The sequence below is a fragment of the Klebsiella indica genome (assembly GCF_005860775.1).
Classification (GTDB): Bacteria; Pseudomonadota; Gammaproteobacteria; order Enterobacterales; family Enterobacteriaceae; genus Klebsiella; species Klebsiella indica.
Genome location: NZ_VCHQ01000005.1, coordinates 229971 through 287507, shown reverse-complemented (window position 1 = coordinate 287507; position 57537 = coordinate 229971). Strand labels below are relative to the sequence as shown.

At 54.2% G+C, this 57537-nt stretch carries 52 protein-coding genes (2 of these 52 running past the window's edge); 20 read left to right on the top strand and 32 right to left on the bottom strand.

The features are described 5' to 3' along the window. Positions 1 to 151, bottom strand: partial view of a YicC/YloC family endoribonuclease gene (locus tag FE839_RS04740; RefSeq protein WP_138359640.1) — the 5' portion only. 713 nt of this gene lie to the left of the window's left edge; the window shows 151 of its 864 coding nt (coding positions 1-151); it begins with the start codon at positions 149 to 151; the stop codon falls past the left edge of the window. A 123-nt stretch (positions 152 to 274) separates the two neighbouring features. Here FE839_RS04740 and rph point away from each other — a divergent pair, with 123 nt between their 5' ends. Continuing rightward, positions 275 to 991, top strand: coding sequence for a ribonuclease PH (rph, locus tag FE839_RS04735; RefSeq protein ID WP_138359638.1), 717 nt, complete (start codon positions 275 to 277; stop codon positions 989 to 991). Positions 992 to 1055: 64 nt separating this feature from the next. Further along, positions 1056 to 1697 (top strand): orotate phosphoribosyltransferase, encoded by a 642-nt coding sequence (gene pyrE / locus FE839_RS04730; protein WP_138359636.1) that lies wholly within the window; start codon positions 1056 to 1058, stop codon positions 1695 to 1697. 288 nt (positions 1698 to 1985) lie between these two features. On the opposite strand, the gene slmA is transcribed toward pyrE, so the two are convergent. From slmA to coaBC, 3 genes are all read right to left on the bottom strand, one after another. Beyond that, positions 1986 to 2582: a nucleoid occlusion factor SlmA gene (gene slmA / locus FE839_RS04725; protein ID WP_138359634.1), complete on the bottom strand. Its 597-nt coding sequence runs from the start codon at positions 2580 to 2582 to the stop codon at positions 1986 to 1988. Positions 2583 to 2758: 176 nt separating this feature from the next. Then, positions 2759 to 3217 carry a dUTP diphosphatase gene (gene dut, locus FE839_RS04720; protein WP_171034815.1) on the bottom strand — a complete coding sequence of 153 codons (459 nt, stop codon included), beginning with the start codon at positions 3215 to 3217 and terminating at the stop codon, positions 2759 to 2761. Next, a complete protein-coding gene (gene coaBC, locus FE839_RS04715; RefSeq protein WP_138359696.1) occupies positions 3195 to 4406 on the bottom strand; it encodes a bifunctional phosphopantothenoylcysteine decarboxylase/phosphopantothenate--cysteine ligase CoaBC in 1212 nt (403 codons plus the stop codon). Before coaBC ends, dut begins: the two co-directional genes overlap by 23 nt. Before the next feature lie 175 nt (positions 4407 to 4581). Between coaBC and radC the strand changes: the two genes are divergently transcribed. The 4 genes from radC to mutM all read left to right on the top strand — a co-directional run bounded on the left by radC (position 4582) and on the right by mutM (position 6917). Then, complete coding sequence (gene radC / locus FE839_RS04710) at positions 4582 to 5247, top strand: RadC family protein (RefSeq protein ID WP_138359632.1); 666 nt, start codon at positions 4582 to 4584, stop codon at positions 5245 to 5247. Between the two features lie 216 nt (positions 5248 to 5463). Then, entirely contained in the window at positions 5464 to 5700 is a 237-nt protein-coding gene (rpmB, locus tag FE839_RS04705; RefSeq protein WP_002436699.1) for a 50S ribosomal protein L28, read from the top strand. A gap of 20 nt (positions 5701 to 5720) precedes the next feature. Beyond that, positions 5721 to 5888: a 50S ribosomal protein L33 gene (gene rpmG / locus FE839_RS04700; RefSeq protein WP_002436700.1), complete on the top strand. Its 168-nt coding sequence runs from the start codon at positions 5721 to 5723 to the stop codon at positions 5886 to 5888. 219 nt (positions 5889 to 6107) lie between these two features. After that, positions 6108 to 6917, top strand: a complete 810-nt coding sequence (gene mutM / locus FE839_RS04695) for a bifunctional DNA-formamidopyrimidine glycosylase/DNA-(apurinic or apyrimidinic site) lyase (protein ID WP_138359630.1) — start codon at positions 6108 to 6110, stop codon at positions 6915 to 6917. A 28-nt stretch (positions 6918 to 6945) separates the two neighbouring features. Here the strand turns inward: mutM and trmL are convergent, their stop codons facing one another. The 5 genes from trmL to FE839_RS04670 form a co-directional block, all read right to left on the bottom strand. Next, on the bottom strand, positions 6946 to 7419 hold the full coding sequence (gene trmL, locus FE839_RS04690) for a tRNA (uridine(34)/cytosine(34)/5-carboxymethylaminomethyluridine(34)-2'-O)-methyltransferase TrmL (protein WP_138359628.1): 474 nt from the start codon (positions 7417 to 7419) through the stop codon (positions 6946 to 6948). 303 nt (positions 7420 to 7722) lie between these two features. Continuing rightward, complete coding sequence (gene lldD, locus FE839_RS04685; protein ID WP_138359692.1) at positions 7723 to 8907, bottom strand: FMN-dependent L-lactate dehydrogenase LldD; 1185 nt, start codon at positions 8905 to 8907, stop codon at positions 7723 to 7725. Beyond that, positions 8907 to 9680 carry a transcriptional regulator LldR gene (gene lldR / locus FE839_RS04680; RefSeq protein WP_138359626.1) on the bottom strand — a complete coding sequence of 258 codons (774 nt, stop codon included), beginning with the start codon at positions 9678 to 9680 and terminating at the stop codon, positions 8907 to 8909. Before lldR ends, lldD begins: the two co-directional genes overlap by 1 nt. Next, positions 9677 to 11332 carry an L-lactate permease gene (lldP, locus tag FE839_RS04675; protein ID WP_138359624.1) on the bottom strand — a complete coding sequence of 552 codons (1656 nt, stop codon included), beginning with the start codon at positions 11330 to 11332 and terminating at the stop codon, positions 9677 to 9679. The genes lldR and lldP overlap by 4 nt, the downstream gene beginning before the upstream one ends. Positions 11333 to 11752: 420 nt before the next feature. Further along, positions 11753 to 12115 (bottom strand): YibL family ribosome-associated protein, encoded by a 363-nt coding sequence (locus FE839_RS04670; protein WP_138359622.1) that lies wholly within the window; start codon positions 12113 to 12115, stop codon positions 11753 to 11755. Positions 12116 to 12316: 201 nt separating this feature from the next. Here FE839_RS04670 and FE839_RS04665 point away from each other — a divergent pair, with 201 nt between their 5' ends. Next, positions 12317 to 12541, top strand: coding sequence for a hypothetical protein (locus FE839_RS04665; RefSeq protein ID WP_138359620.1), 225 nt, complete (start codon positions 12317 to 12319; stop codon positions 12539 to 12541). Here the strand turns inward: FE839_RS04665 and mtlR are convergent. The 3 genes from mtlR to FE839_RS04650 form a co-directional block, all read right to left on the bottom strand. Continuing rightward, a complete protein-coding gene (gene mtlR / locus FE839_RS04660; protein WP_138359618.1) occupies positions 12530 to 13129 on the bottom strand; it encodes a mannitol operon repressor MtlR in 600 nt (199 codons plus the stop codon). The two genes, FE839_RS04665 and mtlR, sit on opposite strands and share 12 nt — an antisense overlap. Next, entirely contained in the window at positions 13126 to 14274 is a 1149-nt protein-coding gene (gene mtlD / locus FE839_RS04655; protein ID WP_138359616.1) for a mannitol-1-phosphate 5-dehydrogenase, read from the bottom strand. The genes mtlR and mtlD overlap by 4 nt, the downstream gene beginning before the upstream one ends. 132 nt (positions 14275 to 14406) lie before the next feature. Next, positions 14407 to 16317, bottom strand: coding sequence for a PTS mannitol transporter subunit IICBA (locus FE839_RS04650; RefSeq protein ID WP_138359614.1), 1911 nt, complete (start codon positions 16315 to 16317; stop codon positions 14407 to 14409). A gap of 527 nt (positions 16318 to 16844) precedes the next feature. Here FE839_RS04650 and FE839_RS04645 point away from each other — a divergent pair. From FE839_RS04645 to aldB, 4 genes are all read left to right on the top strand, one after another. Continuing rightward, positions 16845 to 17453, top strand: coding sequence for a glutathione S-transferase (locus FE839_RS04645; RefSeq protein ID WP_138359612.1), 609 nt, complete (start codon positions 16845 to 16847; stop codon positions 17451 to 17453). Between the two features lie 93 nt (positions 17454 to 17546). Then, positions 17547 to 18935, top strand: a complete 1389-nt coding sequence (gene selA / locus FE839_RS04640; RefSeq protein ID WP_138359610.1) for an L-seryl-tRNA(Sec) selenium transferase — start codon at positions 17547 to 17549, stop codon at positions 18933 to 18935. Further along, positions 18932 to 20791 carry a selenocysteine-specific translation elongation factor gene (gene selB / locus FE839_RS04635; protein WP_138359608.1) on the top strand — a complete coding sequence of 620 codons (1860 nt, stop codon included), beginning with the start codon at positions 18932 to 18934 and terminating at the stop codon, positions 20789 to 20791. The genes selA and selB overlap by 4 nt, the downstream gene beginning before the upstream one ends. A gap of 697 nt (positions 20792 to 21488) precedes the next feature. Beyond that, complete coding sequence (gene aldB / locus FE839_RS04625) at positions 21489 to 23027, top strand: aldehyde dehydrogenase AldB (protein WP_138359604.1); 1539 nt, start codon at positions 21489 to 21491, stop codon at positions 23025 to 23027. Positions 23028 to 23204: 177 nt separating this feature from the next. On the opposite strand, the gene FE839_RS04620 is transcribed toward aldB, so the two are convergent. Beyond that, on the bottom strand, positions 23205 to 25160 hold the full coding sequence (locus FE839_RS04620) for a glycoside hydrolase family 127 protein (RefSeq protein ID WP_138359602.1): 1956 nt from the start codon (positions 25158 to 25160) through the stop codon (positions 23205 to 23207). A 10-nt stretch (positions 25161 to 25170) separates the two neighbouring features. Continuing rightward, positions 25171 to 26571, bottom strand: coding sequence for an MFS transporter (locus tag FE839_RS04615; RefSeq protein WP_138359600.1), 1401 nt, complete (start codon positions 26569 to 26571; stop codon positions 25171 to 25173). A 253-nt stretch (positions 26572 to 26824) separates the two neighbouring features. Here FE839_RS04615 and FE839_RS04610 point away from each other — a divergent pair, with 253 nt between their 5' ends. After that, a complete protein-coding gene (locus tag FE839_RS04610) occupies positions 26825 to 27640 on the top strand; it encodes a helix-turn-helix domain-containing protein (RefSeq protein WP_138359598.1) in 816 nt (271 codons plus the stop codon). A 142-nt stretch (positions 27641 to 27782) separates the two neighbouring features. Here FE839_RS04610 and araD read toward each other — a convergent pair whose 3' ends face one another. From araD to yiaK, 8 genes are all read right to left on the bottom strand, one after another. Then, on the bottom strand, positions 27783 to 28481 hold the full coding sequence (araD, locus tag FE839_RS04605) for an L-ribulose-5-phosphate 4-epimerase (RefSeq protein ID WP_138359596.1): 699 nt from the start codon (positions 28479 to 28481) through the stop codon (positions 27783 to 27785). After that, positions 28475 to 29335: an L-ribulose-5-phosphate 3-epimerase gene (locus tag FE839_RS04600; protein WP_138359594.1), complete on the bottom strand. Its 861-nt coding sequence runs from the start codon at positions 29333 to 29335 to the stop codon at positions 28475 to 28477. Before FE839_RS04600 ends, araD begins: the two co-directional genes overlap by 7 nt. Beyond that, a complete protein-coding gene (ulaD, locus tag FE839_RS04595) occupies positions 29328 to 29990 on the bottom strand; it encodes a 3-keto-L-gulonate-6-phosphate decarboxylase UlaD (RefSeq protein ID WP_138359592.1) in 663 nt (220 codons plus the stop codon). Before ulaD ends, FE839_RS04600 begins: the two co-directional genes overlap by 8 nt. After that, entirely contained in the window at positions 29987 to 31492 is a 1506-nt protein-coding gene (locus FE839_RS04590; RefSeq protein ID WP_138359590.1) for an FGGY-family carbohydrate kinase, read from the bottom strand. Before FE839_RS04590 ends, ulaD begins: the two co-directional genes overlap by 4 nt. Positions 31493 to 31582: 90 nt before the next feature. After that, entirely contained in the window at positions 31583 to 32902 is a 1320-nt protein-coding gene (locus tag FE839_RS04585; protein WP_138359588.1) for an MFS transporter, read from the bottom strand. Positions 32903 to 33007: 105 nt separating this feature from the next. Further along, a complete protein-coding gene (locus FE839_RS04580; RefSeq protein WP_138359586.1) occupies positions 33008 to 33937 on the bottom strand; it encodes a DUF4862 family protein in 930 nt (309 codons plus the stop codon). A 22-nt stretch (positions 33938 to 33959) separates the two neighbouring features. After that, complete coding sequence (locus FE839_RS04575) at positions 33960 to 34424, bottom strand: YhcH/YjgK/YiaL family protein (protein WP_138359584.1); 465 nt, start codon at positions 34422 to 34424, stop codon at positions 33960 to 33962. Positions 34425 to 34435: 11 nt separating this feature from the next. Next, positions 34436 to 35434, bottom strand: a complete 999-nt coding sequence (gene yiaK, locus FE839_RS04570; protein WP_071259234.1) for a 3-dehydro-L-gulonate 2-dehydrogenase — start codon at positions 35432 to 35434, stop codon at positions 34436 to 34438. Between the two features lie 218 nt (positions 35435 to 35652). On the opposite strand from yiaK, the gene yiaJ reads away from it, so the two are divergent. Both yiaJ and FE839_RS04560 read left to right on the top strand, forming a co-directional pair. Beyond that, positions 35653 to 36471: an IclR family transcriptional regulator YiaJ gene (gene yiaJ / locus FE839_RS04565; protein WP_138359582.1), complete on the top strand. Its 819-nt coding sequence runs from the start codon at positions 35653 to 35655 to the stop codon at positions 36469 to 36471. A gap of 117 nt (positions 36472 to 36588) precedes the next feature. After that, positions 36589 to 37077: a 4Fe-4S binding protein gene (locus FE839_RS04560; RefSeq protein WP_138359580.1), complete on the top strand. Its 489-nt coding sequence runs from the start codon at positions 36589 to 36591 to the stop codon at positions 37075 to 37077. 83 nt (positions 37078 to 37160) lie between these two features. Here the strand turns inward: FE839_RS04560 and avtA are convergent, their stop codons facing one another. Both avtA and FE839_RS04550 read right to left on the bottom strand, forming a co-directional pair. Continuing rightward, positions 37161 to 38417 carry a valine--pyruvate transaminase gene (gene avtA / locus FE839_RS04555; protein WP_138359578.1) on the bottom strand — a complete coding sequence of 419 codons (1257 nt, stop codon included), beginning with the start codon at positions 38415 to 38417 and terminating at the stop codon, positions 37161 to 37163. A 172-nt stretch (positions 38418 to 38589) separates the two neighbouring features. Next, on the bottom strand, positions 38590 to 40620 hold the full coding sequence (locus tag FE839_RS04550) for an alpha-amylase (RefSeq protein ID WP_138359576.1): 2031 nt from the start codon (positions 40618 to 40620) through the stop codon (positions 38590 to 38592). A gap of 314 nt (positions 40621 to 40934) precedes the next feature. Here FE839_RS04550 and FE839_RS04545 point away from each other — a divergent pair, with 314 nt between their 5' ends. Further along, entirely contained in the window at positions 40935 to 41762 is an 828-nt protein-coding gene (locus FE839_RS04545; protein ID WP_138359574.1) for a protein bax, read from the top strand. Between the two features lie 55 nt (positions 41763 to 41817). On the opposite strand, the gene xylR is transcribed toward FE839_RS04545, so the two are convergent. The 4 genes from xylR to xylF form a co-directional block, all read right to left on the bottom strand. After that, positions 41818 to 42996 (bottom strand): D-xylose utilization transcriptional activator XylR, encoded by a 1179-nt coding sequence (xylR, locus tag FE839_RS04540; protein ID WP_138359572.1) that lies wholly within the window; start codon positions 42994 to 42996, stop codon positions 41818 to 41820. Positions 42997 to 43179: 183 nt separating this feature from the next. Then, positions 43180 to 44361 (bottom strand): xylose ABC transporter permease XylH, encoded by a 1182-nt coding sequence (gene xylH, locus FE839_RS04535; RefSeq protein ID WP_138359570.1) that lies wholly within the window; start codon positions 44359 to 44361, stop codon positions 43180 to 43182. After that, on the bottom strand, positions 44339 to 45880 hold the full coding sequence (locus FE839_RS04530) for a xylose ABC transporter ATP-binding protein (RefSeq protein ID WP_138359568.1): 1542 nt from the start codon (positions 45878 to 45880) through the stop codon (positions 44339 to 44341). The genes xylH and FE839_RS04530 overlap by 23 nt, the downstream gene beginning before the upstream one ends. A gap of 64 nt (positions 45881 to 45944) precedes the next feature. Then, entirely contained in the window at positions 45945 to 46937 is a 993-nt protein-coding gene (xylF, locus tag FE839_RS04525) for a D-xylose ABC transporter substrate-binding protein (protein ID WP_138359566.1), read from the bottom strand. 380 nt (positions 46938 to 47317) lie between these two features. Between xylF and xylA the strand changes: the two genes are divergently transcribed. Together xylA and xylB are read left to right on the top strand one after the other, a co-directional pair. Beyond that, positions 47318 to 48640 (top strand): xylose isomerase, encoded by a 1323-nt coding sequence (xylA, locus tag FE839_RS04520; RefSeq protein ID WP_138359564.1) that lies wholly within the window; start codon positions 47318 to 47320, stop codon positions 48638 to 48640. Between the two features lie 76 nt (positions 48641 to 48716). Continuing rightward, complete coding sequence (gene xylB, locus FE839_RS04515) at positions 48717 to 50171, top strand: xylulokinase (RefSeq protein ID WP_138359562.1); 1455 nt, start codon at positions 48717 to 48719, stop codon at positions 50169 to 50171. 15 nt (positions 50172 to 50186) lie between these two features. Here the strand turns inward: xylB and FE839_RS04510 are convergent, their stop codons facing one another. After that, the gene (locus tag FE839_RS04510; RefSeq protein ID WP_138359560.1) at positions 50187 to 51182 is read right to left on the bottom strand and encodes an acyltransferase; all 996 of its coding nucleotides are present in this window, start codon (positions 51180 to 51182) and stop codon (positions 50187 to 50189) included. Positions 51183 to 51362: 180 nt separating this feature from the next. Between FE839_RS04510 and FE839_RS04505 the strand changes: the two genes are divergently transcribed. The 3 genes from FE839_RS04505 (at position 51363) to glyS (ending at position 54786) form a co-directional block, all read left to right on the top strand. Then, positions 51363 to 51668 (top strand): YsaB family lipoprotein, encoded by a 306-nt coding sequence (locus FE839_RS04505; protein WP_138359558.1) that lies wholly within the window; start codon positions 51363 to 51365, stop codon positions 51666 to 51668. A gap of 127 nt (positions 51669 to 51795) precedes the next feature. Further along, positions 51796 to 52707, top strand: coding sequence for a glycine--tRNA ligase subunit alpha (gene glyQ, locus FE839_RS04500; protein ID WP_001168551.1), 912 nt, complete (start codon positions 51796 to 51798; stop codon positions 52705 to 52707). A gap of 9 nt (positions 52708 to 52716) precedes the next feature. Beyond that, complete coding sequence (glyS, locus tag FE839_RS04495; protein ID WP_138359556.1) at positions 52717 to 54786, top strand: glycine--tRNA ligase subunit beta; 2070 nt, start codon at positions 52717 to 52719, stop codon at positions 54784 to 54786. A 311-nt stretch (positions 54787 to 55097) separates the two neighbouring features. Here glyS and cspE read toward each other — a convergent pair whose 3' ends face one another. The 3 genes from cspE to FE839_RS04480 form a co-directional block, all read right to left on the bottom strand. Then, positions 55098 to 55310 carry a transcription antiterminator/RNA stability regulator CspE gene (gene cspE, locus FE839_RS04490; RefSeq protein ID WP_000014594.1) on the bottom strand — a complete coding sequence of 71 codons (213 nt, stop codon included), beginning with the start codon at positions 55308 to 55310 and terminating at the stop codon, positions 55098 to 55100. A gap of 264 nt (positions 55311 to 55574) precedes the next feature. Then, positions 55575 to 55868 (bottom strand): HTH-type transcriptional regulator, encoded by a 294-nt coding sequence (locus FE839_RS04485; RefSeq protein ID WP_138359554.1) that lies wholly within the window; start codon positions 55866 to 55868, stop codon positions 55575 to 55577. Positions 55869 to 56245: 377 nt separating this feature from the next. Continuing rightward, positions 56246 to 57537, bottom strand: partial view of an MFS transporter gene (locus FE839_RS04480; protein ID WP_138359552.1) — the 3' portion only. Its footprint extends 67 nt past the window's final position; 1292 of the gene's 1359 nt are visible here — the last part of the coding sequence; the start codon falls outside the window, past its right edge; it ends in the stop codon at positions 56246 to 56248.

Below are 57537 nucleotides of genomic sequence, written 5' to 3'. Positions count from 1 at the left end.
CGCGCACCACAGGCTCCAGGCTACGGAACTGCTCCGGCAGACGGAAATAAGTTTCCAGATATCGTTGGTTTACCGAGCGCAGTTCCCACGCGGCGCTACCCCATTCACCCTTTATTTCACGCCGGGCATAGGCGGTCATACTGCGGATCATAGACGTTCCTGTTTTTTAACGGAGAGTGAGGGGATTATAGCTTTCGAGGCCTGATGAGGATAGGAATAAGCATGTATTATCCGTATAATGCGCAGCCACATTCGTTTCAAGCCGGAGAATATTATGCGTCCAGCAGGCCGTAGCGCTAATCAAGTACGCCCAGTCACCCTGACCCGTAACTATACGAAACACGCTGAAGGCTCCGTGCTGGTCGAATTTGGTGATACCAAAGTGCTGTGCACCGCCTCTATTGATGAAGGCGTACCGCGTTTTCTGAAAGGCCAGGGCCAGGGCTGGATCACCGCGGAATATGGCATGCTGCCGCGCGCTACCCACACGCGCAACGCCCGTGAAGCGGCGAAAGGCAAGCAGGGTGGCCGTACAATGGAAATCCAGCGCCTGATCGCCCGCGCACTGCGTGCAGCGGTTGATCTGAAAGCACTGGGTGAATTCACCATTACGCTGGACTGCGACGTACTGCAGGCCGACGGCGGTACGCGCACGGCGTCTATTACCGGTGCCTGTGTGGCGCTGGCTGATGCGCTGAATCGGCTGGTCGCCGCCGGTAAGCTGAAAACCAACCCGATGAAGGGCATGGTTGCGGCGGTATCGGTGGGTATCGTCAATGGCGAAGCGATTTGTGATCTGGAATATATTGAAGATTCTGCAGCGGAAACCGATATGAATGTGGTGATGACAGAAGATGGCCGCATCATTGAAGTGCAGGGCACGGCGGAAGGCGAACCGTTCACGCATGAAGAGCTTCTCACCCTTCTGGCACTGGCCCGAGGGGGGATTGAATCCATTGTCGCGACACAGAAAGCGGCGTTAGAGAACTAGTTTTTAAAGCGACTGAAAAGTCGCTTTTTTTTGTCCATCAAAAAGCAAGATGAGGAGCGAATCCATGAAACCGTATCAGCGCCAGTTTATTGAATTTGCGCTTAACAAGCAGGTCCTTAAATTTGGCGAATTTACGCTGAAATCCGGGCGTAAAAGCCCCTATTTCTTCAACGCCGGCCTGTTTAATACCGGGCGCGATCTGGCACTGTTAGGGCGTTTTTATGCCGAAGCGCTGATGGACGCCGGGATTGATTTTGATCTGCTGTTCGGCCCTGCCTACAAAGGTATTCCGATTGCCACCACCACGGCGGTTGCGCTGGCTGAACACCATGACCGCGATCTGCCATACTGCTTTAACCGGAAAGAGGCCAAAACCCACGGCGAAGGCGGTAATCTGGTCGGAAGCCCTCTGCAGGGCCGCGTAATGCTGGTGGATGACGTTATAACCGCAGGCACCGCTATACGTGAGTCAATGGAGATTATTCAGGCCAACGGCGCCGAATTAGCCGGGGTGCTGATTTCTCTCGACCGTCAGGAACGCGGACGCGGCGATATCTCTGCGATTCAGGAAGTTGAACGTGACTACGGCTGCAAAGTGATTTCCATCGTGGCCCTGAAAGACCTGATTAGCTATCTGGAAGAAAAACCGGAAATGGCCGAACACCTGGCATCGGTTCGCGCCTATCGTGAGGCGTACGGAGTATAAGCATCGTCCCGGCAGGATAATCCCTGTCGGGATTCATCACAGTTTTGCCATACGCATACAGCGAACAGACAGCAGTGCCGCCAGCGATAGACAGGCGATGACGTGCTTATCGTTTATGCGCGGGGAGTGCGGCATTCCGGCAGTGAAAGGGTGTTGCCAGTGGCGTTTTGTTGTCAGGAACAAGAAACGATAAAAAGATATTTTGTGAGGGAGCGTGTCGGGAACCTCACTGGTGTGATGACTTGACATTCAAGATGAACATGCAGCCTTTTGGGCTGCATAGTGGGGTTACTGCAACTGGGCGGCGACCAACGGCCAACGCGCCTCGAAATCGTCCGTCGGGCGATATTTAAACTCGCTGCGTACAAAGCGAGACAACATCCCTTCGCAGAAGGCCAGCAGCTGGCTGGCCAGCAGAGCTTCATCGACGGTATAGCCTTCGCCTTCACGCATTTTCTTTTCACGCATGACCTGACGCAACTGTACTTCAATGCGCTCGAACAACTGATTGATGCGCCCCTGAAGCCGATCCTGTTCAAACATCAGCGCATGGCCAGTCAGAATCCTCGTGAGCCCCGGATTACGTTCGCCAAACCCAAGAATCAGCAGAACAATCAGGCGCAGGCGCGATGAGGTATCTTTTTCATCTTTTAAAATTAAATTGATGCGCGTAATCAGACTGTCCTCGATAAACTCGATCAGGCTGTCAAACATGCGGGTTTTGCTGGGAAAATGCCGATACAGAGCTGCTTCGGACACGCCAACAGACGCCGCCAGTTTTGCTGTGGTGATGCGTTGACTCCCGTCGCTGGATTCAAGCATTAACGCCAGAGATTGCAGTATTTCTTCGCGACGATTCCTTTTCGCAGTTTGTTTTTCTGCCATGTTTTAAAATACCCCTGAAAAAAGCACTTGCCAGGCAGGCATCCACAAAGCGACCGCAAGCTGTTGCCTGCGGTGATGTTATTGCATTATTTCGCATTTGGAATGCAGGTTGCACGTCATTCTTCAGACCGCCCTCCGCGGGCGTTATCCCGGAATGATTTTGTGTATCACAGGGCTTATTTACGCCCGGAGTGACCGAAGCCACCTTCGCCACGATCGGTGGCGTCAAACTCTTCCACCAGGTTGAATTCCGCCTGTACAACAGGCACAAACACCATTTGCGCGATACGCTCGCCAGGTTCGATAGTGAAACGCTGTGGGCTACGGTTCCAGACGGAAACCATCAGTTGACCCTGGTAATCAGAATCGATAAGTCCCACCAGATTGCCCAGCACTACGCCGTGCTTATGGCCCAGCCCCGAACGCGGCAGAATCACCGCAGCCAGAGACGGATCGGCAATATGAATCGCAAGGCCGGTCGGTATAAGCGTGGTTGCGCCGGGAGCCAGCTCTACGGCGTCATCGAGACAGGCTCGCAGGTCAAGCCCGGCGGAACCGGAGGTGGCATAGGTTGGCAGCGGAAATTGCTGACCAACACGCGGGTCCAGAATCTTAACGTCGATTTTTTTCATCATAACGGGTAACGATCTCGTCGAGTAATAATTGGCCAAGGAGTGCCTTTCGCTCAAGTGGTAAGCGCTTATCTCCCTCCTGCCAGAAAAGGTGTAATGCATTGCTGTCGCTGTTAAATCCCTGATTTTGCTGTGAAACGTCATTGGCGCAAATCAGATCGAGATTTTTGCGGGCGCGTTTTTGCCGGGCGTATTCTTCCACATTATTCGTTTCGGCGGCAAACCCAACGACGTAAGGACGGTTAGCCTCAAGCGCCGCGACCCCGGCGACGATATCCGGATTTTTAACCATTTTTATGGTTAATTCATCACCTTGTTTTTTGATTTTTTCATCGGCAACAGCGGCCGCACGGTAGTCAGCGACGGCCGCACAGCCAATAAAAATGTGCTGCTGCTGCGCAGCGCTTTGCACGGCGGCTTCCATTTCCAGCGCGGTGGTGACATCAACCCTCTGCACAAACGGCGGCGTAGCGAGCGAAACCGGGCCGCTAATCAGCGTCACGTTCGCGCCACGGCGCGCGGCCGCGGCGGCGATAGCGAAACCCATCTTACCAGAGCTGTGGTTAGTGATATAACGCACCGGATCGAGCGGTTCGCGTGTCGGCCCCGCGGTAATCATGATGTTGAGATGTTGCAAATCTTTGACAGCAGAGAAATGTTGCGCGGTCATATCGACGATCGTCAACGGGTCCAGCATGCGTCCTGGACCAATATCGCCGCAGGCCTGACTGCCGCTATCCGGGCCCCAGACCAGCAGACCGCGTGAAGCAATCACGGCAAGATTATGCTGGGTGGCGGCGGCGCGATACATCTGCTGGTTCATGGCGGGCAGGACCGCGACCGGCGATGGCGTGGCGAGGCAAATTGTGGAGACAAGGTCATTGGCCATGCCTGCGGCAATGCGGGCAATTAAATCGGCCGTAGCGGGCGCGAGAATCACCAGATCGGCCCATTTCCCCAGTTCAATATGACCCATTGCCGCTTCGGCGGCCGTGTCGAGCAGACTATCGGAAACCGGATAACCGGATACCGCCTGTAGGCTCAGCGGCGTAATGAAGGCTTTTGCGGCTTCCGTCATGGCGACGCGTACATCCGCACCGCGGTCACGCAGGCGGCGTACCAGCTCCGGCGTTTTATAAGCAGCAATACCGCCGCTCACGCCAAGAACGATCTTTTTACCAGCCAGACTCATCATGATTTTTTCCTGTAGCGGTACACCAGAATTCGCGCATCTTATCACAATCTGATTGACATCGTGTGACCTGCGGATCGCCCCTTTGCGAGGCGTTAAGCAGGGATAAAATTTGCGTATCGGCAGGGCTATGGCGCTGTGTCAGGATAGCACGGATTGAAAAGGAGAGTCCGCCATGGATATACAGAAGCCCCTGATGCCGAGGGAAAAGATGCAGCGCTACGGTATTGAAGTTCTGTCGGATATTGAGCTGCTGGCACTGTTTTTACGCACCGGAACGCGAAAGCAGGATGTCATGGCGTTTTCCCACGATTTATTGCAGCGGTTTGGTTCGCTATACGGTCTGCTGTCGGCGGAAAAAGCACAGCTTGATGAGGTTGACGGGATTGGCCTGGCGAAATATGCGCAGCTTAAAGGCATTGCTGAACTGGCGCGGCGCTATTTTAGTCTGCGGATGACAGAAGAACCGGCGTTGGTCAGTCCGTCAATGACACGGGAATTTCTGCAAAGTCAGTTGGCTGATGAACAACGCGAGATCTTTATGGTGATCTTTTTAGACAATCAGAACCGGGTATTGAAACATAGCCGACTTTTTTCTGGTACCCTTAGCCACGTTGAGGTACATCCGCGAGAAATCGTACGCGAAGCCATCAAAGTGAACGCCGCCGCGGTGATTCTGGCGCATAATCATCCATCCGGTAGTCCTGAGCCGAGTAAGGCAGACAGGTTGATTACCGAGAGAGTGATAAGATGTTGTGTATTCATGGACATACGAGTTCTTGATCACCTTGTTATCGGCCGCGGAGCGTACGTATCTTTTGCTGAGCGCGGCTGGATTTAACCCCGATCACGCGATCCATTGGGATCTTTGTCTGTTCGGGACTTGAGCGCATCGCCGAGTCAGCGTATACTACGCCACCTTTGAGAATCTCGGGTTTGGCATTTGGGCCTGGCAATCGAGAGTTCGCTTAGAACTGCGATGACCGGGCTGTAAAGCCTGACGAGGCGCCAATACCCCATACGAAGCTCGAGCTAATTTGATTTTTGGAGAATAGACATGTCCCGAGTCTGCCAAGTTACTGGCAAGCGTCCGGTGACCGGTAACAACCGTTCCCACGCACTGAACGCGACTAAACGCCGTTTCCTGCCAAACCTGCACTCTCACCGTTTTTGGGTTGAGAGCGAGAAGCGTTTTGTCACCCTGCGCGTATCTGCTAAAGGTATGCGTGTTATTGATAAGAAAGGCATTGATACAGTTCTGTCTGAACTGCGTGCCCGTGGCGAAAAGTACTAAGTACTTAGAGGAAATACATCATGGCTAAAGGTATTCGTGAGAAAATCAAGCTGGTTTCTTCTGCTGGTACTGGTCACTTCTATACCACCACGAAGAACAAACGTACTAAGCCGGAAAAACTGGAACTGAAAAAATTTGATCCAGTTGTCCGTCAGCACGTTGTATACAAAGAAGCTAAAATCAAATAATTTTGGTTTCAATGTAATGAAAACCTCGCTTCGGCGGGGTTTTTCATTTTTGCTTGATACCAATCTTCTGCTGCCAGACGCATCAATCCTTCCTGTTATCTATTCCCCAGAGATGTCATCCGCTCGCGTGAGTTTCAGGCCGGTTACATGATAATTGCCCTGAACCTTGTCGCTGAAAGCGGTAAGATAGCGTCTCTTTTCGCTTGTTTCGAGAGATGAATGCCTGAATTACCTGAAGTAGAAACCAGTCGCCGCGGCATTGAACCGCATCTGGTTGGCGCGACTATCCTGCACGCTGTTGTGCGCAACGGCCGTTTACGCTGGCCGGTTTCCGAAGAGATCTATCGCCTGAGCGACGTCCCGGTTCTCAGCGTGCGTCGCCGCGCCAAATATCTGCTGCTGGAGCTGCCCGACGGCTGGATTATTGTCCACCTTGGCATGTCGGGAAGTTTGCGCATCCTGAGCGAAGAGTTGCCCGCAGAGAAGCACGATCACGTTGACCTGGTCATGAGCAACGGTAAGATTCTGCGCTACACCGATCCGCGCCGCTTTGGCGCCTGGCTGTGGGCGAAAACGCTGGAAGGCCATCCGGCGCTGGCCCATCTTGGGCCGGAGCCGTTAAGCGATGAGTTCAACGCCGACTATCTTCAGCGGAAGTGCGCGAAGAAGAAAACCGCGATTAAGCCCTGGCTGATGGATAACAAGCTGGTGGTCGGGGTGGGGAATATCTACGCCAGCGAATCGTTGTTCTCGGCGGGGATCCATCCAGACCGGCTGGCTTCCTCGCTGTCACGTGAAGAGTGCGAACAACTGGTGAAGGTGATCAAACTGGTGTTGCTGCGCTCAATCGAACAGGGCGGGACGACGCTGAAGGATTTTCTACAAAGCGACGGCAAGCCCGGCTATTTTGCTCAGGAGCTACAGGTGTATGGCCGCAAGGGTGAACCCTGCCGCATTTGCGGAACGCCGATTATCGGCAGCAAACACGCCCAGCGGGCGACGTTTTATTGTCGCCAGTGCCAGAAGTAAGGCGCAGCGTAAGCGGAGAGATGCGGGTTTAACGCTGTAATATCGCGCCCGGATACCCCAACTGGCGCCAGGCCTCATACACCACGACCGACACCGCGTTTGACAGATTCATGCTGCGGCTGTCCGGCATCATTGGAATGCGGATTTTTTGCGTCGACGGCAGGGCATCAAGAATGCTGGCCGGCAGGCCGCGGGTTTCCGGGCCAAACATCAGATAATCGCCATCCTGATAGCTTACCGCGCTGTGGGCCGGGGTGCCTTTGGTGGTCAGGGCGAACAGACGCGGCGGTTTTGCGCTTTCCATAAAGGCGGCGTAATCGCGATGGCGCTGGACGGCGGCGAATTCGTGATAATCCAGCCCGGCGCGGCGCAAACGCTTATCGTCCCAGGCAAATCCCGTTGGTTCGATGATATGCAGATTGAAGCCGGTGTTAGCGCACAGGCGGATGATATTCCCGGTGTTAGGCGGTATTTCTGGTTCGAATAAGACGATGTTAAGCATGCTGCCCTCTTGAGCCTATCCCATTAGGCTATTTTATTTGCCATCCTGAACCTGGGCAGTGCTCACAATCCTCACGTACTACGTGTACGCTCCGGTTGTTCCGCGCTGTCCGTGTCCAGATTGGCTGCAACAATGTACGCCTACTGGGATAGGCTCATTACGTTGCGGCAGGCAGAATAGCAGATATTCGGCAAACCCTCACCCCGCCCCTCACCCTGAAAGGAAGAGGGAGAAAACCGGAGTTAATTTACTGCCGGATGATTCCCTCTCCAGTGGGAGAGGGTGAGGGGAAACGATCGCCGATTACGCCGCATTTCCCGCCTTGATGACATCAAAGGTTCGCAGTGCATCGGCATTTTGCACCAGCGAGTCGCGACTGATTTCACCGATGGTTTTTGCGCCGGTCAGGGTCATCGCTACCTTCATCTCTTTCTCAATCAGGTTCAGCAGATTCGCCACCCCTTGCTTGCCGTGGGTCGCCAGTGCATACAGATAGGCGCGGCCCAGCAGCACGCTGTCGGCACCGAGGGCAATCATGCGTACCACATCAAGGCCGTTGCGAATGCCGCTATCGGCGAGAATAGTGATATCGCCTTTCACCGCATCGGCGATAGCGGGCAGGGCACGGGCGGAAGAGAGCACACCATCAAGCTGGCGGCCACCGTGATTAGAGACCACGATCCCGTCAGCGCCGAAACGCACCGCATCACGCGCATCTTCCGGGTCAAGGATCCCCTTGATCACCATTGGCCCTTCCCAGAACTCACGGATCCACTCAAGGTCCTGCCAGGAAATCGATGGATCGAAGTTATTGGCCAGCCAGCCAATGTAATCTTCAAGGCCGGTCGGTTTGCCGAGATACGCGGAGATATTGCCCAAATCGTGCGGGCGACCGTTTAGCCCGACATCCCAGGCCCACTGCGGATGGGTTACTGCTTGCCAGTAGCGGCGCATTGCCGCGTTCGGGCCGCTCATCCCCGAGTGCGCATCGCGATAGCGTGCGCCGGGCGTCGGCATATCAACGGTAAAGACCAGCGTTGAACAGCCAGCCGCTTTGGCGCGCTCCAGCGCGTTGCGCATAAAACCGCGATCGCGCAGGACGTATAGCTGGAACCACATCGGGCGCTTAAGGGTCGGAGCGACTTCCTCAATCGGGCAGACGGAAACGGTGGAGAGGGTAAACGGGATACCTTTGTCATCCGCCGCGCCCGCGGCCTGCACTTCGCCACGCCGCGCGTACATGCCGCACAGGCCGACCGGAGCCAGCGCCGTCGGCATCGCGAGTTTTTCATTAAACAGCGTGGTTTCCAGACTGAGATCCGACATGTTTCTCAGGATCCGCTGACGCAGGGCGACATCGGACAGGTCTTCAACGTTGCGTCGTAGCGTGTGCTCAGCGTAGGCGCCGCCGTCGATATAGTGGAACAGAAACGGCGGCAGGATACGTTGTGCGGCGGCGCGATAGTCGCTGGCGGCGGAAATAATCATCACGAGTTCTCCCTGGTATTTTCGTTATGGTCGCCGGGCAGGCGGGTAATTCGCGCCTGGCGGGCCTGGTCTTCATCAAAGCGTTTGATCGTGGCGTGGACAAAACCCAAATGGGCCATCATCGCCTGTCTGGCACCTTCGGGATCACCGGCGATAATCGCCTCCATGACCGCCTGATGCTGCTCGGTCAGGCGAGCGAAGACCGGCGGAACGAGATACATCCGCTGGCGGCTCTCCTTGACTGAGGATTGTAAAAGGTCGAAAAAACCGCGCATGGTTTGCAGCAGCACCACGTTGTGTGAGGCTTCGGCAATCGCCAGATGAAAGCGGACGTCGGCCTGCGAGGCCAGGTCCGGATCGTCACTTTGGGTCGCTTCAAAGCAGAGGCGGATTTTCTCTTTTTCAGCATCGGTTGCCCGCATCGCCGCATGCCAGGCGGTGCTGGCTTCGATCGCGTGGCGGGCTTCGAGGATATCGAAACTGTAATCGGGGTCATCGGAGAGTAGCGTCTTCAGCGGCTGAATAATATTTTGCGCCGACCACGCTTCGTGCTGCCAGCGGACGAAGGTGCCGCCGCCGCGACGGCTAAGCAGCACCCCTTCGTTGACTAACATCGCCAGCGCTTCGCGCAGTGAGTTGCGCGATACGCCAAGCTGCATCGCCAGCTGACGCTCGGCGGGCAAGCGCATGCCCGCTTCCAGGTTTTGTTCTTCTATCAGCGCCCGTACACGACGAGCCACGTCGTCGGCAAGGCGTTTCGGCATCACTATCACGGGATCATCCAGGTTAAGACATATGCCTGCAGCGTGGTGATCACGCCGACCATACAGGTGAAAATCAGACTGTGTTTCACGGTAAAGCGGAACAGATCGGACTCCTTACCCACCAGGCCGACCGCTGCACAAGCGATGGCGATAGACTGTGGCGAGATCATCTTACCGGTTACGCCGCCGGTGGTGTTAGCGGCGACCAGCAGGATATCGGAGACGCCGATCTGCTGTGCTGCCGTCGCCTGTAATGCGGCAAACAGCGCGTTAGATGAGGTATCCGAACCGGTCAGGAATACCCCCAGCCAGCCGAGGAACGGCGAGAAGAAGGTAAACGCGTGACCGGTATGCGCCAGCGCCAGCGCTAATGTTGAGGATAGCCCGGAATAGTTAGAAATAAAGGCGAATGCCAGCACCATACCGATGGAGTAAATCGGTAGCGCCAGCTCTTTCAGTGTGCTGCCGAAGGTCGACAGCGCGTCTTTCGGCTTCATACGCAGCCAGACGATAGAAAGCAGGGCGGCGAACAGAATGGCGGTGCCGGTGGCGGAGAGCCAGTCAAACTTATAGATCGCGGCATACGGCGTGGCTTCGCTGACTACCGGAGGCATGCGAGCCACCATCTTGTCGAGGAACGGCACGGAAATATTGATGACAAAATCGTACATCGCGCCGCCCGGGGCGAACAGCGCCTTGAACGGCGGCACGCTCCACAAGGTCACCGTGGCGGTCAGGAACAGGAACGGCGACCAGGCGCGAATCACCTGCCCGGACGTATAGCGAGTGTGCGTCAGGTTCATATCGACCTGCGAAGCGCCCATATCGCCAAAACGGAAGATGCGTACGGGTTTCCAGCGTTTGAGAAACAGCGTCAGACAAACCAGCGACACCAGGGAAGAGATAATGTCCGGCAGTTCCGGGCCGAGGAAGTTAGAGCTGAGGTACTGGGCGATAGCAAAGGAGCCGCCGGCGACGATTACCGCAGGCCAGGTCTCTTTAATGCCGCGCCAGCCGTCCATAATCGCCATGATCCAGAACAGCACGATAATGGTCAGGAACGGTAGCTGGCGGCCAACCATCTGGCCGATTTCGAAGCTGTCCAGCCCAGTAACCTGACCGGCAACCAGAATCGGAATGCCCATGGCGCCGAACGCCACCGGTGCGGTGTTGACGATCAGGCACAGGCCCGCCGCATACAGCGGATTAAAGCCAAGCCCGACCAGCAATGCCGCGGTAATCGCCACCGGCGCGCCGAAACCGGCCGCACCTTCAAGGAAGGCCCCAAAGGAGAAGCCGACGATCAGCATTTGCAGGCGTTGGTCCGGGGTAATCGACAAAATCGACGAGCGAATAATGTCGAACTGCCCGGTTTTCACCGAGATTTTGTAGACGAAAACCGCCGCGATAATAATCCATGCGATTGGCCACAGGCCGTAGAAGAAGCCGTAAACAACCGAGGCCAGCGCATGGTCGACCGGCATTTTGTAGAACAGCAGGGCGACAGACAACGCAATTAATACGGTCCAGGTTGCGGCGGCATATCCTTTCAGCTTGAGCTTAATCAGAGCAAAAAAGAAAAACAGAATCGGTAGTGATGCGATAAGACTTGATAGCCAGATATTTCCGGCCGGATCGTAATTTTGTTGCCAGAGGTTCATGCAGGTCTCCATTGGGCCGCCAGATGTGGTGCTGAGTCTTGCGCTGTTTGCAGGTCACATCATTTGTAAAACTGGCCCGGCCAAAGTGCGATTGTAGGGTTAACGACAACGAATGGTTAATCAAATGTTATTGATGAGCAATATGTGTGTGACTAAAAATAATAGATATGTGAACTATTGGGGGATTTATTAAATAATTGGTAGGGCCAACGCGGCGCCGGAGGGGACGACGGTGAGTCACATTTCAACAAGCGCATGCCCCGGAGACAGAGCCTGTCGTGCTTTCGCCGGACAACAAACGCCAATACCGTGCGGGTATACCGCCCCGGTAAGCGTTGTGGACTGATGCCTGAACGTTGGACGCCCAACTGAGCAAGGAGCAGTCCCGTCACGCCACCGGGGGATTATTCGGAGAAAGGATCAGAATTCGGTTCGGGAGAAACCGGTCATCTCTTTAAGGCCCATTTCGCGACCCAGAGCGGTCATCGGGTGGACAACAACCAGACCACGCACGTTTTTCTTGAGCTTACCCATATCGGCCTGCTCTTTTTTGGTGATGGCGCGGCGGTACGGCAGGCTCATCAGCTTTTGCGCTTCTTTGCTCAGTTTCTGGCCCTGAACGTCGCGCAGACGGGCGATTTCGGCTTCAATGGTGGTTTTTTCTTTTTCCAGCTCAGCGTACTTGTCGGCGGCTTCAACCAGCGACAAACCGGCCTGTTGGTGACGAATGGCGTCGAGACGGTCGCTCAGACGCTTGATTTCATTTTTTTCGACTTCTTTCATGGTAGTTTAATCTGCTAAGAAATGATCATGATCAGACATATAGTATGTGCTGTCGCTTGTGTCGTGGGTAGTTATTTATCGAAACGTTGTTGTTTTTCGTTTTTTGTGAAGCCTGTTGCCCATTAAGCACCTTTTTTTCATCTGATTCCCTGTTTTTGGTTAATCCTTAAATAAGATGATCCCAACGTAGAGGAGGGCGTGATGGCAAAAATTGGCGATGGCATACTTGATGTTATTGATAAAACTGTAGATTTTATGGCCTCAAGTCAGGCCTTTCTGGAATATCTGAAAAAGTCCCCACGTTTGCAGCATATACCGGAGGATATTCCAGCAGACAAAGAAGCGCTATTTTTGCGTCGTCTTGAGTATTATCGTCAGCTTTATCGGCCGGCGTGCAACCCACAAGAGACAGAATCAGAGCGTTGATTTTTGAAAGGCTTTTTTTAAGCTGATTTTAGAAATCAGCTCGGTCAGAGATAGCATCATTGTTGAACGTACAACCTGCTGGTAGCGCATTTTCTGCATTGCCAGCAGTTCCGCATCGCTCTCGTCGAATAGCGGCGTGGGCGGCAGGGCCGCAACGCAATGTAACTCGCCGAATGGTCCGAGGATCTCGTCGTCGGTAAAGCTGTACTCATTACCGTCGTGATTCAACTCTTCACGCAAAGCCATCAGTAGCTCGGCGTCTTCATATTCGGCGCGGCTAATCACCCCAAGGCCATAAATCAGCTTCAGGCGTACAGAAAGATCGCCCAGCGGCCCGTCACCATCCAGCAACGGCTCCACTGCGTATTTCACCGCGTAGTCGTCTTTGCGAAACACCTGAAGCACCAGAATATTGACTGCTTCCGTCAGCAGTTCAACGGCGGCGATCAGGAAGCTTCTTACGGTTTTGCTAGCATTCAGACGCTCAAGCACACGGTTTTCAAATGCCTGTGTTTCTTCCATTATTGCCTGCATATCTGACAGGAGTCGTAATGGGCGCGGTTCGGACCGCGCCAGATCTTGCCTCATTTGGCGGCGTTATAATCGTTAACGGCCTCCGCTACCACGGCGCTTGCCGGATCCAGACCTGAAATCTGCGCCAGCGCAGCCTGTGGCCCTTTCCCGGCAATCAGCGCCGCCAGTTCCTGTGCCTGCGGATCTTCCTCGCTACGGAAGTGCATGGCGGCAGCAATCCCTTTCACCAGGTTCCTGTGCGGCAGGTTGTATTCCAGCGTACCAAGCAGCGGTTTAATTAAGCGATCGCCGGCGCTCAGTTTACGCAGCGGCTGGCGGCCAACGCGTTCCACATCATCTTTCAGATACGGGTTTTCAAAACGACCAATAATTTTCTGGATGTAGGCAGCGTGCTTTTGTGCATCAAAGGCATAGCGTTTGATCAGTACGGCGCCGCTCTCTTCCATCGCCCCTTTGACTACCGCGCGAATCGTCTCATCGAGAATCGCGTCGCGAATCGTCTGGTGACCCGCCAATTTTCCGAGGTAGGCGGTTATAGCATGTCCTGTGTTTAAGGTGAATAGCTTACGTTCGACAAAGGCCATCAGATTATCGGTTAATTCCATCCCAGGGATGTTCGGTAACGCACCTTTAAACTGGGTCTTGTCGACAATCCACTCGCTGAAGGTTTCGACGGTGACTTCCAGTGGGTCCTGAGTGGCGGAAGCGGACGGCGGAACGATGCGATCAACGGCGGAATCAACGAAGCCGGCGTTGGCTTCGACCCAGGCTTTATCTTCTTCCGCGAGGGCGTTAAACACGTGGCCTTTTAACTGGGTGGTGCCGCGGACCATGTTCTCGCAGGCGATGATATTCAGCGGCGCTGTAACGCCCTGCGCTTTACGTTTAGCCAGGCCTTTGGCAATCGCCGGAGCGATGCGCTCCAGCACCACCGGGCCGACGGCAGTGGTCACCAGATCAACGCTGGCAATCAGCTCTACGACGTCGTCGCCGATGCTGCTGACGGCATCGACGCCGGAAACGGTATCCACCTGCTCATTCTCGCCGACCACGTGAACCTGATAGCTATGACGGGCATTCAGGGCATCGAGCACGACCTGATTTACATCTGCAAACGTCAGTTGTATCCCCGCGTCCGCCAGCAGTTTGCCGATAAAGCCACGACCGATATTACCTGCGCCAAAATGTAATGCTTTCATAGTATTAACCTTTAATTAATGTTTTTACCTGAGAGGGCTGGGGTGAGGCTTTTCCCTCACCCTAACCCTCTCCCAACGGGAGAGGGAATAGACCGCACTTGCGTTCATCCTCAGCAGAGGATGAGGCGGCGTTTACTTGTTCAGCAGCGAGAGGACTTCTTCGACGCTGGTGGTCTGTGCCAGACGCTCAATGACGGATTCATCGTCCAGCGCGTTAGTCAGGCTGGTGATCACCTGGATATGTTCGTTATTACGTGCCGCGATACCGATGACCAGACGGGCAACCTCATCCTCTTCTTCACCGAAACGCACGCCTTCCGGATACTGGCAGAACACGATACCGGTTTTCAGAACGCGATCCTTCGCTTCGATAGTGCCGTGCGGAACCGCGATGGACTCACCCAGGTAGGTCGAGGTCAGTTTTTCACGCTCCAGCATTGCCTGAACGTATTCCGGCTCGACATAACCCCCTTTTACCAGTTGTTCACCCGCGAACAGAATAGCGTCTTCTTTGGTGGCCGCTTTCTGACCGAGGAAGATGTTTTCCGCACCCAGTTTGAACAGATGGGTATCCGCCGCATCGAAGCTGTCTTGCAGACTGTCGCGAACTTTCTCTTCGTTATCCGTGTGACGCTGGGCCGCCACCAGGCGTTCGGTCAGGCTGGTATACAGGCCGCTGTCGAGGAAGTTGGTCAACGAAATATGCTGCGCTTGCGGCACCTGGCGCATCGCGCGTTCGGTCAGGTCGCGGTGAGTGATGACCAGGTCAACATCCGGCGGCAGGTTGTTAATCGCACAGTTGGTGACGGAGATATTGCTCAGCCCGGCATCCTGTACTTTCTTACGCAGCACGCCTGCGCCCATGGCGCTGGAGCCCATACCGGCGTCGCAGGCGACGATGATTTTACGCACATGGCTGAGGTCGTTCGTGACATCGCCTGTGGACAGCGGAGTCGCTGCGCCTTTGGACTGCGCTTTCATGTCCTGCATACGACGGGTCGCTGTTTCGATATCATCTTCTTCTTTGACTTTACTGGTTTTCAGCAGAATCGCCGAGATCACGAAGGAGACGGCCATCGCGGCAATAATCGCCGTGATGTTAGCGAAATAGGCTCCTTTCGGCGTCATCGCCAGTACGGCGAGGATTGAGCCCGGAGAGGCCGGAGAAACCAGACCGCCGTTGAGGATAGTCAGAGTAAACACACCGGTCATACCGCCGAGGATAACGGCCAGAATCAGACGCGGGTTCATCAGCACGTACGGGAAGTAGATTTCGTGAATACCGCCGAGGAAATGGATGATTGCCGCACCGCCCGCAGACTGCTTAGCGCTGCCGCGGCCAAAAAACATGTATGCCAGCAGGACGCCCATACCCGGACCCGGGTTAGCTTCAATCAGGAAGAAGATAGATTTGCCGAGTTCATGAGACTGCTGGATGCCCAGCGGCGAGAAGATACCGTGGTTGATGGCGTTGTTAAGGAACAGGATTTTCGCCGGTTCAACAAAGATGGATGCCAGCGGCAGCATGTCGTGCGCCACCATGAAGTTAACGCCCGCAGCCAGGATTTTGGACAGGACTTCAACCGCCGGACCGATACCGAGGAACGCCAGGATGGCGAGGATCATACCGATAATACCGGCGGAGAAGTTATTCACCAGCATCTCAAAACCGGATTTAATCTTACCATCTACCCAAACGTCGAATTTCTTGATGGCCCAGCCACCCAGAGGACCCGCGATCATCGAGCCGAGGAACATCGGCATATCCGCGCCGACGATGACGCCCATAGTGGTAATTGCGCCGACTACGCCGCCGCGTTCGCCGCCAACCAGTTTACCGCCGGTATAACCGATCAACAGCGGTAACAGATAGGTGATCATCGGACCCACCAGCTTCGCCAGCGTTTCGTTCGGTAACCATCCTGTTGGAATAAATAGTGCGGTGATAATACCCCACGCGATAAACGCGCCGATATTTGGCATCACCATATTGCTGAGAAAACGACCAAAGCTTTGCACTTTGATCTTGATATCGGATGACATAAAACACCCCTTCTTCTGTTTTTGCTATCGGCAGGCTGAAAGCCCGAGGCTTGTTGTTAATGTGGCGGCAGAGGTAGCCGGGCCCGGATTGATAGTGCGAAATCTGGCACTGAATTGTTACGCTGTCCAGTTAGTGGGCTTTTATGTGATTTGCATCACATAAATATAGGTTAGTAGTGGGTCTGTATAGTGACTTGCGTCACAAAAATTGAGTGTAAAAAAACAACAGGAGGGAGTTTTAGAGCAAAAAACACACTTTTATGTGATATGTATCACAAATATTTTTTATGAGTTTGTTATTTATTTGTGATTTACATCACAAAATATATCCCCACGGATTTTCCCTGATGTGATCCTGGGCAGATTATGCCGCGTCTAATATGAGGATATGTAACTCAGTAACTTGATCCACTAAAGGACATTTTAGCCATCATGGCGAAAACGGCAGGGTAAATTACGTTCGGTTTGTCGGTTTTTTACTACGGTCTGCGCCATACTTACTTTTTTGTTGGCGAAAGGAGCAGGCAATGAAACTGATCGGCAGCTACACCAGTCCCTTTGTGCGCAAAATTTCCGTCATGTTGCTGGAAAAAGCGATCCCTTTCGAGTTCGTCAACGAATTTCCTTATAACGACGCCAATCGTGTGGCGAAATACAATCCGCTGGGAAAAGTGCCTGCGCTGGTTACCGACGACGGTGAATGTTGGTATGACTCCCCCATTATCGCTCAATACCTGGAGCAGCTTGGCATTGCGCCTGCTATGCTGCCCGCGGAGCCGAAAGCCGCGCTGAAAATGCGTCAAATTGAAGCGCTGGCAGATGGCGTGATGGAAGCAGCGCAGGCGCTGGTGCGGGAGAAAATGCGCCCGGCGACGCAGCAGTTAGAAAGCGAACTGCTGCGCCAACGGGAAAAAGTTACGCGTGGTCTTGATGCCCTGGAAGGCTATGCAAATGACGGTATTTTACGTCCCGATGAGGTGAATCTGGCGACCATTTCCACGGCCTGCGCCATTGCTTATCTTAATATTCGCCGCGTTGCGCCGGGCTGGTGCGCGACACGGCCTAAGCTGGTTAAACTGGTGGATTCACTCTTCCAGCGCCCCAGTTTTGCGCGCACTGAACCGCCAGGGAGTTGACCCAGGCAGGTAACAGTTTTTGCGCGAAGGTATTACAATTGCTGCTCATTTATTGACTCCCTCTCCCGTCGGGAGGGGAAAACAGGTTCATTCATGACTACCGAGATTCGTGCACTGTATACCCGGCTTCCGGCCATTGACCGTTTACTCCATGCTCCGGCGTTTTCCTCGTTGCTGATGCAGTATGGTCACTCGCAGACGGTTACGCTGCTACGTCAGATGCTGGATGAGGCAAGGGAACATATTCGTCAGAGACATGCGCTGCCGGTCTGGTGTGACGACTGGCTGCTGGAAACCGCCCGGCGTCTGGCGCAAACGCAGCAGAGTGCGCTGCGCCCGGTTTTCAACCTGACGGGCACCGTACTGCATACCAATCTTGGCCGTGCGCTTCAGGCAGAAGCGGCGATTGCAGCCGTTGCCCAGGCCATGCGCGCGCCGGTGACGCTGGAATACGATCTCGAGGATGCCGGACGCGGCCACCGGGACCGGGCGCTGGCCGACCTGCTTTGTCGGATAACCGGTGCGGAAGATGCTTGCATCGTCAATAACAACGCGGCGGCGGTGCTGCTCATGCTGGCGGCCATCGCCGGCGGTAATGAAGTTGTGGTATCGCGGGGTGAGCTGGTAGAGATTGGCGGTGCGTTTCGCATTCCTGACGTGATGCGCCAGGCGGGCTGCATCCTGCATGAAGTCGGTACCACTAATCGTACCCATGGGGAAGATTATCGTCAGGCCGTCAATGACAATACCGGTTTGCTGATGAAAGTTCACACCAGCAACTACAGCATTGAGGGCTTTACGAAAGCGGTTGATGAGGTGGCGCTGGCGGAAATTGGCCGCGAGCTGAATATCCCGGTTGTCGCCGATCTTGGCAGCGGCTCGCTGGTGGATTTAAGCCGCTACGGCTTGCCAAAAGAGCCAATGCCCCAGGAGATGATTGCCGCGGGCATCAGCCTGGTGAGCTTTTCCGGGGATAAACTACTGGGCGGCCCGCAGGCGGGAATTATCGTCGGTAAGAAAGCGCTGATCGCGCGTTTACAGAGCCATCCGCTGAAACGTGCGCTGCGGGCGGATAAAATGACGCTCGCGGCGCTGGAAGCCACGCTACGCCTCTATCTGCACCCGGAGACACTGGCCGCTGAACTGCCGACGCTACGTCTGTTGACCCGCCCCGTAGACGAGATTCGCCAGCTGGGCGAACGTATACAAGCCGCGCTGGCGGAATATTACCCAGATTTTGTACTGCGGGTAGAACCCTGTTTGTCGCAGATTGGCAGCGGTTCGTTGCCAGTGGACCGGTTACCCAGCGCGGCATTGACGTTTACCCCGTGCAATGGCCGCGGTAGCCAGCTGGAGGCGTTGACGGTTCGCTGGCGTCGGCTTCCGGTGCCGGTTATTGGCCGGGTTTATGATGGTCGACTGTGGCTGGATCTCCGCTGTCTTGAGGATGAAACCCGGTTTATGGAGATGTTAGCGAAATGATTATTGCCACTGCCGGACATGTTGACCACGGCAAAACCACGTTGCTGCAGGCGATTACCGGTATCAATGCCGATCGCCTGCCGGAAGAGAAAGCGCGCGGAATGACTATCGACCTCGGCTACGCCTACTGGCCGCAGCCCGATGGCCGAGTGCTGGGATTTATTGACGTGCCGGGTCATGAAAAGTTTTTGTCCAACATGCTGGCTGGCGTCGGCGGCATCGATCATGCGCTGCTGGTGGTGGCTTGTGATGATGGGGTGATGGCGCAGACGCGTGAACATCTGGCGATCCTTCAGCTTACGGGTAAGCCGAGGTTAACGGTCGCGCTCACCAAATCTGACCGCGTTGAGGCCGGGCGGGTTGAGGAAGTGAAAAGGGAAATCGACGCGGTGCTGGCCGAATTCGGTTTTACTGCTGCGAGCCTGTTTGTTACCGCAGCGACGGAAAACCAGGGCATTGCCGAACTACGCGATCATTTACTGCGACTTTCCGCGCGGCCGCATCCGCAGCATCAGCGTTTCCGCCTTGCTATCGACCGGGCGTTTAGCGTAAAAGGCGCGGGTCTGGTGGTCACCGGAACGGCGCTTTCCGGCGAGGTGAATGTGGGGGATACGCTGTGGCTGACTGGTGTGGATAAGCCGATGCGCGTGCGTGGTCTGCATGCGCAGAATCAGCCGGTCGGGAAGGCCCAGGCGGGCCAACGCATTGCCCTGAATATTGTGGGTGATGCGCAAAAAGAGCAACTGAATCGCGGCGACTGGCTGCTTTCCGTACAGCCACCGGAAGCCAGCGAACGCGTAATTGTCGAGCTGCAGTGCCACACGCCGCTCGGTCAGTGGCAACCGCTACATATCCATCATGCAGCCAGCCATATCACTGGCCGCGTGTCACTGCTGGAGGGGGCGCTGGCGGAACTGGTTTTCGACTGCCCGCTGTGGCTGGCGGATAACGATCGTCTGGTGCTGCGCGATATCTCCGCCCGTCAGACGCTGGCTGGCGCGCGGGTGGTGGCGCTCAATCCGCCGCGACGAGGCAAGCGTAAGGCAGAATACATACAGTGGCTGCACACGCTGGCCGCTGCGCAAAGCGATGATGCCAGCGCGCTGGAGATCCATCTGCAACGTGATGCGGTTCATCTTGATGATTTTGCCTGGGCGCGTCAGCTAAGCGACGAGGGGCTACAGGCGCTAAGTCACCGTCCTGACTATCTGCAGGCGGGGAATCGTTTACTCAGCGCGCCACTGGCTGCGCGCTGGCAGCGGAAACTGCTCGACGCCCTGGCGCGTTATCATGACCAGCATCGCGATGAGCCGGGACCGGGCCGCGAGCGTCTGCGGCGTATTGCGCTGCCGATGGAAGATGAAGCCCTGGTGCTGCTGCTGATTGAGCAGATGCGCGAAAGCGGAATGGTCCATAGTCACCACGGCTGGCTGCATTTACCGGATCATAAGGCGGGGTTTACCGACGAGCAGCAGGTGATCTGGCTGCGGGTTGCCGGGCTGTTTGCTGATGAACCCTGGTGGGTTCGCGATCTGGCGCGGGAGGCTAACGTTGAAGAGGCATTAATGCGCGCAGTGTTACGCCAGGCGGCGCAGCAGGGGATGATTACCGCGATCGTCAAAGATCGCTACTACCGTAACGATCGGATTGTGACGTTCGCCAGAATGATCCGCGAACTGGATCAGGAAAGGGGGTCTACCTGCGCGGCCGATTTTCGCGATCGATTGGGAGTGGGACGAAAGCTCGCTATTCAGATCCTGGAATATTTTGACCGCATCGGTTTTACCCGCCGTCGTGGCAACGATCATTTATTACGTGATGCGTTACTATTTCCGGTTAAACGAGGAAACGATTAATTTAAGATGTTTGATAAAACGTGCTTTTATCGCATTGCCCTGTAACCAGCGCCGCTGGCTCGGGCCTGAGTGAAATTCATAACATGATGATATTGTTGGCTTCCCATGATGGGTAAGGCGTCAGCCGGGGGAAATACCCGCACATTTTCTCAACAGGCACATTAAAATATGAACTTAATGTGCCTTTTATATTATCAGAACGTTAAATAATAACAACGATCACGTTTTTAAAGAATATTCACTCGTATTCTGCCTGTCTAATTGCAGTGATTGAGGATAGTACAATGGCTGCTTCAACATTTTTTATTCCTTCCTCGAATGTAATCGACGCCGGTTCATTAATAGAAACAATGAATACCATGGTGGAAAGGCGTTTGCGCCACACATTCATTGCTACGGATGATAAGTCGAAAAAATCAGGCATGACTGAAATATTCAGAATGCATTTCAGGCATTCGATATTTCAGCGTTATTTATGATGGGCATGCCGAAATCGTCGCGATCTCTCGTTGCGCGATGCCATTAACTGGCGGATGGCGAGGCCTGTGAAGGGGATGTTTGCTCAGGCTGGATAAATGGTAAGGCCCACCCGGTACATCAATATCGGCCACTCCGAATAACGTGACCGCAGTCGTAATGCTGTAATCAATTGGCGAATATCTCGCCATCGTTATACCCCTACTGCAAGGAGACGTCCATGACAAATAATTCCCCTGCAACACATATTCAACCCGGTGAATATGGATTCCCTCTGAAATTAAAGGCTCGCTATGACAACTTCATTGGTGGGGAGTGGGTAGCGCCTGCCGACGGTGAGTACTATCAGAATCTGACGCCGGTCACCGGGCAGCCGCTCTGTGAAGTTGCCTCTTCAGGTAAAAGGGACATTGACCTTGCCCTCGACGCTGCCCATAAAGCGAAAGATAAATGGGCCCAGACTTCCGTACAGGATCGCGCGGCGATTCTGTTCAAGATTGCCGATCGTATGGAGCAAAATTTAGAGCTGCTGGCGACGGCCGAAACCTGGGATAACGGTAAGCCGATCCGTGAAACCATCGCGGCTGATGTGCCGTTGGCAATTGATCATTTCCGCTATTTTGCCTCCTGTATTCGTGCTCAGGAAGGCGGGATCAGCGAAGTGGACAGCGAAACCGTCGCCTATCATTTCCATGAACCGCTTGGCGTGGTCGGGCAAATTATCCCGTGGAACTTCCCCCTGCTGATGGCGAGCTGGAAAATGGCGCCAGCGCTGGCGGCGGGCAACTGCGTGGTGCTTAAACCGGCGCGTCTGACGCCCCTTTCGGTCCTGTTGCTGATGGAGATCGTTGGCGATCTGCTCCCTCCTGGCGTGGTTAACGTTGTGAATGGCGCGGGGGGCGAGATTGGTGAATATCTGGCAACCTCGAAGCGCATAGCAAAAGTTGCCTTTACTGGTTCGACGGAAGTCGGACAGCAGATCATGCAGTACGCCACGCAAAACATTATTCCGGTTACGCTGGAACTGGGCGGTAAATCGCCGAATATCTTCTTTGCCGATGTCATGGACGAAGAGGATTCGTTCTTCGATAAGGCGCTGGAAGGTTTTGCATTATTTGCCTTTAACCAGGGGGAGGTCTGTACCTGCCCGAGTCGGGCACTGGTGCAGGAATCTATTTATGAACGCTTTATGGAACGGGCAATTCGCCGCGTGGAGAGCATTCGCTGCGGTAACCCGCTGGACAGTGTGACGCAGATGGGCGCGCAGGTTTCCCATGGTCAACTGGAAACGATCCTCAATTATATTGATATCGGTAAGAAAGAGGGCGCGGATGTGCTGACCGGCGGGCGACGTAAACAACAGGAAGGTGAACTGAAGGAGGGGTATTATCTTGAGCCCACCGTCCTGTTTGGTAACAACAATATGCGTGTTTTCCAGGAGGAGATCTTTGGCCCGGTGCTGGCCGTCACCACCTTTAAAACGATGGAGGAGGCGCTGGAAATCGCCAACGATACTCAGTACGGCCTCGGTGCCGGGGTCTGGAGCCGAAACGGCAATCTGGCTTATAAAATGGGGCGTGGAATTCAGGCCGGACGCGTATGGACTAACTGCTATCACGCCTATCCGGCGCATGCCGCATTTGGCGGCTACAAGCTGTCGGGGATTGGGCGCGAGACACATAAGATGATGCTGGATCACTACCAGCAAACCAAGTGTCTGCTGGTGAGTTATTCGGAGAAACCGCAGGGACTGTTTTAAGCGTGAAGCCCCTGGCGGACGGCGTGTCCGTCAGGGGGAAAGTTAAGCAAGCACCTTAATTTGCCAGGGGGAAAACCCGGTAAGCCTGAAATGCCTGATAGCGAATCGCATATCAGGCTTGTAGAGAAAATGCCACTGGCCAAATATTGCTAAGCGCTTATCCGGCACGCTAAATTATCACTCTTCATTAACCCAGATACGCATTTCCCCCTCGCCACGGTTGGCCCAACTGAACCAGGGGATGAACGTCAGCGTTTGTGGCTGGCGGGAAGATGGCGTGTTATCGTAGTGCCATAAGGTCTTCTGTTGCGCATCGGCAACGCTCTGCTTCACGCCTTCCGCCTGTATCAGCATTTTGTGTGCAAATAGCCCTTTGCCTTCGAAGACCTGGAAATCACTCTCTTTTGGTAACCACAGATTGTGCAATTCCTCGCCGTTATCTGCCTGTTCGAGGCAATAGACCAGCGGTCCGCGCTGAATAGCAACTTTACCAGCCACATGGCGCAGCAGTGGGTTGCCGTACACGCGGCGTACCGGCATTGGCAGTGTTAACAGAAGCGTATCGCCTTCTTGCCAGGTTCGGGTAATGTGCAGATAGCCCTTACGTATATCTTGCGCAACCTCCACTCCGTTCAGCGTTACCTTTGCATTCGTACACCAGTCCGGCAGACGCAGTGCCAGGGTATGCGTGATCGGTGAGGATGAGTCGATGACAATTTTTACCTGCCCCTGCCACGGATAGTTACCGTTGATACGTAGGCGCAGCGTTCCATCGTTTACCGGGATCTCAGCATTGTTGCCGACATACAAATTGATGTATAGCGCGTCTTTATGTGGCGTGTAGATATAGTGTCCCAGCGAGGTTAGCACGCGGGCGATATTCGGTGGACAGCAGGCACAGCCGAACCAGCGCTGGCGAACGGGCTTTACGTGATCGTAAATATGATTAAATTTTAACGATTTCGGATGCACCTCCAGAGGATTCACGTAGAAGAAATGTTTACCGTCGAGCGCCATTCCGCCGAGCACAGTGTTATACAGCGCGCGTTCCATCACATCGGCGTACTGGCTGTCAGCCTCCATTTCTACCATCCGGCGGGCAAACATCATCAGGCCGATGGAGGCGCAGCTTTCCGCATACACCGTGTCGTTTGGCAGATCGTAGTCACAACTGAAGGCTTCCCCGCTGCTTTGCGAACCTATACCACCGGTGATATACAACTGACGCTGAGCCATATTTTTCCACAGTCGCAGGCAATCCTGACGTTTGCCTTCATCCTGATTTAAACGAGCAAGATGGGCAACACCGGTCATCAGGTAGACAAAGCGAACCGCATGGCCGATGGCGACAGTTTGCCTGGAGAGCGGTTCATGCGCCTGGCTGTAGGGTTTATCTTTTATCATCCATGCCGGGCCGTAGGTGTGCCAGTAGGATGTTTTACCGCGTTTTTCATATTCGATATCGTAAAAATGCGGCTGCGTTCCACGCGCCTCAACAAAGTAGTTCACCAGCGCCATGTAGCGCGGCTCCTGAGTTACATCGTACAGACGCATCAACGCCAGCTCGATTTCCGGGTGTCCAGGGTAGCCGTGTAACTGGTTCTCGCCGGAGCCAAATATGCGGTCAATATGATCCGCCAGCCGACAGACCACTTCCAGCAAACGGCGTTTGCCGGTGGCCTGGAAGAAGGCGACGCCCGCTTCAATCATATGCCCGGCGCAATACAGTTCGTGGCACTCAGCGAGGTTAGTCCAACGCTCCGTTGGCGCTTTAACCGTAAAGTAGGTATTCAGATAGCCATCTTCGCACTGGGCGGCAGCGATGAGCTCAATGACTTCATCGGCGGTCTTTTCAAGCCCGACGTCCGGCTTCTGGCACAGTGACCAGGCGACGGCCTCGAGCCATTTGGCCACATCGCTATCCTGAAAGACCATGCCGTAAAATTCCCCGCCCTGTAGTCCGGCGGCGATACGGAAATTTTCTATCGCATGGCTCGGATCAGCTTCCGGGATGCGATCATTAAGTGCATCCCACTGATAGGGAATCACCACATCACGCACCAGTTGTTGGTACTGGCCGAGAAACGGGTCATTGATTTTCAGTTTGTGCAGATCGACTTCCGTAACAGACATGACAGACTCCTTAAGACTGAACGTGACGCGTGCGCAGGTCGCTGGAAATGCGCGCCATCATAGGATTATTGAGCTTGCAGGCACGAATGGAAAAAGCCAGCAGCAGATGGAACAGAGCAGGCAGAAGGGTTTCCATTGAGGTGATGCCGGTCAGCGATAATGCCGTTTGGTTGGCTACTCCCGGATGATATGCCACGTAGATAAAGACAAGACTGATAATGCCGGCACTGGAGGCCCATGCCAGCTTGATGAAGAACAGATTAAAGGCGAAGTTCATGCCTGAAGAGCGTACGCCGGTTTTCCATTCGCCGTAGTCGTCGGAGAAGGCCATCAGCGAAAAGTGCAGCGGTAGGGTGAAGCCGAGAATAATGCCGTTGCCGAGGATGACTATCAGCCACAGGGCCTGGTATGCCGGGCCAGTTGGCAAAAACCACATCATGATGGCTATCACTGCTAATACCAGGTTGGTGTAATAGTAGAGTTTGACGGTATCAAAGCGGCGTGACAGCAGATTGATGATGACCGAGCCGAAAATTGATGCGAAGGTCACCATGGTGAAAAACAGGGAGGTATAACCGGTAGAACCTCCCAGTACGTAGGTAATAAAGTACATGTAGCCGCCGCCGCGGATATTAAAGACGTTGATCAGCAAAAACGACATCACCAGCATCAGCAGTAGCTGGTCGTTCTTACGCAACCCGGCGATATGTTCGCGCAGGGTAAACTTACCCATCACGTCCAGCGAGACGCGTTCACGAACCCAGAAGAAACAGCACAGGAACATCACCACCGCAATGGCACAGAGTACGCCGACGCCATACTGATAACCCTGGGCGGTATTACCGTGGCCAAGCGCCTTTACCAGCCAGGGAAGTCCAACGGAGACCAAAAAACCCGCTACGCCGCACAGGACAAAACGCCATGCCTGGCATGAGATAACCTCGGTATGACGAGTGGTCATGGTGTTGATTAGCGCGCAGTACGGCACGTTTATCGCGGTATAGCTCACCGACAGCAGCAAATAGGTGCCGAATGCCCAGGCGATCTTCATCCCCATACCGGCGTCAGGCACGGTAAACGTCAGGACGCCGATAACGCCAATGGGTAATGCGATCCACAATTGCCAGGGACGAAAGCGCCCCCAGCGGCTTTGGGTTCGGTCAGCCAGTACGCCCATGATGGGGTCGGAAATGGCGTCAAAAACGCGCAGGGCCAGAAACAGAGTCCCGACTAGCGCGGGCGTCAGGCCAAAAACATCAGTGTAGAAAAAAGTCAGAAAGTTCATGATCAGGCAGGTAATGATTGTCCCGCCCGCATCGCCTAATCCATAACCGATTTTTTCGCGGAGGGATAATTTGTCGTCCTGAGCACGTTGTGCCAAATCGTTTGTCGTAATCGGAGCCGAAGTCATAAATAACTCCCGGATGTGATGTGCGGAAAATCATCCCGCTGAGATGCGGGCTTTTATTGTGTAATTTGCAAAGTACGCTATTTATTCTGCACTAAATATTGTGAGCAACAAGGGAATGAAAAAGTATAAAAAGATGACGATTCCGACTTAATTAAAAAAGTGTGATTTTGATCCAGGATAACGCTATTTTAGCGTGAATAATCAAAGATAATCAGGGTTTTTTATGATGCGGAAAGCGGAAAATTGAATATCTATGCTTGAATTATCCATGTTTCTTCCGGTTAAGGTACAAAACGGCGGGTTGTTTATTTCCCGCGGTATCGGTAGCCATCCGGCGCGCCAGCTTCATTCCTGGGAAATAATTTTTGTCGAAAAAGGGATATTAACGATTCGCGAAAACAACACTGTTTTTAGCGTGAGTTCCGGAGAAAGTTTGCTACTCTGGCCGCAACGTTTACATGTTGGTATCGGGCAATTTCCGGCAGATTTAAAATTCTACTGGCTGCATTTTGAAGTAACGACTGAAGGACACACTTCATTACCTGAACCATTGCTATCTATCCGGCAGCACACGCGAGTCAGTGAGCCTCAGTATATTATTTCACTGTTCCGGCAATTCTTACGCGAACAGGAAAATATTCATCGTAGCGTCGCGCTGGAATTGATCTTGTTGTTAATTCTGCAGCAAATTTCGGCGGCAGCAAGTGAACAACCCATTGATACTCCCGGTAATGCGCTGGCATGGAAAGCGCAGCAAATTATTCTTACTCAGTTTCATCTGCCCATTTCCGCTTCGACGCTAGCGAAAGAGTTGCACTGTAATGCTGATTATCTGGGACGTGTTTATCGTCATGTTTTCCGTCTGACGTTAACTGAAGCGCTGCACCGTCAGCGGGTGAGGGCAGCGGAAAAGCTGCTTATCAGTGATTCCTTATCACTTACGGAGGTGGCGACGAAATGTGGTTTTAATGACGTCGGCTATTTCCGCAAAATTTTCCGCAAGCACACCAGTCTGACTCCGGCAGCGTGGAAGCGTCTTTACTGCAAAGAGCATGTGAATTCGGCGTAGGTGATGCCTCCTTTTGTAGAGGAGGCTGAGAGTTTAGATGTAGATAGTCCCTACACTTCTACCGAACAGCGAGTGGGGCCTTGTTTTACCCACGAATCCAGATATTGCCTGTAGTCCTGTCCAGGAGAAGCTTCTGCGGGCATCAGTTTTGCCCGTAATAGGCGTTCGCGCCGTGTTTACGCAGATAATGTTTGTCGAGCAATTCTGGCTGCATATCCGGTAGCTGCGGCGTGAGCTGGCGGGAAAACAGCCCCATATAGGCGCACTCCTCAAGCACCACGGCGTTATGCACGGCGTCAGCGGCGTCTTTCCCCCAGGCGAATGGCCCGTGTGAATGGACTAATACCGCCGGGATCTGCATTGGGTTCAGACCGCGTTCTTCAAAAGTTTTGATGATTACCTCGCCCGTCTGGTATTCGTATTCCCCTTTAATTTCCTCCACGGTCATCAGCCGGGTACAGGGGATTGCGCCATAGAAATAGTCGGCATGCGTGGTGCCCCAGGCGGGCAGGTCAAGACCCGCCTGCGACCAGATCGTTGCATGGCGGGAATGGGTATGTACAATTCCGCCGATCTGCGGATAACGACGATAGAGCGCCAGATGCGTCGGCGTATCGGACGAGGGCTTTTTGCTGCCTTCAACGACCTTGCCGCTGGCGATCTCCACCACCACCATATCGTCGGCGGTCATGACGTCATATTCAACGCCGGAAGGTTTAATGACCATCAGTTTTCGCGTTTCATCGACGGCGCTGACGTTACCCCAGGTGAATGTCACCAGATGGTGTGCCGGAAGCGCCAGATTGGCTGCCAGCACCTCGGCTTTTAACTGCTCTAACATGTGAATCCTCCTTCCTGCATACGCGCTTCTATCCAGCGCCGCGCCTGGATAATTTCCAGCACCGGCTCTTTGGCCTTTTCCGTCCACATCTCAATCAAAAACGCGCCACGGTAGTTCAGCTCATGCAGCGTTTTGAAGATGCCTACAAAATCCACGCACCCTTCGCCGAACGGCACGTCGCGGAACTGACCGGGGCTGTTCTCTGTCACCGGCTGCGTGTCTTTCAGGTGGATGGCGGCGATGCGGTCAATACCGAGCTTCAGCTCAGCGGCGACGTCGTTGCCCCAGGCGCTGAGATTGCCGACATCCGGGTAAACGCTAAACCACGGCGAGGCGAGCAGCGCGTCCCATTTTTTCCATTTGCTGATGGAGTTAATAAAGGCGGTGTCCATGATCTCCACCGCCAGCATCACCTGCGCTGCTGCGGCTTGCTCCACCGCCCACGCCAGCCCTTCGGCAAAGCGTTGTTGCGTACCTTCGTCATGTTCTTCGTAATAGACGTCATAACCCGCCAGTTGAATGGTGCGGATACCCAGATCGCGCGCCAGGTGAATCGCTTTGGTCATGATGTCGCGCGCCCGCTGGCGTACGGCTTCATCGCGACTGCCGAAGGGAAAGCGACGATGCGCGGACAGGCACATTGACGGGATGGCCACGCCGGTTTCCAGCATGGCGGTCACCAGCGACGCCCGCTGCGTGGGGCTCCAGTCCAGGCGCGACAGGCGTTCGTCGGTCTCATCCACCGACATTTCGACAAAGTCAAAGGCGCAGCTTTTCGCCAGCACCAGGCGCTCCGGCCAACTGAGGTCTTTTGCCAGCGCTTTTTCATAGATACCTAACGGATGATTACGCATGCTGCTCTCCCCAGATGGCGTTAATTTGCGTGTGGAACCCGGCAGCAACCTGTGCCGGATGCGCCGCCCCTGCCAGCGCGCGTCCGGCGATAAATGCTTTGACGCGAATATCTTTAAACAACGGCAGATCGGCAGGCGTAATGCCGCCGGTAATCGACAGCTCCAGGCCAATATCAGAAAGCGCCTTCATCCGTGCCAGATCCGCGTCTCCCCACTGCTGTCCGCTGGCCTGCGCGTCGCGCCCACGGTGGTAAATCGCCTGGCGCACACCGGTGCGATACCAGGCGCGGGCATCGTCCAGCGTCCAGTTGCCGAACAGCTCCATCTGAATTTCACCGCCGCAGGATTGCGCGACGGCATGGCCTTTTTCCACCGTGGCGAGCGGCGCCGCACAGATAATCGTCATCCAGTTGGCGCCGGTGGCAAAAGCCTGCTGCGCGAGCGTTTCACCCGCATCGGCCACCTTCCAGTCGGCAACGATGATTTTATCCGGGCACTGGGCGCGCAGCGCTTTCACCGCGCCCAGCCCCTCGGTTAAGCAGAGGATGGTGCCAGCCTCAACGATATCGACGTGGTTCTGTAACAGGGCGACATCGCGAAGCGCCGCCTGAAGGTTGGTGTGGTCGAGCGCCAGTTGCAGTAATGGTCGGCTCATAATGCGTGCTCCTTAATGCGGGCGTGGTAGCCCTGTAATGCCTGAATCAAATCCTGGTATTGGTGGTATTTGCGCTGATAAAGACGGTGTGCGGCCATGTCGGGCATCAGCGTGCGTACCGGGTGCCGTAAGGCGTGCTGAGCCTCGCTGAAACTGCGGTATACGCCGGTGCCGACGCGGGCGGCGAGCGCGGCGCCAAAGCAGCCGGTCTCTTCAACCTGCGGCAGTTCGATGCGCAGGCCGCTGACATCCGCCAGCATCTGCATCCAGACGTCGGAGTGCGCCGGGCCGCCGGTTACGCGCAGGGTGTGCGCCTCAGTAAAGCGTTCGCGCATACGGTTGAGATGGGTCATGTGGCTGAACACCACCCCTTCGTAAATGGCCTGTAGCAGATGCGCGCGGGTATGCAGCGCCTGCATGCCGTAAAAGCCGCAGGTCATCTCCAGCCCGGCATTGCTGCCGTACAGAAACGGCAGGAAAAAGAGCTCGCCGCTCGCTTTCGGTTGGCTGGCGACGGCCTGGTTGATCTCGTCAAAAGAGAGTTCGCCCCACTGGGCGGTAAACCATTCAAGATTGCCGGAGGAGGTAGGGCTGGCTTCGTGAACGATGTACTGCCCGTCGTTGACGTAGCGGCCATAGACATAAGGGTGCGCTTCGTGGTCGCGCAACCCCTCGGTGATCCCGCTGGTCACCGCCCAGGTGCCCATCACCGCGTTGAGGGTGAATTCATCTTCAATACCGGCGCAGAGCGCGGTGGAAACCACGTCAAACAGACCGCCGACGACGGGCGTGCCCGCCTTCAGACCGGTGATGGCGGCTGCCTGAGCAGTGATCTCCCCGCATATTTCGGCTGACCCCATAATGGGGGGCAGCGTATCGTCGATTTCACTGATGCCCAACCATTGGGTCAGGCGCGGGTCATACTGCCCGCTGCTCATGTTGTAGAGGTTGGACTCAGAAATGTTGCTCTCTTCGCACCCTTTTATGCCGGTTAAGCGCCAGCGCAGATAGTCATGCCCCATCATCACGCAGCCAATTTGTGCGTAACGTTGAGGGTCGTTCTCTTTAATCCAGCGCAGCAGAGAGGCGGGATGCCCGGTCCACAGCGTCTGGCGGGTAACGGGGTAAAGCTGTTCAGGAATGCCGTCCTGCTGCCAGCGCTGGACAATCTTTAGCGCCCGGCGGTCGGAAGAGAGAATGGCGCTGCCCAGCGGCTGATCCTGCCTGTCGAGCAGAAACAGCCCTTTACCCTGAGCGGAGATACCGACGCCTTTAATTTGCTCGCCGGAGATGCCTGTACGCTGCAAAAGCCCGGCAATGGTGGCTGCACACTGTTGCCAGAGCTGGTGCATGTCGCGTTCGGCGTAACCCGGCAGTGGCGTTGCCGTCTGTAACGACTGCCGGTTGATCCCATGCTCATGACCTTTGGCGTCATACAAACCGGCTTTCAGATAAGTACCACCACAATCGATGCCCAGCCAGAAGGCCTCTTTCTCTCTCATCTTTCATGTCTCATTTTTGCCGGATGGCGCCACGCTTATCCGGCCTACGGGTTTTGTAGGCCCGGTAAGCGCTGCGCCCCGGGCATGGTGTTACGCGGCGTGCTTACACGGACTCATTGTCTTTGCCGGTGTCGAACCCGCATCGCATTTCGCGGGCAGCAACAACGCCAGCAGCGCGGCCAGCGCCAGGGAGATCGCCAGGCAATAGACGCCCGCATCTTTGCTGTACAGCGTGATCAGTACGCCAACCGCGTAGGGGCCGCAGAAGCCGCCGAGGTTGCCAAGCGCGTTGATAACGCCGCGTGCGCCGCCCGCCATCTCGGCGCTGAACAGACGTGCCGGGATCGTCCAGAAAACGCCCGCCGCCGATTGCAGGAAGAAGCCGCAGCCGACCAGCGCGGCATAGGCCAGCCAGATTTGGTTTTTCAGCGCCACCGACAGGAACATGCACAGGGCGAAGCCAATCAGCGGCAGGCAGACAAACAGTTTGCGTTTACCCGTGCGGTCGGAAAGGAAAGAGAACAGGAACATCCCGGCGATCGCACCGACGTATGGCAAAATGGCGAGCATACCGACTTGCCCCATGCTGCTGTGGGTCAGCTCTTTGAGGATGGTTGGCAGCCAGAGGGTGTAACCGTAAATCCCGGTCTGATAGAAGAAGTTCAGGGCGATAAGTTGCCACATGGTTTTGTCGGAAAGGACCGCGCTGAGAGAGGCGTTTTTGACTTCGCTTCCGGCAATGGCTTTCTGTTCTGCGGCAAGGGTTTCCACCAGATAGTTTTTTTCCGCCCCGGAGATCCAGCGGGCTTCCTGCGGCCGGTCATAAATGGTGTACGCCCACAGCACCAGCACGACGAGAGAGAGCAGACCTTCAATAATGAACAGCCAGCGCCAGTCGAGTACGGTGATTATCCAGCCGGAGAGCGGGGCGGTGATAATCCCGGCAATCGGCACAAACATAATCACAATGGCGTTCGCACGACCGCGTTCAGCGTCCGGGAACCAGTTGCTGATCATCGTCAGTACGACGGGCAGCATGCCGCCTTCCGCCACACCCAGTAAGAAACGCAGGGCAAGCAATTGATACTGGTTGGTGATTAAGCCTGTGAGGACGGAAATAACCGCCCAGGCAACCAGCGACCAGCCGATAAATTTCTTGCCGCTGCCGTGAACGGCGATTTTGCCGCCGGGAACCTGTAAGAACAGATAGCCGATGAAGAAAATCCCGCCAGCCAGACCGGCCATAGTGGCGGAAATACCTAATTCGGCATCCATTCCGCCAGGCATCGCGAAAGCAATATTCACGCGGTCCATATAAGAAATAATACAGGTAATCAGAATGGGCGGAATAATTCGCAGCCAACGCTGACGAGGTATATCTTTTTCTGTAGGGCGAGAGGTCATATTCATCTTCGTATTCTCGTAAAGTAAGTATTCTGGCGATGAAAAGTAAATTATTTAATGCCTGATGACGTTTTGCTTATCAGACCTACGCCGCCATCCGGCAACGTCTTATTATTTGGCGTTATTTAATGCCGTAATGCCGTCGCGTAATATCGCTACGCGGTGACTGACGTCGGCATTAGCGTTAATTTCCAGTAACTTAATACCCGTGAATTGCAGAACGTCTGTTCCTGCGCAGGTCAGTAATTCATGGGTATGTTCCTGCGTCATCATGCTGTCAGGGCAGAAAGGCGCGAAAGGCGCATGTAAATCCTGCCATTCGCCGTATTCACCGCTTTGCGTTGTACCGGAGAACATCAGCGCGCCGAGTTTGCCAGCCTGTTTCACCTGCTGCGTATGGGTTAGTGGCAGGGTGGTGTTGCGTCCTTCAATGGCGGAACGCGCCCAGTTAATGCAAACGCTGATGTCGTAGTCGGCAATCACCTCCAGCACGTTGTCCAGAGGCAGGAATCCTTTGCGCGGTGTGGCGCTGGTCATTGCGTCGCAGTGTTCCAGCACCAGGTCGCACGGCCAGTCCCAGCCAGCGATCTCTTTCACTGAACGGGCAAATGCGTCCGTTGCCTGCGCGACGTTTGGGTTATCGGCCAGCGGTGCGGCGTGCAGCTCAAGCGCGATCACTTTCCCGGCGCTTGCCGCGTTGATTGTCGTGATCTTCTGGTAAAGGTGGCGATAGTACGCCACACAGGCCTGACGCTGATCTTCATTGCTGGAGGCCAGCCCAAAGCCGCGGTTTTCACCGCGACGGCGCATGGTTTCCATAATCGCCGTCACGACGATTTGCCAGTTGCCTGGCGTATGGCGCAATAACCACGCGTCGCCGAGTGGGTGAAGATGTTCAAGGCAGGGTTGCTCCAGCCCACGAATATCAGGAGTATCGGAGAGTTGCCGCCAGAATTCCTTCTCTTCCTCTTCACTCTTTTGGTGAAATGAGGGTGCACAGGGATACGCACCGATAATATAACCGGTATTGTTCGTTTTCATGTTGTGCTCCAAAGATAACGTTTTATAAAGCGGATATTGCCACTTTAACGACGATTTTCCGTATGGGTGTCGCGACCGTTTTATTGCAGCCAGGGCGATGAACATCCTGCGGGAAAAAAATAGCGTAGCTTCCCGGAACCATTTCAAAGAAAGATTCATGTTCACTGTCGTGATAGAAAATAATATCGCGCTGTTCTAATAACGATTCGCTGATTTGGTTATTACCGGTGTCGATGGCAACCCCTATTTTTTCTTCACCCCAGGCGAGAAACTGAATATCCAGATAACGGCGATGAACTTCTGGACGGTTTTCAGCCGCAGTGCGGGTGGTTAAATCAATTATCTGGGCAAAAATATTTTTGCCGTCGATTTCCACCATCCCAGGGTCCAGCGTGCGAAAGTCGGTGGTACGTAAGAAATCGAGCGCCTTTTCAATCGCGTCTGGCAGACGACACGGATTGGGCTGTGCGATATGTCCAAATATCATGCTATGCCTCCTTACAGCGCCTGGATTTTGGCCCATACGCTGTCATCGACGGTGATGCCGTTGCGGCGGTTCTCATCCCGCAGCCGGGTAAATTCGTGGCCTGGCAGACGGATTGCCACGTTCTCATCGGCGCGCTCAGCGGTGGTGACGAAATCCATAATGCGCTGGAGTTTGGCATCGCGCGTGGCGCCATCAATCAGCTTATCGACCTCAATAGCGATGAAGATCTGCGAAACGCCGTATTCGTCGCTGTTTTCCTGGGTAACTTCGGCAACGGAAGCGCCGTCGGAAAGCAGGGTGGCGATCATATCCAGCACAATCGACAGACCTGACCCTTTCCAGTAGCCCATCGGCAAAATGCGGCGATTTTTTTCGATCACGCCAGGTTCTTTGGTCAAATTGCCTTCATCGTCGAACCCGCCGTCTACCGGCAGCTCACGTCCCGCCAGCCGGTTCACCTCTAACATGCCGTAGGAGAACATCGACATCGACATATCGATCATGGTTATTGGCGATGAAGGGATGGCGACGATCAGCGGGTTCGTGCCAATGCGGCACTCTTTTGACCCCCATGGCGGCATCACGGCGATAGAGTTGGTCCAGCAGATGCCGATGTAGCCTTTTTCCGCCGCCTGCCAGCCGTAGCTGCCGCCGCGCATCCAGTGGTTGGCATTGCGTAACGCCACCAGGCCGATGCCGTGGTCGGAAGCCAGTTCAATGGCGCGATCCATCATTTTTTTCGCCGTCAGATTGCCGATGGATCGCTGAGCATCCCACTGCTCGATGGCACCAAGGCTGGTGATGCGCTGCGGTCTGGCATCAGGAATGATGTCGCCATTATCCAGTTGCTGAATGAAACGGGGAAAGCGATTCACGCCATGCGAATAGACGCCGGATTCTGTGGTACGGGCAAACATCTCTGCACAGGCGTCAGCCGTTTCCGCCGCAACGCCGCGCGCCAGCAGCACCCGATTGAACGCCTCTTTTAACTGCTCAAAAGTCACTTTCATTCCTGCTTCTCCCGTTTATTTTTGACCACTTTTTTATCTTTAAATTTCACTATGCGAAATCTGATTTCAAATATAGCGATCAAATTTTGACAGATCAACGGGGTGGTCTATTTTTTAAAATCATCAAAATCAAATAGTTGTGTTTTTTTGGTTCAGATCGTGAACTGAAACACACTTTGCGCTACCATCAGAGCGCGACGAAAAGGGGAGCGGAAGCGATGGGCATAAAAGAGAGCGAAATGACGCAAGAAAAAGAGAGGCCAGCCGGTAGTCAGAGCCTGTTCCGTGGTTTGATGCTGATTGAGATCCTCAGTAACTACCCGAACGGATGCCCGCTGGCGCACTTGTCTGAACTGGCAGGGCTGAACAAAAGTACCGTGCATCGACTGCTACAGGGATTGCAGTCCTGCGGGTATGTCACCCCCGCGCCTGCCGCCGGAAGCTATCGTCTGACCACTAAATTTATCGCTGTCGGGCAGAAAGCCCTGTCATCGCTGAATATCATTCATGTGGCTGCGCCGCATCTTGAGACGCTGAATATCGCCACTGGCGAGACCGTCAACTTCTCCAGCCGTGAAGACGATCATGCCATCCTGATCTATAAGCTGGAGCCGACCACCGGCATGCTGCGCACCCGCGCCTATATCGGTCAGCATATGCCGCTGTATTGCTCTGCGATGGGGAAGATTTACATGGCGTTCGGCCATCCTGACTATGTTGAACGTTACTGGAACTCTCACCAGGATATTATTCAGCCGTTGACCCGGAATACCATCACTGGTCTGCCTGCTATGTATGATGAGCTAGCGCAGATCCGTGAACGTAATATGGCGATGGACAGGGAAGAAAACGAGCTTGGTGTTTCCTGTCTGGCGGTGCCCGTTTTCGATATTCACCGACGGGTTCCTTACGCTATTTCCATCTCCTTATCAACATCACGCCTCAAGCAGATTGGAGAAAAGAATTTACTGAAACCGCTACGTGATACGGCAGAGGCGATTTCTCGTGAGTTGGGATTTTCCGTGCGAGAAGACTAAGGCAAATGACCATTTATCCCGGATATTGGCGAGAAAAAGCGGCTGACTCCATTCAGGATCAAGGCGCGCGAGGGTTTTTTTCTGGCACTCTGCATTTTTATCCACAATGGAGCAAGGATGAATCGGTTTATTATCGCAGATGCGCAAAAGTGCATCGGTTGCCGTACCTGTGAAGTTGCCTGCGTGGTGTCCCATCAGCAGGATCAGGACTGTTCTGGCGTAACCCCAACGCGCTTTATGCCGCGGATCCGCGTGGTGAAAAGCGATAGTTTCTCGACTGCGACGCTGTGCCATCAGTGCGAGGATGCCCCCTGCGCGAATGTGTGTCCTGAGGGTGCAATTCAGCGTGAAAACGCGGTCTGGCGGGTGGATCAGCGCCGCTGTATTGGCTGTAAAAGCTGCATGGTGGCGTGTCCTTACGGGGCGATGACCGTGATGTGGATGGATGAGGGCATCCAGGCGCTGAAGTGCGATTTGTGCAGCCATCGCGAAGAGGGCCCGGCTTGCGTGGCAGCATGCCCGACCCAGGCGCTGCACTGTATGGAGCCGATGGAGCTGGAAAGAATGAGCGCCGAACGCCGCCAGAGAATGGCGCTGGCGATGTAGTGTCCAGCAACGTGTTTCCGTAGCCCGGTTAAGCGTAGCGCAAACCGGGAATATTCCTCAATTCCGGGCTACATGATGCGTCATTACGCGTCCTGCTCACGCCAGGCGCGTTCAACTTCTTCGGCAAGGATCTTCACCCCCGCTTCAATCTTCTCCGGGTCTGGCACATAGTTCATGCGCATGCACTGGTGCGTATGTGGCCATGGCTTATCCAGCCCCGGGAAGAAGTAGTCGCCCGGCACCATCAGAACACCGCGTTGTTTCAGGCGCTGGTACAGCAGCTCGGTGGAAATGGGCAGATCCTTAAACCACAACCAGAGGAAAATCGCACCTTCCGGCTTGTGGATCAGGCAACGATCTTCCGGTAGATAACGGCGAATAATGGCGATAGTTTCCTGGACACGCTGGAAATAGAACGGCTTAATTATCGTCTCCGAAAGTCGCAACAGATCGTTGCGTTTAATCATCTCACACATCATTGCAGGCCCTATACCACCGGGGGCGAGGCTAATAATGCCGTTCATATTACTGATGGCGGAGATGGTTTTTTCGTTGGCAATAATAATCCCGCAGCGGCTACCCGGCAGACCCAGTTTGGAGAGGCTCATGCACAGGACGATGTTTGGGTTCCACAGCGGCCGGGCATCGCTGAAAATGATCCCAGGGAACGGAACACCGTAGGCGTTATCAATAACCAACGGGATACCGCGCTGGTTAGCCAGCGCATCCAGCTTGATCAGCTCATCGTCGGTAATGACGTTACCGGTCGGATTGGTAGGACGGGAGACGCAGATCATTCCCGTCTCGTCCGTCACCTGCAAATGCTCGAAATCCACATGGTATTTAAACTGGCCTTCCGGCAGCAGTTCGATATTTGGACGAGTCGCGACAAACAGATCTTCTTCAAGGCCGGAATCGGCATAGCCGATGTACTCAGGCGTCAACGGAAACAGGACCTTACGGGTAGTTCCATCCGCCCGGCGGCCAGCAAAGAGGTTAAACAAGTAGAAAAATGCGCTCTGACTGCCATTTGTTAGTGCAATATTCTGCGGCCCAATCTCCCAGCTCAGCTCCTCGCGCAGCATTTTCGCCAGCAGGGAGAGCAGCTCGCTTTTACCCTGCGGGCCGTCATAATTGCACAGCGCATCAAGGGCTTTGCCGTTATTTAGCATGTCGGCCAGCAGGCTATGGAAGTAATCATTCATTTCCGGAATCTGTGCGGGATTGCCGCCGCCCAGCATAATAGCGCCCGGTGTGCGCAGGCCGTCATTAAGGTCTTCCATCAGGCGGGTAATGCCCGAGTGACGGGTAAATTTGTCGCCAAAAAGTGAAAATGTCATCGCGATTAGTCTATCGGTATCCCTGGAAAGTGGGTAACCATAACGCCAGCGCAGACAGTGTGCAAATCGAAGTATCAGGATGATGCTTTGTTTTTATTCTTATATATCGTCTATTTTTAGATGTTTATTCTGATAAAACGCCCCGATAGCCGGGGCGTCGCGGGGCAGCAAGTTACTGCTGTCCAGCCCATACCACCATTACTTTGTCATCACCGTATTCGCGGATAAAAGCGTAGCCTTTTGCCATCGGTAGTGTGGTTTGTTTACCCATGCCGATGGCTGGATGACGAGCGCGAAACTGGCCCAGTTTTTCCCAGTGGGCGACGCTGCGTGCGGCCTTGCTGCTGACATCCTGCCAGTTCATATCTGAACGCGTGCCCTGTAGCGGATCGGATCCGGTCGGGCCGAATGGCCGTGAGGACTCGTCGCCATAGAATATTTGCACTGCGCCTGGCGCCAGTAGCAGCAGTTCCGCTGCGGAACTGCCACCCTCACGAAACAGGCTGGTATCGTGAGAGGAAATGTAGCTTAATACATTGAAATTCTGCAATTTATCCGCCATTTGTTGCCAGGTCAGATCCATATTGGCCATGCAGCTTGCCGCTTTTGCCGCCTGATCCTGATAATCAAAATTCAGCATCGCATCAAAGCCGTGGCGATAATAATCGCTCTGCATCACCCCATGACCCCAGGCCTCGCCGGTCATCCAGAACGGCGCCTTATCCAGCGCTTTACCCGGGTTGGCGCTTTTCCATTCAGCCAGCGCTTGTGTGGCCTGGGTTTTTAATTGCTGCCAGGCGGCCTGTTCTACGTGTTTAGCGGTATCAACGCGGAAACCGTCGATGCCGTAATCGCGAACCCATTGACTGAGCCAGTGGGTCAGGTAATCGCGCGGCGTATAGCCGGGGATCGCTTTCGCTGCGGTGTCCGGTTTATGACGATAGAAATTTGGCAAACCAGAAGGCTCTGTAGATTCGGTTTTCACGTCCGGCAGGAAGGCCAGCGACATCGTCAGGTCATCAAAGCCGGGGTTATCGTAGTCACCAATGTCGGTGCGGATCCATTTTTTCCCCCACCATTTCTCCCATCCGGTTTTATCGCTGAAGTTGATGTAATCGTTAAAACTGTGCCAGCTCTGGCCTGCGTGAGGCGCCCAGTTGGTCCAGTGGGCGCCGAGGGTCTTTTTCAACTCATCGCCATGAATGTACAACGCGCCAAACTGATACTCCTGCATATCGGCCAGGGTCGCATAACCGGTGTGATTCATTACCACGTCGAACAGAATACGTATCCCCCGCTTGTGGGCTTCATCGACGAGACGACGGAGATCGTCTTCTGTACCCATATTGGCGTCCAGTTTTGTCCAGTCCAGGGGATAATAGCCATGATAGGCATAGTGGGGGAAGTCACCTTTGGTGCCGCCGCCAACCCATCCGTGGATCTGTTCCAGCGGTGAGCTAATCCACAGGGCATTGACGCCGAGCTGCTGGATATAATCAAGTTTGCTGGTCAAGCCTTGCAGATCGCCGCCGTGGAAGGTGCCGATTTCCTGCATGCCATCTTTGTGGCGGCCATAGCTATTGTCGTTAGCCGGATTACCGTTAACAAAGCGGTCGGTCAGGACGAAATAGACCGTCGCATTGTGCCAGTTGAACGGCGCGGCGGTTTGCGTCTCTGCGCGCTCAAGCAGCAGCAGACCATTGCTGTTAAGTGCTGGCTGGAGGGTAATTTTACCGCCTTTTACGGTCGTGATATTACCGCTGTAGAAATCGCGAACTTTACTGCCTTCGGCAAAGGATTTGCTGACGTCAATGGTCAGCGGTTTACCATCCCATTTCGGGCACTGCTTCAACTGGGGCGCGGTGGCGGAAACCTGTTTCTCTGCCAGCGAGATCATCAGGGTCGGTGTACCCGAGCGGGTATCGACTTCCAGGGTATAGCGGCCATCGCGGAACACACGCCATTGTGGCGGCGTATCACGACAGGGCTCCAGAGAGAGCATCTGGTTAAGTTTTATCGCGCCAGCAGGCTGCCAGCACTGCTGACTATCATTAATGCGCAGCGGCCGCGTTCCCTTTGTTACCTCGGTTTGACTGATAAATCTGCCGGTACCTTCTCCGGTAAAGGCGGGGAAATCGGCGGTTGTCCAGGCGGCGAAGGCCATCCCAGGCAACAATAACGGTGCAAGCGCTACGAGTTTCATTCCGGAGTTCCTGTAAGCGGTGTTTTGCTCAGTTTGCGCGTCAGCTCGTTTGATGAACTCATCCCGCCTGCGATTTTTCAGGGAGGATGAAAAGGGGTGAGTGATCTCGCTCAAAAAATAAGCAAAAATGAGATGGCGCTAGCATTTTTGCCTCTTTATAGCGGTGCAGAAATCCATTTCAGGTGACAGCTTTTCAGAATTGGACTATTTCTGAGGGTGCGCGATCTGGGTATTTTTGATACTATTCGCGATTCGTTTATCTATTTTTATGAAAAATAAGGCGTTGGAATGAGTGTATCCGACCAGGAGACCTAATGATATCGACTCCCATACGACGATATGGGGCTACGATACTCATGTTATTTACCTGTCTATTTTCAGGTAGTGTGCTGGCAGTAACGCACACAGCAACAACGAGTGATAAAGCCTCAGTTATCAAGAAGAAAAGTGCCGTTAAAGTTAGTAAGGTAAGCAGTAAACAAGAGTATTCTCGCAATAGTGTAAAGAGCAGTTCACTTCCTGATTTGCGAAAATACCCTTCCGGGACACCAAGGAAAAGGGCGTTTCTCCGGACGGTAATGCCTTATATTACGAAGCAAAACCAGATGATCACCGCCGATCGTAACTGGCTTGTCTCTAAGCAGTACGATGTTCGCTGGTCGCCGGCTGAGCGTGCGCGTCTGAAAGAGATCGCCTCACGTTATAAAGTGAAGTGGTCAGGCAATACTCGCCATATTCCATGGAACTCGCTGCTTGAGCGCGTCGATATTATTCCGACCAGCATGGTGGCAACGATGGCGGCGGCGGAAAGCGGCTGGGGAACATCCAAACTGGCGCGGGTTAATAATAATCTGTTTGGCATGAAGTGTGGCGGCGGTAACTGTCGTGGCGCGATGAAGGGCTACTCTCAGTTTGATTCTATTGAGCAGTCCGTTCAGGCGTATGTGAGAAATCTGAATACGCATCCGGCTTATTCGTCGTTCCGTAAATCGCGGGCGCAAATGCGTAAGGCCGATCAAGAGCTGACCGCCAGCACGATGATTCATAAGCTGAAGGGCTATTCGACCAGAGGGTCGAGTTACAACAACTATCTCTTCGCCATGTATCAGGATAACCAGCGGTTGATTGCCGCCCATATGTAATCACTGATACAGGTTTAATGCCCGACGCGTAAGCGCGGGCATTTTTCTTTGTGTTCTACATCATCACTTCGCTATGCCGGTCGCGATACTCCTTCGGCGTTACATCGTACTCTTTCTTGAAGACCGAATAGAAATATTGCAGCGATGGGTAGCCGCATATCTGTGAGATCTCGTTAATCGACAGAGTGGTGGAAACCAACAGGCTGCGTGCTTTTTCTAACTTTTCGCTGTGGATCACCGTATGAATCGTCTCGCCCACTTCTTCTTTGAAGCGTTTTTCAAGATTGGAGCGAGAGATACCGATGGCATCCAGCACTTGCTCAACTTTGATCCCCTTGCAGGCGTTATTGCGGATATAGTGCATCGCCTGAATCACTGACGGATCGGACAGCGAGCGGTAATCGGTGGAGCGGCGGCCGATCACCCGCATCGGTGGAATAAGCTGACGCTGAAGGGGTAACTCTTCGTTTTCCAGCAGACGGTGCAGCAGTTTTGCCGCCTGATAGCCCATCTGGCGGGTGCCCTGGGCAACGGACGACAGGGCGACGCGTGACAGGTAGCGGGTGAGCTCTTCGTTATCAATGCCAATAACGCACAGTTTTTCCGGCACCGGAATATGCAGCAGTTCGCAGGCCTGTAATATGTGGCGCGCGCGGGCATCGGTGACGGCGATAATACCGGTGTGTGGCGGTAGCGTTTGCAGCCAGTCAGCGAGGCGATTTTGCGCATGCTGCCAGTTTTCCGGCGCGGTTTCGAGCCCCTGATACACCACGCCGCGATACTTCTCTCTGGCCACCAGTTGACGGAAAGCATGCTCGCGCTCGGCCGCCCAGCCTTTGCAACTGGTGGCGGGCAGACCATAAAAAGCAAAGCGGTTGATGCCTTTTTCCTTCAGGTGGAGGAAGGCGCTCTCAACCAGTGCGGCGTTGTCGGTGGCGATATAGTGAACGTTCGGATAACATTCCGGGCGATGAAAAGAGCCGCCAACGCCGACAATCGGCACATCAACGTCGATCAGCAGATTTTCAATTTCCGGATCGTCGTAATCGGCAATAACGCCATTACCTAACCATTCCTTAATATTTTCAATTCGCGTGCGGAAATCTTCTTCAATGAAGATGTCCCATTCCAGTTGCGATGCCTGTAAATATTCACCGACCCCTTCAACGACCTGTCGGTCATAGGCTTTATTGGCATTGAATAACAGCGTAATACGATGGCGCTTTTCAAACATAGTGTTGTTCCTGGTCTCTCTTACCGACCATACAATACTGGCCAATGCCCGGGTTATTTCAAGCGATCAGTACCTAAGAGATCTCCCTGTGAGGACGATTTTGCTTGTTCTTTTGAACCTGGGCAGGTTTATTGTTGAACGCTCCCTCGAAGCGGCCCGAGGGAGAAGAGAAACGCGCCACTATCAACTGCGTCGTTTCGTTGCTGAATCCATCCATACCGCCAACAATAAAATGACGCCTTTAACGATGTACTGCCAGAATGTGGCGACGTCCATCATGCTCATGCCGTTGTCCAGCGCGGACATAATAAACGCCCCCATTACGGCCCCCGCAACGCTGCCTACGCCGCCCGCGAGGCTGGTACCACCGATGACGCAGGCGGCGATGGCATCCAGTTCCGCGATGTTACCGGCAGAAGGCGAGCCGGCTCCCAGACGCGAACTAAGAATGAGTCCGGCGATAGCCACCATCAGGCCATTAATGGCAAATACTGCCATCTTGGTTCGTTCAACACTAATACCAGATAGACGCGCGGCCTCCAGATTGCCGCCGATAGCGTAGATGCGCCGCCCGAAAGCAGTGCGTGTGGCCATAAACATCCCGGCGAGCAGCAGCGCGGTGAGAATCAGTACCGGCGTCGGTACGCCGCGATAGTCATTGAGCAGCCAGATAGCGCCCAGCACGATAATGGCGGTCATTGTCTGGCGACCCACGGTCAAGGCCGATGCCGGCGTTGCCAGCCCTAACGCCTGACGCCGCATGCGACTGCGCCATTGCCAGATGATAAAGAGAGCCATTCCTGCCACGCCGATAGCAAAGCCAATACCGTCGGGCAGGTAGCTTTGACCAATTTGCGACATTGCCGCGCTGGTGGGGGAGACGGTGGTCCCGTTGGTGATACCTATCAGAATACCGCGAAACGCCAGCATACCGGCGAGAGTAACGATAAACGAAGGCACTTTGCGATAGGCGACCCACCAACCGTTCCAGGCGCCCAGCAGCAGGCCAAGCGCCAGGGTGACCACGATCGTCAGCGGTAACGGCCAGCCGAACCAGACGTCAAAAATCGCCGCCGCACCACCAAGCAGGCCCATCATCGATCCGACGGAGAGATCGATTTCAGCGGAAATAATCACAAATACCATGCCAACCGCGAGAATACCGGTGATGGCGGTCTGGCGCAGCAGATTGGAGATATTGCGCGCGCTCAGATAAGCGCCTTCGGTGGTCCAGGTGAAAAACAGCATAATCGCCACGATAGCGGCGATCATCACGAAGACCTGGAGGTTCATCCCTTTGAGTCCGGACAGCGCGCCTGAGGCGGATGGGGTGAGTTTGATTTCAGACGACGTGTTCTTCGACATGGCGTTCGCTCCTCAGCGCGGCTTCCATCACCTGTTCCTGGGTCAGGTTCTGGTTGATTAAATTGGCTTTCAGTTTACCTTCATGCATTACCAGCACCCGGTCGCTTAGTCCCAGCACTTCGGGCAGCTCGGATGAAATGACGATGACGGCAATCCCCTGTTGCACCAGTTGGTTAATCAGCTTGTAAATTTCGTACTTGGCACCGATATCAATGCCGCGGGTGGGTTCATCAAGAATCAAAATGCGTGGGTTCAGCAGCAGACAGCGGGCGAGTATTGCCTTTTGCTGATTGCCGCCGCTGAGACGACCGATCGCCAGCTCCGGTGAGGAGGTTTTGATTTTGAGGCGCTGGATGGATTGCTGAATGCAGTGCTGCTCGCCGGCGTCGTCAAGGCTGCTCATCGGGCCGGTAAACTGATTCAGGGCGGCGAGGGTGATGTTTTTGCCTACCGCCATCACCGGCACGATACCATCCTTTTTTCTGTCTTCAGGCACCATGGCAATGCCCTGCGCGATGGCTTGCTGGCAGGTGTGAATGTTGACCTGCTGGCCGTCAATAAAGATTTTTCCCTGCCAGCGGCCCGGCCAGACGCCAAACAGACACTGAACCGCTTCGGTGCGCCCCGCGCCAACCAGCCCTGCGATGCCCAGAATTTCACCACGGCGTAATGAAAAAGAGATGTCGTTGACCCGTTTAATATGGCGGTTGACCGGATGCCAGGCGGTTAAGTTTTCCACTCGCAGGATTTCGTCACCGCAGCGGTGGGCTTCATTTGGATAGAGGGCGGTAAGCTCCCGACCAACCATCATGGTGATAATGTCATCTTCATTCATGCCGTCAGCATGACGAGTGCCGATATGCTGTCCGTCGCGAATGACGCAAATCGTGTCAGAGATGGCTTTGACTTCATTGAGTTTGTGAGAAATGTAAATACAGGCGATACCGTGGTTTTGCAGATCGCGAATAATGTTCAGCAAAATCGCCGTTTCTTGTTCGGTTAAGGAGGCGGTGGGTTCATCAAGTATTAACAACCGCACCTGCTTGTTCAATGCCTTGGCTATTTCAACCAGCTGCTGCTGGCCGAGGCCTAAATCTCCGACGCGAGTATCAGGAGAAATGGATAAATTGACCTGGGCCAGCAGCTTCTCGCAGCGTAAGGTCATGGTTTCATAATCCAGCAGACCATGGCGGGAAATTTCCACGCCGAGGAAAATATTTTCCAGGACCGTCAGATGTTTTACCAGCGCCAGCTCCTGATGAATGATGGCGATCCCTTTGCGTTCGGTATCGCGAATATGGCCAGGCCGTAGGGTTTCCCCGGAAAAAATAATTTCGCCTTCATAGGTACCGTGCGGATATATCCCACAAAGTACCTTCATGAGTGTGGATTTACCTGAACCGTTTTCTCCACATAACGAGACCACTTCCCCGGCGTTAAGCCGCAGGCTGACATTATCAATCGCCTTCACTGTGCCGAAGGTTTTGCTAATGTTTTTCATTTCAAGTAACCAGGACATATCTACTCCGCATCAGCAATATCCGGCTGGATGAGGTTAGCGCCCCGGAAAGGGGCGCCTGCGTTCACAGCTCGCTCTTTTTGTGGAAGCCGTCTTTAATTACCGTCTGCTCTATATTGTCTTTATTCACCTCAATAGGCGTCAGCAGTCGTGATGGGACATCTTTTAGCCCATTATTGAGCGTGGTGTCGGCCTTCGGCTGTTTATCGTTACCCAGTTCGACGGCGATCTCCGCCGCAGTGGTGGCAAGGGTGGTAATCGGCTTGTAGACGGTCATCGTCTGGGTTCCGGCGATAATGCGTTTCACACCGGCGAGGTCGGCATCCTGGCCAGAAATCGCCACTTTACCCGCCAGCCCCTGGGCGCTTAAGGCCTGAATGGCGCCGCCGGCGGTGGCATCGTTAGAGGCGACGACCGCATCAATTTTGTTATTGTTGGCGGTCAGGGCATTTTCCATGATTTTCAATGCATTTTCTGGCAACCAGCCGTCGACCCACTGATCGCCAACGATCTTAATTTTCCCGGCATCAATATAGGGTTTAAGGACCTTCATTTGCCCGGCGCGGAAAAGCTTCGCGTTATTATCAACGGGTGACCCGCCCATCAGAAAATAATTACCCTGAGGCACTTTATCGACCAGGCTTTGGGCCTGCATTTCCCCCACTTTTTCGTTATTAAAAGAGATATAAAAATCAATATCTGCATTATTAATAAGACGATCGTAGGCCAGGACCTTAATTCCTTCCTGTTTGGCCTCCTTAATGACATTACTCAGTACCTGGCCGTTATAGGGAATAATAACCAGAACATCGACGCCGCGATTGATCATATTTTCAATTTGCGACATTTGCGTTTCTTCGTTGCCATTGGCTGACTGAACAAATACTTTTGCGCCTAATGATTCTGCTTTGTTGACAAAAATATCGCGATCTTTTTGCCAGCGTTCAAGACGCAGGTCATCAATAGCCATACCTATTTTAACTTCTTTCGCGATACCCGACAGGCTGGTCAGGAGGAGTGAGGCGCAGAGCGTTAGACAAAGGTTCTTTATCTTCATAATAATAACACCTTTTCTGTAGAGTGCAGGATAAACGAACGATAAAACGAAGCGGCCTGATACACATTGACACTGCGGATTCTTAACCCAGGAAAGAACCTTGGCAATTATCTATGCTTATTTTAGAGTTATGAAATTTTGTTTATTTGTGAATTTATGATCGCGATCTTATTTTAATAATCAATGATCCGCCTATTTCATCGTACTCTCTATATGTCAGTAGCAAAATCAGAGCGTCAGGTATTATTTTTGCGACCTGGCGCACGTTTGTGGATTCTCTCAATTACGGTGTGAAATAACGTAATTGAGGAAACTAAAAAGAGAATTCTATATTGGGCTATGACTTATTCCTCGCCGCACCCCTGAATATGGAGCTCATTATGCAGACCTATTTCGATCAACTCGATCGCGTTCGTTATGAAGGCCCGAAATCCGCTAATCCACTGGCTTTTCGTCATTACAACCCGGATGAGTTGGTTCTGGGTAAACGTATGGAAGAGCACCTGCGCTTTGCGGCCTGCTACTGGCACACTTTCTGCTGGAATGGCGCTGATATGTTCGGCGTCGGTTCTTTCGACCGTCCGTGGCAGCAGCCGGGTGAAGCGCTGGAGATGGCGAAACGTAAAGCTGATGTCGCGTTTGAGTTTTTTCACAAACTGAACATTCCCTATTACTGTTTCCATGATGTTGATGTTTCTCCGGAAGGCGCGTCGCTGAAAGAGTACGTTAATAACTTTGCGCAGATGGTTGATGTTCTGGCGGCGAAACAGCAGCAGAGCGGTGTCAGGCTGCTGTGGGGCACGGCGAACTGCTTTACTCACCCGCGTTACGGCGCTGGCGCGGCTACAAACCCGGACCCTGAAGTGTTCAGCTGGGCGGCGACGCAGGTCGTGACGGCGATGGAGGCAACCCATAAACTGGGCGGCGAAAACTACGTTCTGTGGGGCGGTCGTGAAGGTTATGAAACGCTGCTGAATACCGACCTGAGACAGGAACGCGAACAGATCGGCCGCTTTATGCAAATGGTGGTTGAACACAAACACAAAATTGGCTTCCAGGGAACGCTGCTGATTGAGCCCAAGCCGCAGGAGCCCACCAAGCATCAGTATGATTACGACGCATCCACCGTGTATGGGTTTCTCAAGCAGTTTGGCCTGGAAAAAGAGATCAAACTGAACATTGAAGCTAACCACGCGACGCTGGCAGGCCATACTTTCCATCACGAAATTGCCACGGCGATCGCCCTCGGTCTGTTTGGCTCTGTCGACGCGAACCGCGGCGATCCGCAGCTGGGTTGGGATACCGACCAGTTCCCGAACAGCGTCGAAGAAAACGCGCTGGTGATGTACGAAATCCTTAAGGCGGGCGGCTTTACCACCGGCGGCCTGAACTTTGATGCTAAAGTTCGTCGTCAGAGCACCGATAAATACGATCTGTTCTACGGCCACATTGGCGCGATGGATACCATGGCGCTGGCCTTGAAAGTGGCGGCCCGCATGATTGAAGGCGGTGAACTGGATAAGCGTGTCGCCAAACGCTATGCCGGCTGGAATGGCGAACTGGGTCAGCAAATCCTCAAGGGCCAGATGGATCTCGCCGATATTGCCCGGTATGCGATTCAGCACAACCTGGCGCCGCAGCATCACAGCGGTCATCAGGAGCTGCTGGAGAACGTGGTTAACCGTTATCTGTTTGATAATTAATGATGATGCCCGGCCAGTCCGGGCATTTGTTATAACAGTGGCTCTATTTTATTCGCGCCAGTTAAGGAGAGGCTGTATGTATATCGGAATTGATCTGGGCACCTCGGGGGTCAAGGCCATTCTGCTTAATGAGCAGGGAGACGTTGTGGCTTCGCATAGCGAAAAACTGAGCGTCTCGCGTCCGCATCCGTTGTGGTCTGAACAGGATCCCGAACACTGGTGGCTGGCGACGGACAGCGCAATGAGAGCGCTGGGCGCGCAGCACTCTCTGCGCGATGTTAAAGCAGTCGGTATTGCCGGGCAGATGCACGGCGCGACGCTGCTGGATAAGCAACAACGCGTTCTACGCCCGGCGATTTTATGGAATGACGGCCGCTGCGGCGAAGAGTGCGCGTTATTAGAAGAGAAAGTCAGCCGCTCGCGGCAGATAACCGGCAATCTGATGATGCCTGGATTTACTGCGCCGAAGCTGCTGTGGGTTCAACGCCATGAACCGGAAATCTTCCGCCAGATCGATAAAGTTTTACTGCCAAAAGATTATTTACGTTTACGGATGACCGGCGAGTTTGCCAGCGATATGTCTGATGCGGCCGGAACGATGTGGATGGACGTGGCGCGCCGTGACTGGAGCGACGAGATGCTCGCTGCTTGCGGCCTGAGCCGCGCTAACATGCCGGCGCTGTTCGAAGGCTGTGACGTTACGGGGGCGCTTCGCCCTGCGGTCGCACAATCATGGAATATGCCGGAAGCGCTGGTGGTGGCCGGTGGTGGCGACAACGCTGCGGGCGCGGTTGGTGTGGGAATGGCGGATGCTGGTCAGGCGATGCTGTCGCTGGGGACCTCCGGCGTCTATTTTGCCGTCAGCGACGGATTTCTTAGCAAGCCGGAAAGCGCCGTTCACAGTTTCTGCCACGCGCTGCCCGGACGCTGGCATTTGATGTCGGTCATGCTGAGCGCGGCGTCCTGCCTCGATTGGGCTGCGAAGCTAACCGGTCTCGGCACGGTTCCCGCGCTACTCGCGGCGGCGGAATCGGCGAATGACGGTGTCGATCCGGTCTGGTTTCTGCCTTACTTATCCGGCGAACGCACGCCGCACAATAATCCGCAGGCGAAAGGCGTATTTTTCGGTCTGACCCATCAGCATGGTGCGGCTGAACTGGCGCGAGCGGTGCTGGAAGGCGTCGGTTATGCCCTGGCGGATGGCATGGATGTGGTTCACGCCTGCGGCATTCAACCGCAGAGTGTGACTCTGATTGGCGGCGGCGCGCGCAGCGCGTACTGGCGGCAGATGCTGGCGGATATTAGCGGCCAGCAGCTTGATTTCCGTACCGGCGGAGATGTTGGACCGGCGCTTGGCGCGGCAAGACTGGCGCAACTGGCGTTGCATAAACATGTCGCCTTCTCCGATTTGCTCCCGCAGTTGCCTCTGGAGCAGGCCCATCGTCCGGATGCCGACCGTTTTGCCCGTTACGCTCTGCGTCGGGAAACCTTCCGGCAGATTTATCAGCAGCTCTTACCGTTGATGTCCTGATACTTTCGCCTGTGCTTAACTCAACAGGCGACGGCGATCGAACCGTTGAACCAGGGCTGATAGCAGCAGGCTTCCCAGCAGCGCTGCGCTGAATATCCAGGCAATGTCGAGGAACGGCCAGCGGGTGATTTCCAGCCCGCTGGCGCGCAATGCGTGGATAATTAGCGCATGAAAACCGTAAATACCTAAGGAGTGCCGCGCGATCGGCGCAATTATCGGTATCGGGCGCGTATTCAGCGTATTTTTGACCAGCGTCAGCAGGGTTATCGCGCAGACAAAAACCGCCGGGCCGCAGTATAAATACCAGGTATCGCCAAAATCGCCGCGCCAGCGCAGTTCGTGCAGCGTACCGCGTGATATGCCCCATACTGCCGCGATGAAAAGGGCAGCACAGAGTGGCGTCAGTCCTTTTTTGTCGGTGTCCATCATACCGATTGCGCGTCCCAGCACCCCGTACAGCACGTAGTAAAAGGTATCGCCGTTAATGTAGAGATTTATCGGCAGCCACGTTATTCCCCCCGCTTTCACCGCCACCATATTCGGATTCGCGATAATGCCGGTCACCAGCATCAGCGCCAGTAGCATTTTGCCACTAACCTGTTTGACCTGAATCAGCGGCGAAAGCAGATAGATCACGGCGATGGCGAAGAAAAACCACAGATGATAGAACACCGGCTTTTGCAGCAAATTCTTCAGCGACTGTTCGACGTTGATATGGGTGAACAGGGTGATATAGAGCAGCGATAGCGCGCTGTAAAAGAGAATGCAAAGCGCGATGCGCAGAAAATGCCGGGGGCGAGCGCTGCGCTCGCCGAAAAACAGATAGCCTGAAATCATGAAAAACAGCGGTACGCTGACGCGGGACGCCGAGTTAAGCAAATTTGCCATATCCCAGGCCAGCAGGCTAATGGCGTGCGGATGAGTAATGTACCACGCGGTGCTGTGAATCATCACGACCATCAGGCAGGCAATACCGCGCAAATTGGTAATCCAGTTTATTTTTTCCTGCATCAGTACCTCGGTATCCCCTTGCCAAAGAGGGTCTGACTGCTCTTATCCGCTGGCATCGCAGTGGAATAATCTGAGTTTTTCGCCATCGACTTGTCGGGGCGGGGCGCAATTCGCACAATAATCATGTTATTTCATATAACCTTAACGATAATAACTTGCTAACAAGGCGGTCGAGAAAAAATGGTGATGAAGTCGGTATTTTGTGGACTGCTGTTGTGCCTTCTTGCCGCTTGCAGCGAAACGGCACCTCCGCCAGCGCAGCAGACACAAAGCGCGCGGATAACGCCACAGATAACCCTCAATATGGAACAACTGTGCAAGGACAATGCTGCCGTTCGTTACCGTACAGGCGTGGGGCAGATTGATGTCAGCCATTTTGCCCAGTTCCAGGGAAGCTACGAGCTTTCAGGGCATACTGAACGTAATGAGCGTTTTATCTGCTCTTTTGATCAGGACGGTCAGTTTTCGCATCTTTCGATGCGCTAAATAGCTACCTGGCGGCGTTAATTTCCGCAATTTTCCTTAAACAATCCCGTTTCATACTGTATATCTCGCAGCCAGCGGGTATACTGACTCCTTCCTTTAAATCCACACGTATCCAGCACGAAATAATATGCAAAAGTTTGATACCAGGACCTTCCAGGGCCTGATCCTGACCTTACAGGATTACTGGGCTCGTCAGGGCTGCACCATTGTTCAACCACTGGACATGGAAGTCGGCGCAGGGACTTCTCACCCAATGACCTGCTTGCGCGCACTGGGGCCAGAGCCGATGGCGACCGCCTATGTGCAGCCTTCTCGTCGTCCGACCGATGGCCGCTACGGCGAAAACCCAAACCGTTTACAGCACTATTATCAGTTCCAGGTGGTGATTAAGCCATCGCCGGATAACATCCAGGAGCTGTATCTCGGTTCTCTGAAAGAGCTGGGGATGGACCCGACGATCCACGATATCCGTTTCGTGGAAGATAACTGGGAAAACCCGACGCTGGGCGCCTGGGGTCTGGGCTGGGAAGTGTGGCTGAACGGCATGGAAGTAACTCAGTTCACCTACTTCCAGCAGGTTGGCGGTCTGGAGTGTAAGCCGGTTACCGGTGAGATCACCTACGGTCTGGAACGTCTTGCGATGTACATTCAGGGCGTAGACAGCGTTTACGACCTGGTCTGGAGCGACGGCCCGCTGGGTAAAACCACCTATGGCGACGTGTTCCATCAGAATGAAGTGGAGCAATCCACCTACAACTTTGAATACGCCGATGTGGATTTCCTGTTCACCTGTTTCGAACAGTATGAGAAAGAAGCACAGCAACTGCTGGCGCTGGAAAACCCGCTGCCGCTGCCTGCTTACGAGCGTATTCTGAAAGCCGCCCATAGCTTTAACCTGCTGGATGCGCGTAAAGCCATCTCCGTCACCGAGCGTCAGCGCTACATCCTGCGCATTCGCACCCTGACCAAAGCAGTGGCAGAAGCTTACTACGCTTCCCGTGAAGCCCTTGGCTTCCCGATGTGCAACAAAGACAAATAAGAGGCGGCCATGTCTGAGAAAACTTTTCTGGTGGAAATCGGCACTGAAGAGCTGCCACCAAAAGCCCTGCGCAGCCTGGCGGAGTCCTTTGCTGCGAACGTTACTGCGGAGCTGGATAACGCTGGCCTCGCACACGGCAACGTAGAGTGGTTCGCCGCACCGCGCCGTCTGGCGCTGAAAGTGGCGAATCTTGCTGCTTCTCAACCCGATCGCGAAGTTGAAAAACGCGGCCCGGCGATTGCCCAGGCGTTTGACGCGGAAGGCAAACCGAGTAAAGCGGCGGAAGGCTGGGCGCGTGGTTGCGGCATCACCGTGGATCAGGCTGAACGTCTGACCACAGACAAAGGCGAATGGCTGCTGTATCGCGCGCATGTGAAAGGCGAAAGCACCGAAGCGCTGCTACCGAACATGATTGCCACCTCTCTGGCGAAGCTGCCGATTCCGAAACTGATGCGCTGGGGCGCGTCTGACGTTCACTTTGTGCGTCCGGTACACACAGTCACGCTGCTGCTGGGCGACAAGCTCATTCCGGCAACGATTCTGGGTATCCCGTCCGATCGCGTCATTCGCGGCCATCGCTTTATGGGCGAGCCGGAAATCACCCTCGACTCTGCCGATCAGTACCCTGAAATCCTGCGTGAGCGCGGCAAAGTGATTGCGGATTACGCCGAGCGTAAAGCGAAAATCAAAGCCGATGCAGAAGAAGCGGCGCGTCAGATTGGCGGTAACGCTGACCTGAGCGAGAGCCTGCTGGAAGAGGTCACGTCGCTGGTGGAATGGCCGGTGGTGCTGACGGCGACATTCGAAGAGAAATTCCTCGCGGTGCCGTCTGAAGCGCTGGTTTACACCATGAAGGGCGACCAGAAATACTTCCCGGTTTACGCCGCAGACGGCAAACTGTTGCCGAACTTTATCTTCGTGGCGAACATCGAATCCAAAGATCCGCAGCAAATCATCTCCGGTAATGAGAAGGTGGTACGTCCGCGTCTGGCAGATGCCGAGTTCTTCTTCAATACCGACCGTAAAAAACGTCTGGAAGATAACCTGCCGCGTCTGCAAACCGTGCTGTTCCAGCAACAGCTGGGTACGCTGCGCGACAAGACCGACCGTATTCAGGCGCTGGCGGGCTGGATTGCCGCACAAATTGGCGCGGATGTTAACCACGCTACCCGTGCGGGCCTGCTGTCGAAATGTGACCTGATGACCAACATGGTGTTTGAGTTCACCGACACGCAGGGCGTGATGGGCATGCACTACGCGCGCCATGACGGCGAAGCGGAAGATGTGGCTGTCGCGCTGAACGAGCAGTATCAGCCGCGCTTTGCTGGTGACGACCTGCCGTCTAACCCGGTTGCCTGCGCGCTGGCGATTGCCGACAAGATGGACACGCTGGCGGGTATCTTTGGTATCGGTCAGCATCCGAAAGGCGATAAAGACCCGTTCGCGCTGCGTCGTGCCGCGCTGGGCGTGCTGCGTATCATCGTTGAGAAGAACCTGAATCTGGATCTGCAAACGCTGACCGAAGAAGCCGCGCGTCTGTATGGCGACAAGCTGACCAACGAGAATGTGGTGGATGACGTTATCGACTTTATGCTCGGTCGTTTCCGCGCCTGGTATCAGGATGAAGGTTACACCGTGGACACCATTCAGGCGGTTCTGGCGCGTCGTCCGACCCGTCCGGCGGATTTCGATGCCCGTATGAAGGCCGTGTCGCACTTCCGCACGCTGGAAGAAGCCTCCGCGCTGGCGGCGGCGAACAAACGTGTCTCCAACATTCTGGCGAAGTCCGACGAAGTGCTGAACGATATCGTCCACGCTTCCGTACTGAAAGAAGCCGCGGAGATCAAACTGGCGGGGAATCTGGTGGTACTGCGCGACAAACTGCAGCCGTACTTCGCGGAAGGCCGTTACCAGGATGCGCTGATCGAACTGGCTTCCTTGCGCGAGCCGGTAGATGAGTTTTTCGAAAACGTGATGGTTAACGCTGAAGACCAGAACGTGCGTATCAACCGTCTGACGTTGCTGTCTAAACTGCGCGATCTGTTCCTGCAGGTAGCGGATATTTCCCTGCTGCAGTAAGTTCGTCGCAATAAAATAAAACCTGCCATCTGGCAGGTTTTGAGGCTGATGACAAACCTGATTTAGATATTGTGCTCGCATTTCTGCCGGGTGGCGGCTATCGCTTTACCTGGCATGTAAAACCAATAATATCATCATGTTATGGGTTTTTCGTAGGCCCGCGCAAGCGAAGCGCCGCCGGGCAATTCCGGAAAAACGCACTTTGTCAGCAATCTGACCTGCCATCTGGCAGGTTTTTTTATGGGGAAAAAGGCAAAAAAAATCCCCGCCGACTGGCAGGGATCTTCAATTCTGAGCTTATAAAGCCAAGATTACAGGCTGGTTACGTTACCAGCTGCCGGGCCTTTAGCGCCGCTTTCGATGGTGAAGGAAACTTTCTGACCTTCATCCAGGGATTTGTAGCCATCGTTCTGGATAGCGGAGAAGTGTACGAACACGTCTTTAGAGCCATCGTCAGGAGTGATGAAGCCGAAACCTTTATCAGCGTTGAACCATTTTACGATACCAGTCATTTTACCGGACATAGTGAATTACCTTTAAGAAAAATAAATGAGCCTTTCGGCGTTATGGTCTGGACTACAGATTTGAAGCGATAAAGGGAAAGTTCACTACCGGGGTATCTATCAACGGATAACCTTTGAAGGACTGCTCTATTCGAATGCTCTGTGGTCTTTACATCAAACCGGGGAGCATTAACGCATTTTCAGGCGGTGATAGCAAACTTTTTTTTCGGCGATATAAAAACGGTCCTTTCCAGGACCGCTAACCGTAACAAACTTTACCTGAGATCATGAGTCAATAAGTTGTCTTGAAAGCTGAGGATTTGCCTGTATCAGGCGCATTAGTTTGAGTTCAGTGATCGAGGGTTTTACGCGTCTTGATTCCCACTCTTTTACCATCGCGACGCTGACGCCCATGGCATTGGCGAAATCATCTATTTTCAAGCCGGTGCCTTTGCGTAGTTGTTCAAATTCATTGAATACAGCGGGCTTATGCGTCAGGGAAACGGTCTGAGCCTGATCGTTAAAAATAATTTGTTCCAGGCTGCTTAGTAGTTCGAACGCAGGATCTTTATATTCCATTGAGAACTCCTCTCTATCATACGGCGGAGGGTGAATTTTGTAGAGCCTCTTAAGAATAGTCGGAAAAAAAACGCAAAGAATGCTTATCCTGGTCATTATGTATCCGCCGATTTTTTTACGGGCTGTCTGAGTGAGGTAAGGCGATGATTAGTATCTAAATGAGCCAGGTTAGAAAATTATTGTAAATAAACTGGTCATACTTCAAGTTGCAGGTGTGTTGGCTTTTGCGTGACGCGTCTCATCCATCAAACTCGGCCTACGGGCCGTCGCTTCGCGACGTTCAAAACGGTTAACCGTTTTGTCCTGCAACTCGAATTATTTAGCGTATAGGTAAGAAGAAAAGGATAAAGGCCAGCGTTGTCTCGCTGGCCTGCCGATTATGCTTTTTGCAGCTTATCAACTTCACGCGGTAACGTCTGCGGCTTTTGTTGACCCAGTTTGTATTTCACCAGCAGCGCAATGGCGGACAAGAAGGCCGGGATCGCCAGCAGAGAGAAAATGGTTTCGAAGGAGAGCTGGGCCTGCATCAAGAAAGCGCCGCTGAACGCGCCAAGAATCCCGCCGAAGCGTCCAATCCCCAACATCCAGGCAACACCGGTCGCGCGCCCCTGTGTGGGATAAAATCCGGCGGCCAGCGCAGGCATGGATGATTGCGCGCCGTTCATAATGCTGCCGGCGATAAAGACCATCACCCCCATCAGCAGCAGGCTGTGGGTTGAGAAACCAACCAGGCAAACGAATATTCCGGTTAACAGCCAGCCCACGGCAACCACTTTGTTCGGATTGATCTTATCCATCAACGCGCCGAGGATAAGCACGCCAATACCGCCTCCCAGCGGGAACAGCGCGGTAATAATCGAGGCCTGGCTCATGGTTGCGCCGGTTTCGCGAATCAGCAGCGGGAGCCAACTGGTGAGTAAATAAAAGATCAGCAGACCCATAAAGTAGGTCAGGCACAGCATTATGGTACCGATGGCATAGCGCGGTGAGAAAATAACCCCGATGGCCGATTTCTCTTTTACCTGTCCTGCTTCCCGTAACTCAAATTCGGCTTGCTCAGGAACGGGCGCGATACGGCGCAAAACGGCGGCGATACGCCGGGCAGGCTGTTGTTTAACGACCATATATCGTGCTGATTCCGGCAGGAGAAAGAGCAGCGCAACCGCCAGCAGCAGCGGCATCACGCCGCCAAGCACCAGTACGCTCTGCCAGCCGTAGTGGGGGATCATCCAGGCGGAGAGGAAACCTCCCATCGACGAGCCCATCGGAAAACCGACAAACATCAGGTTGACCATCAGGGCACGGCGTCGTTCAGGCGCGTATTCACTCATCAGCGTCGCGGCGTTTGGCATCGCGGCCCCCAGCCCTAAACCGGTAAGAAAACGCAGCAGCGTCAGCTGATTGAGGCTGGTGGCAAAGGCGGTCAGCAGGCTGAAGCCGCCGAAAACCATGATCGACATAATCAACACTTTCTTACGTCCGATGCGGTCGGCGAGAGGGCCAGCGGTCAGCGCACCGACGGCAAGTCCCACCAGGGCGGCGCTCATTACCGGGCCCAACGCCGACTTTTCAACCCCCCATTCCTGCACAAGGTCAGAGGCAATAAAGCCGATTATCGCGGTATCGAACCCGTCCATCGCGACGGTGATAAAACATAAGGCCAGAATCA

What these genes read in the sequence shown, in the direction of transcription:
- rph (WP_138359638.1), top strand. Translation starts at nt 275, where the DNA reads ATGCGTCCAGCAGGCCGTAGCGCTAATCAAGTACGCCCAGTCACCCTG.
- pyrE (WP_138359636.1), top strand. Translation starts at nt 1,056, where the DNA reads ATGAAACCGTATCAGCGCCAGTTTATTGAATTTGCGCTTAACAAGCAG.
- slmA (WP_138359634.1), bottom strand. Translation starts at nt 2,582, where the DNA reads ATGGCAGAAAAACAAACTGCGAAAAGGAATCGTCGCGAAGAAATACTG.
- dut (WP_171034815.1), bottom strand. Translation starts at nt 3,217, where the DNA reads ATGATGAAAAAAATCGACGTTAAGATTCTGGACCCGCGTGTTGGTCAG.
- coaBC (WP_138359696.1), bottom strand. Translation starts at nt 4,406, where the DNA reads ATGAGTCTGGCTGGTAAAAAGATCGTTCTTGGCGTGAGCGGCGGTATT.
- radC (WP_138359632.1), top strand. Translation starts at nt 4,582, where the DNA reads ATGGATATACAGAAGCCCCTGATGCCGAGGGAAAAGATGCAGCGCTAC.
- rpmB (WP_002436699.1), top strand. Translation starts at nt 5,464, where the DNA reads ATGTCCCGAGTCTGCCAAGTTACTGGCAAGCGTCCGGTGACCGGTAAC.
- rpmG (WP_002436700.1), top strand. Translation starts at nt 5,721, where the DNA reads ATGGCTAAAGGTATTCGTGAGAAAATCAAGCTGGTTTCTTCTGCTGGT.
- mutM (WP_138359630.1), top strand. Translation starts at nt 6,108, where the DNA reads ATGCCTGAATTACCTGAAGTAGAAACCAGTCGCCGCGGCATTGAACCG.
- trmL (WP_138359628.1), bottom strand. Translation starts at nt 7,419, where the DNA reads ATGCTTAACATCGTCTTATTCGAACCAGAAATACCGCCTAACACCGGG.
- lldD (WP_138359692.1), bottom strand. Translation starts at nt 8,907, where the DNA reads ATGATTATTTCCGCCGCCAGCGACTATCGCGCCGCCGCACAACGTATC.
- lldP (WP_138359624.1), bottom strand. Translation starts at nt 11,332, where the DNA reads ATGAACCTCTGGCAACAAAATTACGATCCGGCCGGAAATATCTGGCTA.
- FE839_RS04670 (WP_138359622.1), bottom strand. Translation starts at nt 12,115, where the DNA reads ATGAAAGAAGTCGAAAAAAATGAAATCAAGCGTCTGAGCGACCGTCTC.
- FE839_RS04665 (WP_138359620.1), top strand. Translation starts at nt 12,317, where the DNA reads ATGGCAAAAATTGGCGATGGCATACTTGATGTTATTGATAAAACTGTA.
- mtlR (WP_138359618.1), bottom strand. Translation starts at nt 13,129, where the DNA reads ATGAGGCAAGATCTGGCGCGGTCCGAACCGCGCCCATTACGACTCCTG.
- mtlD (WP_138359616.1), bottom strand. Translation starts at nt 14,274, where the DNA reads ATGAAAGCATTACATTTTGGCGCAGGTAATATCGGTCGTGGCTTTATC.
- FE839_RS04650 (WP_138359614.1), bottom strand. Translation starts at nt 16,317, where the DNA reads ATGTCATCCGATATCAAGATCAAAGTGCAAAGCTTTGGTCGTTTTCTC.
- FE839_RS04645 (WP_138359612.1), top strand. Translation starts at nt 16,845, where the DNA reads ATGAAACTGATCGGCAGCTACACCAGTCCCTTTGTGCGCAAAATTTCC.
- selA (WP_138359610.1), top strand. Translation starts at nt 17,547, where the DNA reads ATGACTACCGAGATTCGTGCACTGTATACCCGGCTTCCGGCCATTGAC.
- selB (WP_138359608.1), top strand. Translation starts at nt 18,932, where the DNA reads ATGATTATTGCCACTGCCGGACATGTTGACCACGGCAAAACCACGTTG.
- aldB (WP_138359604.1), top strand. Translation starts at nt 21,489, where the DNA reads ATGACAAATAATTCCCCTGCAACACATATTCAACCCGGTGAATATGGA.
- FE839_RS04620 (WP_138359602.1), bottom strand. Translation starts at nt 25,160, where the DNA reads ATGTCTGTTACGGAAGTCGATCTGCACAAACTGAAAATCAATGACCCG.
- FE839_RS04615 (WP_138359600.1), bottom strand. Translation starts at nt 26,571, where the DNA reads ATGACTTCGGCTCCGATTACGACAAACGATTTGGCACAACGTGCTCAG.
- FE839_RS04610 (WP_138359598.1), top strand. Translation starts at nt 26,825, where the DNA reads ATGCTTGAATTATCCATGTTTCTTCCGGTTAAGGTACAAAACGGCGGG.
- araD (WP_138359596.1), bottom strand. Translation starts at nt 28,481, where the DNA reads ATGTTAGAGCAGTTAAAAGCCGAGGTGCTGGCAGCCAATCTGGCGCTT.
- FE839_RS04600 (WP_138359594.1), bottom strand. Translation starts at nt 29,335, where the DNA reads ATGCGTAATCATCCGTTAGGTATCTATGAAAAAGCGCTGGCAAAAGAC.
- ulaD (WP_138359592.1), bottom strand. Translation starts at nt 29,990, where the DNA reads ATGAGCCGACCATTACTGCAACTGGCGCTCGACCACACCAACCTTCAG.
- FE839_RS04590 (WP_138359590.1), bottom strand. Translation starts at nt 31,492, where the DNA reads ATGAGAGAGAAAGAGGCCTTCTGGCTGGGCATCGATTGTGGTGGTACT.
- FE839_RS04585 (WP_138359588.1), bottom strand. Translation starts at nt 32,902, where the DNA reads ATGAATATGACCTCTCGCCCTACAGAAAAAGATATACCTCGTCAGCGT.
- FE839_RS04580 (WP_138359586.1), bottom strand. Translation starts at nt 33,937, where the DNA reads ATGAAAACGAACAATACCGGTTATATTATCGGTGCGTATCCCTGTGCA.
- FE839_RS04575 (WP_138359584.1), bottom strand. Translation starts at nt 34,424, where the DNA reads ATGATATTTGGACATATCGCACAGCCCAATCCGTGTCGTCTGCCAGAC.
- yiaK (WP_071259234.1), bottom strand. Translation starts at nt 35,434, where the DNA reads ATGAAAGTGACTTTTGAGCAGTTAAAAGAGGCGTTCAATCGGGTGCTG.
- yiaJ (WP_138359582.1), top strand. Translation starts at nt 35,653, where the DNA reads ATGGGCATAAAAGAGAGCGAAATGACGCAAGAAAAAGAGAGGCCAGCC.
- FE839_RS04560 (WP_138359580.1), top strand. Translation starts at nt 36,589, where the DNA reads ATGAATCGGTTTATTATCGCAGATGCGCAAAAGTGCATCGGTTGCCGT.
- avtA (WP_138359578.1), bottom strand. Translation starts at nt 38,417, where the DNA reads ATGACATTTTCACTTTTTGGCGACAAATTTACCCGTCACTCGGGCATT.
- FE839_RS04550 (WP_138359576.1), bottom strand. Translation starts at nt 40,620, where the DNA reads ATGAAACTCGTAGCGCTTGCACCGTTATTGTTGCCTGGGATGGCCTTC.
- FE839_RS04545 (WP_138359574.1), top strand. Translation starts at nt 40,935, where the DNA reads ATGATATCGACTCCCATACGACGATATGGGGCTACGATACTCATGTTA.
- xylR (WP_138359572.1), bottom strand. Translation starts at nt 42,996, where the DNA reads ATGTTTGAAAAGCGCCATCGTATTACGCTGTTATTCAATGCCAATAAA.
- xylH (WP_138359570.1), bottom strand. Translation starts at nt 44,361, where the DNA reads ATGTCGAAGAACACGTCGTCTGAAATCAAACTCACCCCATCCGCCTCA.
- FE839_RS04530 (WP_138359568.1), bottom strand. Translation starts at nt 45,880, where the DNA reads ATGTCCTGGTTACTTGAAATGAAAAACATTAGCAAAACCTTCGGCACA.
- xylF (WP_138359566.1), bottom strand. Translation starts at nt 46,937, where the DNA reads ATGAAGATAAAGAACCTTTGTCTAACGCTCTGCGCCTCACTCCTCCTG.
- xylA (WP_138359564.1), top strand. Translation starts at nt 47,318, where the DNA reads ATGCAGACCTATTTCGATCAACTCGATCGCGTTCGTTATGAAGGCCCG.
- xylB (WP_138359562.1), top strand. Translation starts at nt 48,717, where the DNA reads ATGTATATCGGAATTGATCTGGGCACCTCGGGGGTCAAGGCCATTCTG.
- FE839_RS04510 (WP_138359560.1), bottom strand. Translation starts at nt 51,182, where the DNA reads ATGCAGGAAAAAATAAACTGGATTACCAATTTGCGCGGTATTGCCTGC.
- FE839_RS04505 (WP_138359558.1), top strand. Translation starts at nt 51,363, where the DNA reads ATGGTGATGAAGTCGGTATTTTGTGGACTGCTGTTGTGCCTTCTTGCC.
- glyQ (WP_001168551.1), top strand. Translation starts at nt 51,796, where the DNA reads ATGCAAAAGTTTGATACCAGGACCTTCCAGGGCCTGATCCTGACCTTA.
- glyS (WP_138359556.1), top strand. Translation starts at nt 52,717, where the DNA reads ATGTCTGAGAAAACTTTTCTGGTGGAAATCGGCACTGAAGAGCTGCCA.
- cspE (WP_000014594.1), bottom strand. Translation starts at nt 55,310, where the DNA reads ATGTCCGGTAAAATGACTGGTATCGTAAAATGGTTCAACGCTGATAAA.
- FE839_RS04485 (WP_138359554.1), bottom strand. Translation starts at nt 55,868, where the DNA reads ATGGAATATAAAGATCCTGCGTTCGAACTACTAAGCAGCCTGGAACAA.